At 64.8% G+C, this 49914-nt stretch carries 50 protein-coding genes, 1 tRNA gene and 1 other RNA gene (1 of these 52 running past the window's edge); 48 read left to right on the plus strand and 4 right to left on the minus strand.

Annotation, left to right across the window (positions count from 1 at the left end; translation table 11 throughout):
- The 5 genes from VJ923_RS09350 to VJ923_RS09370 all read left to right on the plus strand — a co-directional run.
- Positions 1–80, plus strand: partial view of a nicotinate phosphoribosyltransferase gene (locus VJ923_RS09350; RefSeq protein ID WP_326440820.1) — the 3' end only. 1375 nt of this gene lie to the left of the window's left edge; the window shows 80 of its 1455 coding nt (coding positions 1376–1455); its start codon lies beyond the left edge, outside the window; the stop codon is at positions 78–80.
- 12 nt (positions 81–92) lie between these two features.
- The gene (locus VJ923_RS09355) at positions 93–1019 is read left to right on the plus strand and encodes a DegV family protein (RefSeq protein ID WP_326440822.1); all 927 of its coding nucleotides are present in this window, start codon (positions 93–95) and stop codon (positions 1017–1019) included.
- The gene (locus VJ923_RS09360; RefSeq protein ID WP_326440824.1) at positions 1020–2039 is read left to right on the plus strand and encodes an NAD(P)-binding domain-containing protein; all 1020 of its coding nucleotides are present in this window, start codon (positions 1020–1022) and stop codon (positions 2037–2039) included.
- A gap of 173 nt (positions 2040–2212) precedes the next feature.
- Positions 2213–3145 (plus strand): radical SAM protein, encoded by a 933-nt coding sequence (locus tag VJ923_RS09365; protein ID WP_326440826.1) that lies wholly within the window; start codon positions 2213–2215, stop codon positions 3143–3145.
- A gap of 127 nt (positions 3146–3272) precedes the next feature.
- A complete protein-coding gene (locus VJ923_RS09370) occupies positions 3273–4175 on the plus strand; it encodes a DegV family protein (protein WP_326440828.1) in 903 nt (300 codons plus the stop codon).
- Between the two features lie 42 nt (positions 4176–4217).
- Here VJ923_RS09370 and VJ923_RS09375 read toward each other — a convergent pair whose 3' ends face one another.
- Both VJ923_RS09375 and VJ923_RS09380 read right to left on the minus strand, forming a co-directional pair.
- Positions 4218–5114, minus strand: coding sequence for a TIGR03915 family putative DNA repair protein (locus tag VJ923_RS09375; protein WP_326440829.1), 897 nt, complete (start codon positions 5112–5114; stop codon positions 4218–4220).
- A 9-nt stretch (positions 5115–5123) separates the two neighbouring features.
- The gene (locus VJ923_RS09380) at positions 5124–6548 is read right to left on the minus strand and encodes a putative DNA modification/repair radical SAM protein (protein ID WP_326440831.1); all 1425 of its coding nucleotides are present in this window, start codon (positions 6546–6548) and stop codon (positions 5124–5126) included.
- Between the two features lie 251 nt (positions 6549–6799).
- Here VJ923_RS09380 and pyrE point away from each other — a divergent pair, with 251 nt between their 5' ends.
- The 21 genes from pyrE to hisF all read left to right on the plus strand — a co-directional run bounded on the left by pyrE (position 6800) and on the right by hisF (position 25365).
- Positions 6800–7483 (plus strand): orotate phosphoribosyltransferase, encoded by a 684-nt coding sequence (gene pyrE, locus VJ923_RS09385; RefSeq protein WP_326440833.1) that lies wholly within the window; start codon positions 6800–6802, stop codon positions 7481–7483.
- Positions 7484–7657: 174 nt separating this feature from the next.
- Positions 7658–7732 (plus strand) — tRNA-Thr (locus tag VJ923_RS09390).
- An 87-nt stretch (positions 7733–7819) separates the two neighbouring features.
- Complete coding sequence (locus tag VJ923_RS09395; protein ID WP_326440834.1) at positions 7820–8116, plus strand: hypothetical protein; 297 nt, start codon at positions 7820–7822, stop codon at positions 8114–8116.
- A 51-nt stretch (positions 8117–8167) separates the two neighbouring features.
- Positions 8168–9289: a M42 family metallopeptidase gene (locus VJ923_RS09400; RefSeq protein WP_326440836.1), complete on the plus strand. Its 1122-nt coding sequence runs from the start codon at positions 8168–8170 to the stop codon at positions 9287–9289.
- Between the two features lie 5 nt (positions 9290–9294).
- Complete coding sequence (smpB, locus tag VJ923_RS09405; RefSeq protein ID WP_326440838.1) at positions 9295–9762, plus strand: SsrA-binding protein SmpB; 468 nt, start codon at positions 9295–9297, stop codon at positions 9760–9762.
- Positions 9763–9888: 126 nt separating this feature from the next.
- Positions 9889–10521, plus strand: a complete 633-nt coding sequence (locus VJ923_RS09410; protein ID WP_326440840.1) for a hypothetical protein — start codon at positions 9889–9891, stop codon at positions 10519–10521.
- A gap of 114 nt (positions 10522–10635) precedes the next feature.
- Positions 10636–11592, plus strand: a complete 957-nt coding sequence (gene bsh, locus VJ923_RS09415) for a choloylglycine hydrolase (protein ID WP_326440842.1) — start codon at positions 10636–10638, stop codon at positions 11590–11592.
- Positions 11593–11799: 207 nt separating this feature from the next.
- Positions 11800–12178: a transfer-messenger RNA gene (gene ssrA, locus VJ923_RS09420) on the plus strand.
- 293 nt (positions 12179–12471) lie between these two features.
- Positions 12472–14145 (plus strand): L,D-transpeptidase family protein, encoded by a 1674-nt coding sequence (locus VJ923_RS09425; protein ID WP_326440844.1) that lies wholly within the window; start codon positions 12472–12474, stop codon positions 14143–14145.
- A gap of 9 nt (positions 14146–14154) precedes the next feature.
- Positions 14155–15030: a glutamate racemase gene (gene murI, locus VJ923_RS09430; RefSeq protein ID WP_326440846.1), complete on the plus strand. Its 876-nt coding sequence runs from the start codon at positions 14155–14157 to the stop codon at positions 15028–15030.
- Positions 15031–15039: 9 nt separating this feature from the next.
- Positions 15040–15651, plus strand: a complete 612-nt coding sequence (gene rdgB / locus VJ923_RS09435) for an RdgB/HAM1 family non-canonical purine NTP pyrophosphatase (RefSeq protein WP_326440848.1) — start codon at positions 15040–15042, stop codon at positions 15649–15651.
- 149 nt (positions 15652–15800) lie between these two features.
- Complete coding sequence (locus tag VJ923_RS09440) at positions 15801–16184, plus strand: MerR family transcriptional regulator (protein WP_326440850.1); 384 nt, start codon at positions 15801–15803, stop codon at positions 16182–16184.
- Between the two features lie 106 nt (positions 16185–16290).
- Entirely contained in the window at positions 16291–17004 is a 714-nt protein-coding gene (gene larB / locus VJ923_RS09445; RefSeq protein WP_326440852.1) for a nickel pincer cofactor biosynthesis protein LarB, read from the plus strand.
- A gap of 49 nt (positions 17005–17053) precedes the next feature.
- Entirely contained in the window at positions 17054–17941 is an 888-nt protein-coding gene (larC, locus tag VJ923_RS09450) for a nickel pincer cofactor biosynthesis protein LarC (RefSeq protein ID WP_326440854.1), read from the plus strand.
- A 227-nt stretch (positions 17942–18168) separates the two neighbouring features.
- Positions 18169–19869, plus strand: coding sequence for an ATP phosphoribosyltransferase (gene hisG / locus VJ923_RS09455; RefSeq protein WP_326440916.1), 1701 nt, complete (start codon positions 18169–18171; stop codon positions 19867–19869).
- 17 nt (positions 19870–19886) lie between these two features.
- Positions 19887–21248 carry a histidinol dehydrogenase gene (gene hisD, locus VJ923_RS09460; protein WP_326440856.1) on the plus strand — a complete coding sequence of 454 codons (1362 nt, stop codon included), beginning with the start codon at positions 19887–19889 and terminating at the stop codon, positions 21246–21248.
- The gene (gene hisC, locus VJ923_RS09465) at positions 21241–22350 is read left to right on the plus strand and encodes a histidinol-phosphate transaminase (protein WP_326440858.1); all 1110 of its coding nucleotides are present in this window, start codon (positions 21241–21243) and stop codon (positions 22348–22350) included. The genes hisD and hisC overlap by 8 nt, the downstream gene beginning before the upstream one ends.
- Positions 22350–22940, plus strand: coding sequence for an imidazoleglycerol-phosphate dehydratase HisB (gene hisB / locus VJ923_RS09470; RefSeq protein ID WP_326440860.1), 591 nt, complete (start codon positions 22350–22352; stop codon positions 22938–22940). Before hisC ends, hisB begins: the two co-directional genes overlap by 1 nt.
- A gap of 8 nt (positions 22941–22948) precedes the next feature.
- The gene (gene hisH, locus VJ923_RS09475) at positions 22949–23650 is read left to right on the plus strand and encodes an imidazole glycerol phosphate synthase subunit HisH (RefSeq protein ID WP_326440862.1); all 702 of its coding nucleotides are present in this window, start codon (positions 22949–22951) and stop codon (positions 23648–23650) included.
- A gap of 2 nt (positions 23651–23652) precedes the next feature.
- On the plus strand, positions 23653–24444 hold the full coding sequence (gene hisA, locus VJ923_RS09480) for a 1-(5-phosphoribosyl)-5-[(5-phosphoribosylamino)methylideneamino]imidazole-4-carboxamide isomerase (RefSeq protein ID WP_326440864.1): 792 nt from the start codon (positions 23653–23655) through the stop codon (positions 24442–24444).
- 156 nt (positions 24445–24600) lie between these two features.
- Positions 24601–25365: an imidazole glycerol phosphate synthase subunit HisF gene (hisF, locus tag VJ923_RS09485; protein WP_326440866.1), complete on the plus strand. Its 765-nt coding sequence runs from the start codon at positions 24601–24603 to the stop codon at positions 25363–25365.
- Positions 25366–25373: 8 nt separating this feature from the next.
- Here hisF and VJ923_RS09490 read toward each other — a convergent pair whose 3' ends face one another.
- Both VJ923_RS09490 and VJ923_RS09495 read right to left on the minus strand, forming a co-directional pair.
- Positions 25374–25655: a helix-turn-helix domain-containing protein gene (locus VJ923_RS09490; protein ID WP_326440868.1), complete on the minus strand. Its 282-nt coding sequence runs from the start codon at positions 25653–25655 to the stop codon at positions 25374–25376.
- A complete protein-coding gene (locus VJ923_RS09495; protein ID WP_326440870.1) occupies positions 25645–25992 on the minus strand; it encodes a type II toxin-antitoxin system RelE/ParE family toxin in 348 nt (115 codons plus the stop codon). Before VJ923_RS09495 ends, VJ923_RS09490 begins: the two co-directional genes overlap by 11 nt.
- 105 nt (positions 25993–26097) lie before the next feature.
- On the opposite strand from VJ923_RS09495, the gene VJ923_RS09500 reads away from it, so the two are divergent.
- The 22 genes from VJ923_RS09500 (at position 26098) to polA (ending at position 49868) form a co-directional block, all read left to right on the plus strand.
- A complete protein-coding gene (locus VJ923_RS09500) occupies positions 26098–26388 on the plus strand; it encodes a helix-turn-helix domain-containing protein (protein WP_326440872.1) in 291 nt (96 codons plus the stop codon).
- Positions 26389–26401: 13 nt separating this feature from the next.
- Positions 26402–26722: a phosphoribosyl-AMP cyclohydrolase gene (gene hisI / locus VJ923_RS09505; RefSeq protein ID WP_326440874.1), complete on the plus strand. Its 321-nt coding sequence runs from the start codon at positions 26402–26404 to the stop codon at positions 26720–26722.
- Positions 26723–27379: 657 nt separating this feature from the next.
- Positions 27380–28066 carry a transaldolase family protein gene (locus VJ923_RS09510; protein WP_326440876.1) on the plus strand — a complete coding sequence of 229 codons (687 nt, stop codon included), beginning with the start codon at positions 27380–27382 and terminating at the stop codon, positions 28064–28066.
- Positions 28063–29985, plus strand: coding sequence for a transcription termination factor Rho (gene rho, locus VJ923_RS09515; protein ID WP_326440878.1), 1923 nt, complete (start codon positions 28063–28065; stop codon positions 29983–29985). The genes VJ923_RS09510 and rho overlap by 4 nt, the downstream gene beginning before the upstream one ends.
- Before the next feature lie 17 nt (positions 29986–30002).
- Positions 30003–31148, plus strand: a complete 1146-nt coding sequence (sppA, locus tag VJ923_RS09520) for a signal peptide peptidase SppA (RefSeq protein ID WP_326440880.1) — start codon at positions 30003–30005, stop codon at positions 31146–31148.
- Complete coding sequence (locus tag VJ923_RS09525; protein ID WP_326440882.1) at positions 31129–33150, plus strand: class I tRNA ligase family protein; 2022 nt, start codon at positions 31129–31131, stop codon at positions 33148–33150. Before sppA ends, VJ923_RS09525 begins: the two co-directional genes overlap by 20 nt.
- 566 nt (positions 33151–33716) lie before the next feature.
- Entirely contained in the window at positions 33717–34865 is a 1149-nt protein-coding gene (locus VJ923_RS09530; protein WP_326440884.1) for a hypothetical protein, read from the plus strand.
- A gap of 554 nt (positions 34866–35419) precedes the next feature.
- Positions 35420–36244 carry a 30S ribosomal protein S2 gene (rpsB, locus tag VJ923_RS09535; RefSeq protein ID WP_326440886.1) on the plus strand — a complete coding sequence of 275 codons (825 nt, stop codon included), beginning with the start codon at positions 35420–35422 and terminating at the stop codon, positions 36242–36244.
- Positions 36245–36285: 41 nt separating this feature from the next.
- A complete protein-coding gene (gene tsf, locus VJ923_RS09540) occupies positions 36286–37146 on the plus strand; it encodes a translation elongation factor Ts (RefSeq protein WP_326440888.1) in 861 nt (286 codons plus the stop codon).
- Between the two features lie 147 nt (positions 37147–37293).
- Complete coding sequence (gene murA, locus VJ923_RS09545) at positions 37294–38574, plus strand: UDP-N-acetylglucosamine 1-carboxyvinyltransferase (protein WP_326440890.1); 1281 nt, start codon at positions 37294–37296, stop codon at positions 38572–38574.
- Positions 38575–38582: 8 nt separating this feature from the next.
- Positions 38583–40103: an LCP family protein gene (locus VJ923_RS09550; RefSeq protein ID WP_326440892.1), complete on the plus strand. Its 1521-nt coding sequence runs from the start codon at positions 38583–38585 to the stop codon at positions 40101–40103.
- A gap of 66 nt (positions 40104–40169) precedes the next feature.
- Positions 40170–40400: a NifU family protein gene (locus VJ923_RS09555; protein ID WP_296012344.1), complete on the plus strand. Its 231-nt coding sequence runs from the start codon at positions 40170–40172 to the stop codon at positions 40398–40400.
- 201 nt (positions 40401–40601) lie between these two features.
- Entirely contained in the window at positions 40602–40892 is a 291-nt protein-coding gene (locus VJ923_RS09560) for a hypothetical protein (RefSeq protein WP_326440894.1), read from the plus strand.
- Positions 40893–40989: 97 nt separating this feature from the next.
- The gene (locus VJ923_RS09565; RefSeq protein ID WP_326440896.1) at positions 40990–41229 is read left to right on the plus strand and encodes a UDP-N-acetylmuramoylalanyl-D-glutamate--2,6-diaminopimelate ligase; all 240 of its coding nucleotides are present in this window, start codon (positions 40990–40992) and stop codon (positions 41227–41229) included.
- Complete coding sequence (gene lgt / locus VJ923_RS09570; RefSeq protein ID WP_326440898.1) at positions 41229–42128, plus strand: prolipoprotein diacylglyceryl transferase; 900 nt, start codon at positions 41229–41231, stop codon at positions 42126–42128. The genes VJ923_RS09565 and lgt overlap by 1 nt, the downstream gene beginning before the upstream one ends.
- Before the next feature lie 127 nt (positions 42129–42255).
- Positions 42256–42648, plus strand: coding sequence for a desulfoferrodoxin family protein (locus tag VJ923_RS09575; RefSeq protein ID WP_326440900.1), 393 nt, complete (start codon positions 42256–42258; stop codon positions 42646–42648).
- A 198-nt stretch (positions 42649–42846) separates the two neighbouring features.
- A complete protein-coding gene (locus tag VJ923_RS09580) occupies positions 42847–43335 on the plus strand; it encodes a type III toxin-antitoxin system ToxN/AbiQ family toxin (protein WP_326440902.1) in 489 nt (162 codons plus the stop codon).
- Positions 43336–43487: 152 nt separating this feature from the next.
- Positions 43488–44066 carry a hypothetical protein gene (locus VJ923_RS09585; protein WP_326440904.1) on the plus strand — a complete coding sequence of 193 codons (579 nt, stop codon included), beginning with the start codon at positions 43488–43490 and terminating at the stop codon, positions 44064–44066.
- 180 nt (positions 44067–44246) lie between these two features.
- Positions 44247–44732, plus strand: a complete 486-nt coding sequence (rpmE, locus tag VJ923_RS09590; protein ID WP_326440906.1) for a 50S ribosomal protein L31 — start codon at positions 44247–44249, stop codon at positions 44730–44732.
- A 212-nt stretch (positions 44733–44944) separates the two neighbouring features.
- Positions 44945–46288, plus strand: a complete 1344-nt coding sequence (gene glnA, locus VJ923_RS09595; protein WP_326440908.1) for a type I glutamate--ammonia ligase — start codon at positions 44945–44947, stop codon at positions 46286–46288.
- Between the two features lies 1 nt (position 46289).
- Positions 46290–46964, plus strand: a complete 675-nt coding sequence (locus VJ923_RS09600) for a winged helix family transcriptional regulator (protein ID WP_326440910.1) — start codon at positions 46290–46292, stop codon at positions 46962–46964.
- A gap of 276 nt (positions 46965–47240) precedes the next feature.
- Positions 47241–49868 carry a DNA polymerase I gene (gene polA, locus VJ923_RS09605; RefSeq protein ID WP_326440912.1) on the plus strand — a complete coding sequence of 876 codons (2628 nt, stop codon included), beginning with the start codon at positions 47241–47243 and terminating at the stop codon, positions 49866–49868.
- Positions 49869–49914: the final 46 nt, after the last annotated feature.

Here is a 49914-nt window from a genome sequence, read left to right on the forward strand (position 1 = left end):
ACACCTATCCTGTTGGACTTGAGCTGGGCCTAAATGAGCGCCGCCGGGCGCTTGTGGCCGAGCTGCGACACATCGTATAGAGAGGACGCTCTATGGCGAACTGCCACTTGATCATTGACTCCTGCTGCGATCTGCCCGCTCACGTGGTCAAGCAGGAAGGGGTCACGCTCATGAGGTTCCCCTACACCTTAGACGGGGGCACCTTCGAAGACGATCTGTTCGAGACCACTTCGGCCGAGGCCTTCTACGGGGCCGTGCGCAAGGGCGCCGAGCCCACGACCGCCCAGGTGTCGCTGCAGACCCTCACGGAGACGTTTACCGCGGCGGCTCAAGAGGGCACGCCGGCGGTGTATCTGGCGTTTTCCAGCGGCCTTTCCGCTTCCTACGACGCTGCCTGCGTCGTGCGCGAGCAGGTGCTCGCCGAGTACCCTGAGTTCGAGCTGCATATCGTGGACACGCACTTGGCCTCGGTGGCCGAGGGCTTGCTCGTCTACGAGGCGCTGGTGCAGCACAAAGGCGGCATGTCCGCCGCCGAGCTGGCCGCCTGGGCCGAGGAGGCGCGCTGCTTCGTGAACGAGGAATTCATGGTGGAGGACCTGGAGGCCCTGCGCCGCGGCGGACGCATCCCGGCGTCGGTGGCCGTGGCCGGCGCCGCCCTGGATGTGAAGCCGCTGCTCGTTATCGCCGAGGACGGCAAGCTCGCCCTCACCGGCGTGGCCCGCGGGCGCAAGAAGGGCATCAAGCAGCTGGCCGAGTTCTACAAGAAGAACGCGGACGCGGCCGGTGCGGCGCATGTGGCCATTGTGGGCCATGCGGACTGTCCCAAGGACGCCGCGCGCTTGAAAGAGGCCCTGGAGAAGGAAGACCCGGGCCTGATGATTCTCACCTGCAGCATTGGTCCGGTCATCGGGTCGCATGTGGGTGCCGGCATGGTGGCCGTGGTGTTCTGGGGCCGCGACAAGCGCGAGAACCTTTCGGTGGCCGACCGTATTGCTCGCAAGGTGAAGGGGGAGAAGTAAATGGCGAACCTGTACGCCTACCGCGGGGCTCCGTCGTTCATCGGCGCGGTGGCTGATCGTCTGGCCGATGCCGGTTTTTCCCGCGTGGAGGACGTGGCCTCGGCGGACATCGTCGTGACGTACTGCACGTCCGGCTCGGCGCTGGAGGATCTGTACTTCGGCGACGGCGGGCTTATCACGAGCGCGGCGCCGGGGGCGGTGCTGGTGGACCTGTCGGCTACCACGCCGAACTTCGCCCGGGAGATCAACGCGGTGGCCACGGTGAACGACCTGGTCATGGTGGAGGCGCCGGCGACGGTGCGCTCGCTGGTGGCCGAGGATGCCTTCGCTCGCGACAACCTTATGGGCCCGGTGGCTACCGAGTCCGAGCTGACCGATGAGGTGCGCCGCCTTCTGGACGCCCTTTTCGGCGAGGTGGTGGAGGTGGGGGCGCCGGGGCGCGCGCAGCTTCTGCGCAACACCCACACGCTGCCCATGGCCGCCGATTTGGTGAGCGCCATCGAGGCCGTGGCCTTGGACGACGCCTCGGCCCGTTCGGTGGGCGCGCTTGATGCCGACCAGATTCCGCTGTTCAGCCCTGTGAGCGCTGACCCGGTGGTGCGCGCGGTGCGTCAGCAGCGCTTCACGGGCGCTTACACCGCCGAGATGCTGCTGTGCGAGCTTTCGGCCGCGCTCATGGCCGCCGACGATGCCGAGGTGATTTTGCCGGGCGTTGAGGCGACCATGCACTTGCTGGAGCTTCTCGTGGTTATCGGCGGGGCCGACATGGCACCGGCGGCGCTTTCCCTCGTGTACCAGGACGAAGCGGCGGGTGCTCGGGCAGGGCTCGACTGGACCCGTGCCGAGCAGGCCTACGGGCACCCGGCCTCGGAGGAGGACGAGGACTGGAGCGCCTACGACGACGAGGACGGCTGCGGCTGCGGCCACAATCATGCCCGCGAGGATCACGACTACGACGACTACGACGACTTCGCCCCCTACAACGACGACTTCGACAACTTCGACTTCCGGAGCAACTAATCGTCATTTTCGTCACAAAAAAGCGGTTTGTTTGCAGTGCAGGGCGGAAAATCGCGGCTGAATCGGCTGATTTGGAGCGAAAATCCCGGTTTTGGCGGCTCGTATCTCGACGCAACTGCTAACAACTCGGCTTTTCGTGCAAATTTGGGCTTGAAAGTGAGAGCGAAGGGAACATGCGGTGCGAATTGTGCCCTCGTGCGTGCGGGGCAGACCGGGCGGCGGGGGAGCGCGGGGTGTGCGGGGCCGATGGGCGGCTTCTGGTGGCCCGGGCGGCGCTGCACTTCTGGGAGGAGCCGCCGATTTCCGGCGAGGGGGGCAGCGGCACCATCTTCTTCTCCGGCTGCCCGGTGCGCTGCGTCTACTGCCAAAACGCCGACATCGCCTTGGGCGAGCACGCTCGCGAGATCACCGTGGAGCGCCTGGCGGCCATTATGGGGGAGCTTGAGGCGACCGGCGCGCTCAACATCAATTGCGTGACGCCCACGCACTACGCGCCGCAGATTCGCGAGGCCGTGACGCTGGCGCGGGCGGCGGGCCTGGCACTTCCCGTGCTGTGGAACACGAGCGGCTACGAAACGGTGCGCTCCGTGCGCGACAACGCGGGCTTCGTCGATGCCTATCTGACCGACTTCAAGTACGCCGATGCCGAGCTGGCCCGGCGCTACTCCCATGCGCCCGACTATCCCGAGGTGGCCCTCGCGGCTCTCGGGGCCATGGTGGAGGCGGCCGGCGCGCCGCGCTACGACGAGCATCGCGGGCAAGAGCGCCTTGTCTCGGGCGTCGTCGTGCGCCATCTCGTGCTGCCCGGTGCGCTGGAAAACTCCAAGGCCGTCGTGCGCCTTCTGCACGAGCGCTTCGGCAACGCCATTCGGCTGTCTCTGATGAACCAGTACACGCCGGTCATTGCGCGCGCTGCCGAGGAGGGCGACCAGCGTGCGGCTCTGACGCTGGCGGCCTGTCCGGAACTGGCCGAAACGGTGCCCGATGCGGAATACGAGCAGCTGCTCGATTACGCCGACGCCTTGGGCGTGGAAGACTACTTCTGGCAGGAGGGCGGGGCCGCCGAGGAGAGCTTCATCCCCGCCTTCGACTTTACGGGCGTGTAAGGCGCGTGGACGGAGCTGGTCTTTTCGGGAGAAGAATCTCTCTGTATAGTGTAGGATAGACCCAGCAACGTACCGCAGCCGTTTGTCGGGCAGCCGGCTTGGGCTTGCGTTTTCGAGAGGAGCCCTTGTGGTCAAAATCGTCACCGATTCGGTCGCCTCCATTCCCGCTGAGGTGGTGCGGGAGCGCGACATCGAGGTGGTCTCGCTGTTTGTGAACCGCGAGGGGCGCGAGTACCGCGAGGCCGACATGGATGTGGAGGCCTTCTACGAGGACATTGCCGACATGATCGACAACCCGCCCACCTCCAGCCAGCCCTCCCAGCATGCGCTGGAGGCCCTTTTCGAACGGGCCGCCGAGGCCAAAGACGAGGTGCTGGGCGTTTTCATGTCGTCGAAGATGTCAGGCACCTTCGAGGGGGCCGTGCGCAGCGCCCGCGTTTGCAAGGAGCGCTTCGAAGAGTTCCGCTGCACGCTCATCGACTCCACGTCGAACTGCGGCGACGAGATGTTCGCCGTGCTGGATGCCGCCGATGCGCGCGACGCGGGATCGGGGCTCGAGGCGTGCGCCCAGGCGGCGGTGGGGGCGGTTGCGTCCTCGCGTTTCATCTTCGCGCCGGAGAGCCTGGCATTTCTGAAGGCGGGCGGTCGCATCGGCGGTGCCTCGGCGCTGCTCGGCGGCCTGCTGCAGATCTCGCCCGTGCTCACCGTGGCGGATTGGGAGACGGCCACGCTTGCCAAGGTGCGCACATGGAAGAAGACCCTGGCGCGCATGGTGGACACGTTCAAGGAAGACGTGGAGGCCTGCGGGCTCAAGCGGGTGGTCGTGCACTACATCGGCTCGGCGGCGCCGGCCGTTGCCTGGGCCCGCGAGGCCATAGAGCCGGTGGTGGGGCACGCGGTGGACGTGCTGCCGGTGAGCCCCGTCATCGGCGTGCACGTGGGGCCGGCCGTGGGGCTGGCCTACGAGTGCGAGCGCCCGGTGCCCGGCAAGTTCACGCAGCCGACAAGCGAGCTGGTGTTCAGCCTGTAGAGGGCGACAGGTCCGCAAGGCACGTCGTCGGGCGCGCCCTGCTCAGCGCCGCGCGAGGGCCTTCGGGTCCTCTTTCATTTCGGTGAGGTTCTTCCAGAAGCGCTTGGGCATGAAGCGGCGGCGCAGCTCGGGGTTCACGCGGGCGTCGATGGAGACGCTGCGGTAGAACGTGCGCCAGGCCTCGGCATAGAGCGCCTCGTCGGCAGTGGTTGAGGGCAGGGCGCGGGCCAGATCGCCCTGGCCCGCCGTGTTCACCAGATACCAATCGCCGCCGTCGTAGACGCCGGCCATCTCGTGCACCTCGTCGTAGATGACAAAGGGCATGTCGGAGAGCCGCTCGACGAAGTGGTCCATGATAAGCGGAATGACGGCGGCCTTGGGGTTGCAGCGGGCGAACCAGAGGTTTGCGCCCTCGCCCCCCAGATGCTCGAAGCGGATGAACTGGCGCATGTGCTCGCACTCCTGGCTGATGGAGCGGGAAATCTGGAAGAGGCGCTCCACGGCCGGATGGGTGATGTCCGAGAAGGCGCGGCCCCGCTGCTTGGGGCAGGGGCCCATGCCGCCGCGACCCTGGCAGTTGGCGCGCTTGCGGCAGTGGTCGCAGTCGCGGCGCTTCTGCTCGTCGATGGCGTAGCGCACGAAGCGGTAGGCCGCCGTGCCCGCGTCGGGCTCGTCGGAGACGGCGGCGCGCTTGAGGGCCAGGACCGCCTGCCAGCCGCAACGGTTCCGCACGCCGCGCAGCACGCGCAGGGCGAAATCCGGATTGGTCTCAATGGTGGCGACGCGCTGGCCGAGCCGGGGCTGCAGGCGCCGGGCGGGTTCGACATCGGTGGGCTCTTCGTGGTTCGCGTAAGAAGAGAAGATGGCTGTGAGCAGGCCTTCCAAGGTGCCATCGTAGGCGTAGGCCACCTCGTCGTAGAGTTCGGGGGAATCGCTCACGATGCGCTCCTACGCGACGGCCTTCGCGGCCGCGAGGGCCGTGCGCTGGGCCGCGAAGGCGACCTCGAGGGCCGCTTGGTTCGCGGCGGAAGCCTCGGGCAGCACCGGCGGTTGCTCGACCGACTCGAAGAGCGTCATCTGGCCCGGGACCGCCTTGGCCGCGCGACGCCCGTGGCGTCCGCCGTCAATGGGGGCCGACAGGCGCGCGTGCAGGGCGTCCCGCGAGAAATCTATCCCCGAGCCGCCCCAGGCGCCGTTCATGGTGATGAAGTAGCGCGCCCGCTTGTAGGCGACGCCGAGCTTTCTCAGCTCCGCCTCGCCGAGCGTGGACTGCCGCCGCGCCCGGCAGATGAGCTTCGCCCCGCGCACGCCGATGCCCGGCACGCGCACGAGAGCTTCCAAGGGCGCGGTGTTCACTTCCACGGGGAAGAAATCCAGGTGATTGAGCGCCCAGTTCGCCTTCGGGTCCAAATCGGGGGCGAGAAAGGGGTTCTCCGCGTCGATGATCTCGCTTACGTTAAAGCCGTAGAAGCGCATGAGCCAGTCGGCTTGGTAGAGCCGGTGCTCGCGGTTGAGCTGCACGGCATCGGTGGAGGGGAGCAGCGGGTTTTTCACCACGGGCAGATAGGCGCTGAAGAACACGCGCTTCAGGTTCACGGTTTGGTACAGCGATGCCGATAGGTTCAGAATCTGGAAATCGCTTTCCGGAGTGGCACCGATGATCATTTGCGTGGACTGGCCGGCCGGGGCGAAGGCGCGGCTTTTGCGCACGGGCAAGGCGCGCGACTGGTACATCGTGAGCCTCTTGCGACGGCTGGCGCGGCTTTCCTTGTCCTCGGCAATGGACTCGTGAATGTGGCGCATGGGCGAGAGAATGGCATGGCGCGACTTGGCCGGTGCCAAAAGTCCGAGGCTTTGCTGGCTGGGCAGCTCGAGGTTCACCGAGAGACGGTCGGACAGACGTCCCAGCGCATCGAGCAGCTCTACCGAGGTGCCCGGAATGGCCTTGGCGTGGATGTAGCCGCGAAAGCCGTACTCTTCGCGCAGGATGCGCAGGGCCTCAACCATAAGCTCGCTCGTGCGATCGGGGGAGCCGACCACGCCGGAGGAGAGGAAAAGCCCCTCGATGCAGTTGCGACGGTAGAACCCGATGGTGAGGTCGGCCAGCTCGCGCGGGGTGAAGGACGCCCGCGTGACGGCATCGTTGCTCTTGCGGTTTACGCAGTAGGCGCAGTCATAGGCGCACACGTTGGTCATGAGCACCTTGAGCAGGGTGATGCAGCGCCCGTCCGGCGTGAACGAATGGCAGCATCCGGCGTTGCTCGTCGCTCCCAGCTGCCCCTTCTTCCCCTCGCGCTGAACGCCCGAGGAGGTGCAGGCGACATCGTACTTCGCCGCATCGGCGAGAATCTCCAGCTTCTCGATGAGGTTCATCGCGCCGCCCCTTCCATCGCTGACTTAAACGGGCACACATGTTCGCCCGAATGAATGTACGCTATGCTACCCGAATGGATGTTCGCGTGTCAAGCAACGCGTCGTTGCGACGCCTCGGTGGCCCGGCCATGGGGGCCCGCGCTCGCGCCCGCGGCTGTTTTCGCCGGCTTTGCGGAAACGGGTGGGGGAATCGGGTATCATGTTCCCCATGGAAAATATGAGGGCGAACCTCATGGGACGAAAGGGCGGCCATGGAGGCTTACAAGCGCGAGTTCATTGAGTTCATGGTGGAAAGCGACGTGCTGAAGTTCGGCGACTTCACGCTGAAGAGCGGGCGCAGGTCGCCGTTCTTCATGAACGCGGGCGCGTACGTGACCGGCGAGCAGCTGCATCGGCTGGGTCTGTACTACGCCCAGGCTATCAACGACAACTTCGGGCTCGATTTCGACGTGGTGTTCGGGCCGGCCTACAAGGGCATCCCGCTGGCGGTGGTCACGGCCATGGCGCTTGAGGAGCTCTATGGCAAAAAGGTGAAGTACTGCTGCAACCGCAAGGAAGTGAAGGACCACGGGGCCGACGCGGGCAACCTGCTGGGTGCCGAGCTGCACGATGGCGATAGGGTCATCATGGTGGAGGACGTGACCACCTCGGGCAAGTCCATCGACGAGACCTACCCCATCCTGAAGGCGGCGGCCGCTGTGGACGTGCGCGGGCTCATCGTGTCGCTCAACCGCATGGAGCGGGGCTTGGGCGGCGTCACCACGGCCCAGAAGGAGATCGAGGCCAAGTACGGCTTCCCGGTGGCCTCCATCGTGTCCATGGCCGAGGTGAAGGAGTGCCTGCTGGGTCACGAGGTGGCCGGGCGCGTGGTCATAGACGACGACATCGCGGCGGCCATCGACGCCTACTATGAGCAGTGGGGCGCCAAGGAGTAGTCCGCCCGTCGCAGAGCCTGCGCCGGTGCGCGCGACCGCCCGCGGACGCAGAAAGCGCCGAATCGCCTTTGGAGATTTCCGAGCCTTTTCCGAATCTCCCGGTTGTCGTACAATAGGCGGATGCGAGGGCTCGCCGCCCGATCGGGCAGCGCGGGCATCTTCGCGAATCACTTTGCCGGTGTGGCTCAACGGTAGAGCAACTGATTTGTAATCAGTGGGTTGCGGGTTCGATTCCTGTCACCGGCTCCATGAACTCTAAAGGCCAGCAGCCTCTGGGCGCTGGCCTTTCTGCTATCATGACTCGGGTACAGACAGAGAAAGGAAGCGCGCACCTCCATGCAGACCTACATCGCCCATTATCAATCGCCCAAAGGATCGCACGACCGCGAGCGCGGCCTGTTCGAGTTTGAAAGCGATGCACGGGCGGGCACTAAGGCCAACGCTCACGACGCGCGGCTGAAGATGCTGGAGCTGTTCGGGGCGAGCGCGGTTTCCTGGACTATCGAGAAGGTGGAGCGCAAGGCGGCGGCTCCGGCGGAGAAGAAGGAGCGGCAGACCGACGGTCAGCTGGCGCTGGATTTCCGTCCGCCCAAGCCGGAGCGCAAGCGCAGGCATTCCAAGGGTTACTGGTAGGCCGGCGCTCGGCACGCCCGGTCGCATCGTTTGTTATAAGGAGCATTCCCTATGAAGAAAAAGCATATGAAGTTCTTGAAGCAGCTGCTCGAGGCGCCCTCTCCGACGGGCTTCGAGGAGCCGGCGGCGGCGCTCGTGCGCGAGCGCGCGGGCGCGGTGGCCGACGAGGTGGCCACCGACACCATGGGCTCGGTGCGGGCGGTGCTCGCCGGCCGCGAGGCGGGCGCCCCCTCGCTCATGCTGGCCGCCCATATGGACGAGATCGGCCTCATGGTCACCTACATCTCCGACGAGGGCTTCCTTTCCGTGGCCTCGCTCGGCGGCGTGGACGCGGCTATTCTGCCTGGCATGCGCGTCGATGTGCACACGAAGGCGGGGGTGCTGCGCGGGGTGGTGGGCCGAAAGCCCATCCACCTCATCGAGCCCGACGAGCGCAAGAACGTCACGCCGCTTTCGGGCCTCGTGATTGATTTGGGGTTGGCGGCCAAGCGGGTGAAGAAGCTTGTGCGGGTGGGCGACCCCATCACCTTCGGCGTCGGCTTCGAGCGTCTCGGCGACGATATGGCCGTCTCCAAGTGCTTCGATGACAAGTGCGGCGTGTGGATTGCCTGCCGCGTGCTGGAAAAGCTCAGCCGTGCGGGGCGGGCTCCGGGCGACTTCGTCGCGGTGGCCACCACCCAGGAGGAGATCGGCACGCGCGGCGCCATGACGAGCGCCCATGCGGTGAACCCCGATGTGGCGCTCGCCTTCGACGTCACCCACGCCACGGACTACCCGGGCATCGACAAGACTAAGTACGGCAAGATTACCTGCGGGGCGGGCCCGGTCATCGCCCGCGGACCGAATATCAACCCCCTCGTCTTCGAGCGCCTCGTGGCCGCGGCCGAATCCGAGAACATCCCGTATCAGCTGGAGGCCGAGCCCTCGGTCACCGGCACCGATGCCCGCGCCATCCAGGTGACGCGCTCGGGCATTCCCACGGGCCTTGTCTCGGTGCCTTTGCGCTACATGCACACGCCCACCGAAGTGGTCTGCCTGCGCGATTTGGACGCCACGGTGCGCCTTATCACCCGCTTCGCCCTGGACCTTTCCGCCGACGCGAGCTTCGTGCCGGGCATGGGGTGCGCGCCCGAGCCGGGAGCCGGCGGCGCGCTCGACTCCGAGGAGGCGTAGGGGCCGTGCCGAAGCGCGAGGAGAGGACCATCGCGAAGAACCGCCGGGCCTTCCACGACTACGAGATTTTGGAGACCTACGAGGCCGGCATTGCGCTCACGGGCACCGAGGTGCGCTCGCTGCGCGAGAACAACTGCCAGCTCACCGATTGCTTCGCTCTCATCCGAGGCGGGGAGGTGTGGCTCAACAACGTGCACATCTCTCCCTATTCCAACGGCAGTATCTTCAATCCCGACCCGGACCGCAAGCGCAAGCTTCTGCTGCATAAGAAGCAGATCCGCTACCTTGATGCGAAGGTGGCCGAGAAGGGCCTGGCCATCGTGCCGTTGAAGATGTATTTCAACGAGGACGGCCGGGTGAAGGTGGAGCTGGCGCTGGCCCGGGGCAAGAAGCTCTACGACAAGCGCGCCTCCATGAAGGAGCGCGACACCAAGCGCGAGATCGACCGCGCGCTGAAGGAGCGCGTCCGCTAGGCGGCGCAGGTTCACGCTCGGTCAACGAAACCGCGCGGGACCGGGCGCGCACCCCAAGTAGTGGCATCATTGTTGCAGCGGGCGCAGCGCCCGCAAAGGTACATGGCGATTGAAGGAGCGACACTCATGGGTCTTGACGAAGAGCTTGAGAGCATGGAAGAGTTCGGCGAGACCGAAGCCGAGCTGATCGACCAGCAGACCGAACTGGAGGATGTGGAAGGCGACGAGGACGCCCTGTTCGATGCGGATGAGGAAGACGCCGCGGAAAGCGATTTGGAGCACGCCTACGACAGCTTCATCACCGACAACGAAACCGACTACGACGGTTGGGACCCCGACGAGGTGGTCGAGGGCATCCAGGCCGAAGAGGATGCCGATATCCTGCACTCCGAGGGCTATCACCTTGAGGAGGTCGATGAGCTGGAGAGCGAAGTCATCGAGATGGAGATTGAGGACGGCGACATCTACGCGATGATCGTGGACGAGGACGACAACGAGATCGGCTTCATCTTGCTGGACGAGGACGGCAACGAGCAGGAGTACTACTACGTCGACGAGGACGACGATGACGGCGGCGTCACCGTCGAGCGCGCCGGGGACGGCAGCGAGTTCGACCTGGGCATCAGCCGCGAGGGCGTGGCCGAGGCCACGGCCAACGTGAACGCCATCTACAAGGACGGCGTCCAGGTGGCCGCCGAGCTGAAGAGCACCTTCGACGAGATTTCCGACTCGCTGAACTTCCTCAAGCGAAAGAAGTAGCCCAGGCGGCGTTTTCCTAACGTGTTGACAACCGAAGCGGCCCCGACGCCCTGTTGCGCCGGGGCCGCTTGTAGTATGGGCCTGTTGTCTGTTCCGCGTTCAAAGGAGACCCTTATGTGCACCGGCGTCCGCTTCACTGATTCGAAGGGCCACATGTTCTTCGGCCGTAACCTCGATTGGATCGAGGACTATGGGCAAAGCATCGTCTTCACGCCGCGGCACGCGAAGATACCGGCGCCGTTTCTCGGCACCATCGAGCCCGCCTACGCCTGCATCGGCACCGCCATCGTGGTGGACGGCATGCCCTGCTACTTCGACGCGGGCAACGAGGCCGGGCTGGCGGTGGCGGGGCTGAACTTCCCCGGCTACGCCAAGTTCGCCGAGCAGCCCGTCAGCGGCCGGGTGAACGTGGCCGCCTTCGAGTTTCCGTTGTACCTGGTTGCAAACTGCTCCACGCTCTCCGAGGTGCGCGCGGCGCTGCAGGACCTCACCGTTGTGGCGAAGGCCCCCGACCCGAAGCTGGGCGTGGCCGACCTCCACTGGCTTGTGGGCGACGCCACGGGCTCCCTTGTCATCGAGTGCCAGGCCGACGGCATGCACGTCTACGACAACGACCTGGACGTGCTCACCAACCAGCCGCCCTTCCCGTGGCACCACGAGAACGTGCGCAACTACATGACGCTCTCGGCGGCCTACCCCGAGCCGGACACGTGGACGCGCGACACTCTTGAGCCCTTCAGCTCCGGAGCGGGCATGGTGGGCTTTCCGGGCGGTTGCGATCCGGCGAGCCGGTTTGTGCGGGCGGCCTACACCAACGCCCATCATCCCGCGGAAGAGGGGGAGAGGGCCAACGTGGCGCGGCTGTTTCGCACGCTGGGCGGCTCGGCCATGCCCAAGGGCGTCGGCAGGCAGGGCGACGGGCGCTTCGAGTACACCCTCTACACCGGCGGTTACTCCGCGGCCACCAAGACCTACTACTTCAACACCTACGAGGAACCCGCCTATCAGCAGGCGAGCCTGAGCGATTTCGACCTTGACGGCACCGAGCTTATCGAGGTGCCGCGAAAGTAGCGACGTTCTGCGCGATTGCGCCGATAGCGGTGCATTTCCGAGGAGTTTTCCTGCTGAGATGCCCTGCCGGGAGCGAGAAATTGCGCAAACCGGGCGATAGCGGTGCAGCGGACGGCGCCGAGGTGCACCGCTATCGCAGTTTTTTGACAATCGGGGAAGAATCGATGGACAGCGCGCCCGTTAGCGTTACAATGGGCGAACCCTTAAGGGGCCGACTGGTTTCGACATGGTAAGTTCGAAACGAGGAGCAGGTCGTGGTCTCCTCGCCACGCTAAACAGGGGTACCGTCAAGTTAATTGGCAAAAACACTTCTAAGACCGGCTACTATATGCCGGCCGCCATGGCTGCCTAACAGCAGTTTTGGTGATCGCCGACCCCGGTGGTTCCCCGAACCGGGCAAGGCGTCATTTGAGGGGAATGCCCCGCGGCACGTAGTCGGTATGGCCGCGGGAAAGATCGAACCGACTAGGAGCGGCCACGTTGGTCTGCGAACCGATCCGCTCCGAATCTTGATCGCTGACTAAGCCTGTAGCGCCTTGTGGACAATTTAGTATGGACCGGAGTTCGATTCTCCGCGGCTCCACCACCTGCTTCAACGGCCGTCCCTCGGGGCGGCCGTTTGCGCGGGCGGCGGGAACTTAAAGCTTACGAAAACGCTCATGTTCTGGGGAAACTTGCTGAAAAAGGCGTAAGTTCTGTGGGAGTGTCGTGGGGAATTGCCCGTAAGCGGGCGCAAACGGCGCACGGTATGGGAAAGTAGCGCCGAAATAGGTATCCGCGGGCATGGGCGGGCCGCATAGCGTATAATTATCGCTTAGCGCGGTCGCGCCACGCCAGAGGCGGACCCAACCCTGTTCAATCGCACCACGGAAGCGCACTATGGCAAAACACAACAAGCCTACCAACGAGAACTCCTCCGCGGGAGCCCAGCCGACCCGCGGTTTCGTCATGCCCGAGGGCCGCTTCGGCTCGCCGAGGCCTACAGGGCCCCAGGCCACCGGGGCCCTGCCCCCGCGTACGGCCCCCAGCTCGCCCCCTGCTTTCCCGGGCACCGCTGCCATGCCCCCGGTGGCCGGGCGCGCTCCCGTTGCGGCTGGCGGCTATGTGCCCACCTACCAGGTGAACCCCGAGCCGCCCAAGAAGCACCGCGGCCTTAAGATCTTCGGCATCGCTGCGGCCTCCATCATCGGTGTTATCGCTTTGATCTACTTTGCGGGCGTCATCGTGTTCTCGGGGCGCTTCTTTCCCCAGTCCACCATCATCGGCATGGACATCTCGGGCAAGACGCCCGAGGAGGTGCACCAGATGCTCGATGGCGTGCTGGGCGACTACACCTTCAAGGTGGAGGGCCACGGCCTGAACCTCACCTTAGACGCCACGGACATGGGCATGGCCCTCGACAGCCAGTCCATCGCCGATGGACTGCTTTCCGAGATGAACCCCTGGGCGTGGCCCTACGAGGTGTTCCAACGCCACGATGACACCGATGACTTGGTGTCTACGCTGGAGAACTCCAAGCTCGCCGACACGCTCACGGCGGCGGTGGAGGAGGCCAATGCGAAGGGCGTGGCCCCCAAGAACGCAACGGTGGCCTTCGACGGCGATGAGGGCGCCTACGTGGTCGTGCCCGAAGAGGAGGGCAACACCCTGCTCGCCGACGTGGTGATCGACGAGGTCACCCGCGGCACGGTGAACTTCGCCCCGAAAGTGACGCTGACCGATGCCGCCCTCGCCAAGCCCACGGTGACCCGCGACGATCCCTCCTTGGCCGACGCCCGCGACGCGGCCAACAAGCTCCTTGGCGGCGCGCTGTCGCTTACCATGGCCGGCACCGAGAAGATGGCCATTACCCCGGCCCAGGTCGCCGAGCACATCACCCTGGGCGACGACCTGGCCGTCTCCTTCGACCCGGAGCCTCTGGTGGCCGCGGTGAAGGAGCAGGTGAACGCCATGGACACCACGGGCGCCACCCGCACCTACACCCGCCCCGACGGCAAGACGGTAACCGTGAAGGGCGGCGACTATGGCTGGATCACCGACAGTCAGGCCACGGCCGACGCGGTGCGCGAGGCCCTGAATACCGGCGCGGGCGGCACGCTCGAGATTATCATGAAGCAAAACGCCGCCCAGGCCCCTGATGAGAACGGGCGCGATTTCGGCACCCGCTACATCGACGTGGACCTCACCGAGCAGCACGCACGCCTCTACGGCGAGGACGGCGCCATCCTGTGGGAGAGCGACATCGTCTCCGGCAAGCCCTCCGACGGCCGCGACACGCCCCAGGGCACCTTCTACATCAAGACCAATGACGGCAAGTCGGTGCTGCGCGGCTACAAGCCCGACGGCTCGAAGGACTACGAGACCGAAGTCGATTTCTGGATGCCCTTCAAGGACAATTCCGTGGGCTTCCACGATGCCGGCTGGCAGCCGAAGTTCGGCGGCGACTGGTACGTCGAGCACGGCAGCCACGGCTGCGTGAACCTGCCGCCGGACAAGGCGAAGGAGCTTCACGAGGTTCTGTCCGTGGGCGATGTCGTCGTCGTTCACGAGTAAGGGAGCGCCGTGGAAGACGAGCTGTTCGACGACCGCCCCATCGGCGTATTCGATTCGGGCTACGGCGGCCTTACGGTGGCCCGCGCCCTGCAAAAGCGCCTGCCCGAGGAATCGATCCTCTACTTCGGCGACTCGGCCCGCTGTCCCTACGGCCCGCGGGACCAGGTCGAGGTGGACCGCTTCGTCCAGCAGATCTGCGCATGGCTTGTCGCTCGCGATGTGAAGATGATCGTCATCGCCTGCAACACCGCCACGGCGGCGGGCCTGGCCCATGCCCAGGCGAGCTTTCCCGTGCCGGTGGTGGGCGTGGTGGAGCCGGGGGCCCGGGCGGCGGCCCATACGACGCGCAACCGGCGCGTGGGCGTCATCGCCACCAAGGGCACGGTGGACTCCAACGCCTACAGCGACGCCATCCGCCACATCGACGCCGGCATCACCGTGTTCTCCACGGCCACGCCGCGCTTCGTGGAAATTGCCGAGATGGGGCTGAAGCTTTCCGACGGCCCCATTGAGGACTACATGGCCGACACCACCAAGGTCTACATCCGCCCCGAGTTCGAGGACATCGCCCGCCAGTACCTGGAGCCGTTGCGCCGCTGCGACATCGACACGCTCGTGCTGGGCTGCACGCACTACCCGCTTTTGAAGGCGCTTATCGGGGGCGTGGTGGGCCGCAAGGTGACGCTGGTGAACTCCGCCGACGAGACGGCCCGCGATGTAGACCATATCCTGAGGCGCAAGCGCGCCTTCGCCCGCACGGGCAATGCGCCCACGCACGCGTTTTTCACCACAGCCGATGATGTGGAAGAGTTTCGCCGCTTCGGCGGCCGGGTGCTCGCCGGTCCCATGGACGTGGTCGAGCACGTGAATCTGCCCGAGTTGTAAGGAGTGTCCATGAAACAGGTGCTTATTGCCACGAACAACGCCCATAAGGTTGACGAGATCCGCACGGCGCTCGACTTCGAAGGCTGGGAGTTCATGACCCTTAAGGAGGCCGGTGTCGTGTCGGACCCGGCCGAGGATGCCGACAGCTTCGAGGGCAATGCCCGTATCAAGGCCCGCGCGGCCCGCGATGCGGCCTGCGCGGTTCTCGGGCATCCGGTGGCCGTGCTCGCCGACGACTCGGGGCTTGCGGTGGATGCCCTGGGCGGGGCGCCCGGTGTGTACTCGTCGCGCTACGCGGGCGAGGACGGCGACGACGCGGCCAACAACGCCAAGCTTCTGGCAGAGCTTTCCGACGTGCCCGCCGCCGAGCGGTCGGCCCGCTTCGTGTGCACCCTCGTGTTCATCGACGAGGACGGGGGCGAGCAGGTGGCCCGCGGCACCGTCGAGGGCGCCATCGGCTTCGAGGAGCGGGGGAGCGAGGGGTTCGGTTACGACCCGCTGTTCCTGCCCGACGAGTTCGCCGGCGAGCGAACTCTGGCCGAGGTTTCCCAAGAGCGCAAGAACGGCATATCGCACCGCGGAAACGCCTTGCGCTTGCTCAAAAAGCAGCTTTCTGAGTAGTCTGGGGACGTTGAAAAGTAGGCTGTGCGCGGGGCTTTTCCGTGTAGGTGGTTTTGAGCTATTGACTTATAGCATACTCCATATGGTCTAATGAGCGCGCAGGCTGCGGTAAGGCAAGGGCTGCGGCTGCGTGTTTCGAAGGGGACAACATGAAGATTGCCGAAGTCAGCAAACGCTACGGTGTTTCCACCGATACGCTGCGCTATTACGAGCGCATCGGTCTGTTGCGTCATGTGCCTCGAAACAAGAGCGGGATTCGCGATTACGACGAGGCGAGCTGCAACGCCGTCGAGTTCGTCAAGTGCATGCGCGATGCCGGCATGTCCATCGAGTCTCTGGTGGAATACATGGAGCTGCTGGAGCAGGGGGACGCGACGGCGTCGGCGCGCAAGGAGCTGCTTCAGCGCCAAAGCGACGACATTCGCGCCCGCATCGCTGATCTTGAGCGGGCTCTCGAGCGCCTCGAATACAAGATTGACCACTACGACGAGATCATGGCCGCCAGCGAGCGCGCCCTGCGCCCGGGAGAGTAGGCGCGCCGGCGTGTGGGTTCCGTGGGCGTTGGCCGCGGTTCTTACCTTAGAGCTAACTTCAACCTTTATCATGGCTTCCTGACGTATCCAGGAAGAAAGGCGCCCCATGGCTTCTCCCGATTGCGCGACCTCGCCGACTACCGAGGGCTTCGCCCGACCCGATTTCGACCGTGCCCGCCGCCAGGGCGCGGGAGAGGTGATCTACGGGGAGGGAAAGACCGCCGAGCAGATCGACGCCATTGCCGCGGCTCTGGTGGAAGGGGGCCAGGCGCGGGTGCTCGCCACGCGGGTGGATGCCGCCAAGGCCGCCGCGGTGGGCGAGCTTTGGACCGAGCGCGGGACCGAGCTCCCGTTTCTCTATCACGAGAGCGCTCGCCTCGCGGTGTTCGGCGACATGCCCGTCCCCGATGGCGATGGCGTGGTGGCCGTGGCCTGCGCGGGCACGAGCGATCTTCCCGTGGCCGAGGAAGCCGCGCTCACGGCCCAGTTTCTCGGCAACGAGGTCCGGTGCTTCTACGATGTGGGCGTGGCCGGCATCCATCGGCTGCTAGACGTGGCCGACGAGCTGCGCGGGGCCCGGGTCGTGGTGGCCGTGGCCGGTATGGAGGGCGCGCTTGCCAGCGTGGTGGGCGGCATGGTGGCCGCACCGGTCATCGCGGTGCCGACCTCGGTGGGCTACGGCGCCTCGTTCGGGGGCGTGACGGCGCTGCTCGCCATGCTCAACTCCTGCGCGAGCGGCGTGTCGGTGGTCAACATCGACAACGGCTTCGGCGCGGCCTTCCAGGCAAGCGCCATCAATCATCTCAACTCCCGGTCTTAGCGCCGGCGGCCCTGGTGGGGCGTGGCGCGAGCATTGTGAAAGGCGCGATATGACGAAGCTTCTCTATCTTGAATGCACCTCCGGTATCAGCGGGGACATGTGCGCGGCGGCCCTCATCGATGCCGGCGCCAGCGAGCAGGCCGTGCGCGAGGCGCTGGACAGTTTGCCCGTGGAGGGCTTTGCGGTGGAGATTTCCCGTGTGGTGAAGTCGGGCTTGGACGTCTGCGACTTCAAGGTGGTGCTGGATGCGGCCCACGAGAACCACGACCACGACATGGCGTACCTGCACGGGCGCGAGCGCGATGGCGGGCACGGGCACGAGCACGAGCATGGGCACGGCCACGACCATGGAAGCGGCCACGAGCACGACCACGGAAGCGGCCACGAGCACGACCACGGAAGCGGCCACGAGCACCACCATCGCGGCCCGGCGCAGATCGCCGAGATCATCGATGGGGCGGCCATGACCGAGGGGGCCCGTGCCATCGCGCACCGCATCTTCGACTATGTGGCCGCGGCCGAAGCCCGTGCTCACGGAGTGCCGCTCGAGCAGGTGCATTTCCACGAGGTGGGCGCTGTGGATTCCATTGCCGACATCGTGGCCATCGCCGTGGCCGCCGACGATTTGTCCTGCGACGGCGTCGTTGTGACCGATTTGCCCTGCGGATGGGGCACCGTGCGCTGCCAGCACGGGCTCATCCCCGTGCCCGCGCCGGCCACGGCCTTCATCGCCGAGGCGGCCGGGCTGCCGCTTGCGCCGGTGGATGTGGAAGGGGAGCTCGTCACGCCCACGGGCGCCGCGGCGGCCGCCGCCCTGCGCACCCGCGACGCGTTGCCCGAGCGCTTCGCCATCAGGGCCATCGGCATGGGCGCCGGCAAGCGCGCCTACGATACGCCGGGTATTCTGCGCGCCATGATCATCGAGCCTCTGGCGTAGCCAACCGTTCGCGAAGTTCCCATTGCTTTAGTACTCTACTGTGATAAAGTGTCGTCATCGACAGAGGGAGCGCCTGACTGAGAAGGGCCTTCGGAAGAGGCCCTGAGGTGGCTGTGAACTCTGTCGATAATTCGCCTTTCGCCGTCTTGGGCCGCCGAGAAGGGGGAAGGCGGGTAACATGACAGTCTCAGTTACCAAAAGCAAGTGAGGAATTCGCGTTGAATGCTGTGACACCATCGGGCTTTCGCGACGTGCTCTCCCAAGAGGCGAGCGTGCGCGAGGCCATCACCCGGGCGGTGGCCGACCTGTTCGCCTCCCGCGGCTACGCGCCCATCGAGACGCCCACCTTGGAGGTGATGGACGTCATGCGCGCCGGCGGCCGCATGCCGGCTTCGCCCTTCAAGTTCTTCGATTCCCATGACGACCTTCTGGCCATGCGCCCGGACGTCACGCTGCAGATCGCGCGCATGTGCGCCACGCGGCTGGCCGCTGATCCCGGCCCCTTGCGCTTCCGCTACACCCAGCGCGTCTTCCGCGAGGCCGAGACCGACAACCAGGTGCAGGCCCGCGAGCTCACCCAGTGCGGCGTGGAGTGCATCGGGGAGGTGGGGCCTGCCGCCGACGCCGAGATCGTCACGCTGTTCGCCGAGGCCCTGCGCCTGGCCGGCGCCACCACTTTCGTGCTGGCCATGGCCACGGTGGGAGTGCTGCGGGCGCTGCTTGAGCGCTCGGGCGCGTCCGAGCCGTGGAAGACGGCGGTGCTGGATGCCTATCACGACTCCGATTTCGTGGCCCTCGACCGCTTGTGCGACGCGGCCGTGGGGCGCCCGGCGGAAGGGGAGGTGGCTGATGCCGGGTCTGCCGCGCCGGCCTATGCCGAGGCCATCCGCCAGCTCGCCCGCATCCGCGGCGGCCAGGAGGCCATCGATGCGGTGCGTGATTTGGTGGCGCCTCTGGGCTGCACGGCCGATTTGGACGATTTCCAGGCCACCTACGATCTGCTCGGCGAGGCCGGGCTGGCCCGGGCCGTGCTCGTGGATTTCTCCGTGGCCAGCTCGTTCAACTACTACACCGGCATTGTCTTCGAGGCCTGCTCGCCCTATCTGGGGGCGCCTTTGGGCTCGGGCGGCCGCTACGACCGCATGATCGGCGCCTACGGGGCCGATCGCCCCGCTGCCGGGTTCGCGTTCTATCTGGAGCAGGCCATGGCCGCCGCTTCCGCCGAGGAAACGGCGCCGGAGGGCCGCCCCTTGCGCATCGCCGTGCCGAAAGGCTCGCTCAACGCCGAGGCCATCGCCTGTTTGGAAGAGGCCGGCCTCGACGTGACGGGGCTCGCCAACCCCGGGCGCTCGCTCGTCATCTCGAACCCCGGCGTCGATTTCATCATCGTGCGACCCTCCGACGCCCCCGTTTTTGTGGCCCTGGGCGCGGCCGATTGCGGCATTTGCGGCAAGGACTCGCTTCTGGAAGTGGGCGCCGATGTGGAGGAGCTGGTCGATTTGCGCTTCGGCGGCTGCCGCTTTGTCGTGGCCGAGTCTGCCGGCACGAGTGCGGCCATCGAGGAGCGCTACCGCCGGCTCGGCAGCATGCGCATCGCCACGAAGTACCCCTCCATCACCCGGGCGCACTTCGCGAAGACGGGCACCCAGGTGGAGATCGTCTACCTGCACGGCAACATCGAGCTCGCGCCCATCACGGGCATGGCCGAGCGCATCGTGGACATCACCGCCACCGGCACCACCCTGCGCGAGAACAACCTGGAGATCGTGGAAGAGGTGCTCGCCTCCACGGCCCGCTTCTTCGCCAACGGCTGCGCGGTGCGCACCGATAGCCGTATCGTGGAGCTGGCCCGCGCCCTCGCCCAGAACGCTCCGAAACATACCTACGCGCCCATCGCCGGCGCTTCCAACCCCGTATCGCAAGCCTAGAGCCAAAGGAGTTTTCCATGACCATGAGAAGGATCGACCTTAAGCCCCTCGAGCCGTTCACGAGCGACTTCATCAATCGCAGCGGGGCCTTCAACCCCGGCGCGCTTACGGCGGCCACCGCCATCATCGAGCAGGTGCGCGCCGAGGGCGATGCGGCCCTGCGCGCGCTCACGGAGAAGTTCGACGGCGTGGTCATCGAGGACTTCCGCGTGGCGCCTGCGGCCCTGGACGCCGCCATGGCCGAGGTCGACCCAAAGACCATCGAGGCCCTCGAGCACGCGGCCGCCCAGATTCGCGACTTCCACGAGCGCCAGAAGCAGCAGAGCTGGTTTTTCGCCCGAGAGGACGGCGCCATCGTGGGCTCGAAGGTCACCCCGCTCGACTCCGTGGGCATCTACGTGCCCGGCGGGCGCGCGCTGTACCCCTCCACGGTGCTCATGAACGCGCTCCCGGCCCAGGTGGCCGGTGTGGAGCGCATCGTCTGCGTCACCCCGCCCACCAAGGACGGCACGCTGGACGCGGCCATCCTCGCGGCCTGCAAGATCGCCGGCGTCACGGAGATTTACACCGTGGGCGGCGCCCAGGCGGTGGCGGCGCTCGCCTACGGCACCGAGACCATCCGCCCCGTGGCCAAGATCACCGGTCCGGGCAACGCCTTTGTGGCCGCGGCGAAAAAGATCGTCTCGGGCGATGTGGGCATCGATATGATCGCCGGCCCCTCCGAGGTCTGCGTTGTGGCCGATGAGACGGCCGATCCGCGCATGGTGGCCATCGACCTTATGGCCCAGGCCGAGCACGACCCGCTGGCCGCCTGCTACCTGGTCGCCTTCTCGGACGCCTATGCCGATGCGGTGGAGGCCGCCATCGACGAGCACATGGCAAAGACCACCCGCGCCGATATCACCCGCGCCTCCTTGGACGACCACGGGCTCATCGTCGTGTGCACCTCCATGGACCAGGCGCTCGAGGCCGTGAACGTCATTGCCCCGGAGCATTTGGAAATGCATGTGGCCAACGCTATGGAGTACCTCGGTGCCATCCGCAACGCCGGCGCCATCTTCTTGGGGGAGTGGACGCCGGAGGCCGTGGGCGATTACGTGGCCGGCCCCAACCACACCCTGCCCACCGGCGGCACGGCCCGCTACGCTTCGCCGCTTTCCGTGGACGACTACGTGAAGAAGTCCTCGGTCATCCAGTACACCCCCGCGGCCCTGAAGCACGACGCGAAGGCCGTGGTGCAGATTGCCACCCACGAGGGCCTGTGGGCCCATGCGCGCTCGGTGGCCCTGCGCCTGAAGGCGCTGCTCGACGCGGAGCAGGCCGGTGTCGCCGGCGCGTCCGCTGCGGGTGTGGAAGACGGCGAGGCGCGCGGTGAATAGGGTTCGCGCCGCCGCGCCCCAGCTGGCGGGGCTTGTTCCCTACGACCCGAAGTACCTGCCGGCCGAGGCGTACCTGTCTGCCAACGAGAACCCTCGCGATGTGGACGCCGAGGTGCGCGCCGTCATCGCCAAGCGCATCGCCGAGGTGCCCTTAAACCGCTATCCCGACCCCCTCGCGAACCGCCTGCGGGACATGATCGCCGAGGCCAACGGGCTCGATCGCGCAAGCGTGCTCGTGGGCAACGGGGGCGATGAGCTCCTGTTCGACCTGGCGCTTGCCTGGGGAGGCCCCGGGCGCAGCTTCTTGAACCTGCCGCCGACGTTTTCGGTGTACGAGGCCAACGCGCGGCTCACCAACACCCGCTGCGTGAACGTGCCGCGCCGCGAGGACTTCTCCATCGACGAGGAGGCGGTGCTCGCGCGCGTGGCCGCCGGCGACATCGACTTCGTCATCGTGACGAGCCCGAACAACCCCACGGGGCTTCGGGCCCCGGTGGCGTTCATCGAGCAGCTGCTCGCCGCCACCGACGCGCTCGTGCTGGTGGACGAGGCCTACTTTGAGTTCTCCCGCGAAACCGTGCGCCCTTTGCTCGAGGCCAACGAGAACCTCGTCATCCTGCGCACGTTTTCCAAGGCCTTTTCCCTGGCCGGGGTGCGCCTCGGCTATATTCTGGCGAACCCGGCGGTCATCGAGGAGTTCTTGAAGGTGCGCCAGCCCTATTCCGTGGACGCGCTGTCCCAGGTGGTGGGCGAGGTGGTCTTCGAGATGCGCGCGCGTTTCGAGCCGGGCATTCGCGAGATCATCGAGGAGCGCGCGCGGGTGGCCGAGGCCCTGCGCACTCTGCCCGGCGTAACTGTGTACCCGTCGGATTCCAACTGGATTCTGCTTTCCCTGGAAGGGGCCGATGAGGCCTGGCAGTATCTCTACGACAAGGGCGTGCTCGTGCGCGACTTCAGCCGCGCTCCCATGCTTGAAGGCTGTCTGCGCGCGACCATCGGCACGCCAGAGCAAAACGACGCCTTCGTGGGAACGCTGCGCGCGTTCATCATCGAGCGCAACGGCATGCGGGCCCAGGCGGCCCGGCTTGAGGAGGGACGATAATGACGAGAGAGGCCACGGTGCTCCGCGAGACGGCGGAGACGAGAATCGAGGTCGCTGTGAACCTCGACGGCACCGGACGGGTTGAGGCTTCTACGGGCATCGGGTTTTTCGACCACATGCTCGCGGCCTTCGGTCGCCACGGACGCTTCGATCTCGCGGTGTCAGTGGAGGGCGACTTGGAAGTGGACGGCCATCACTCGGTGGAAGATACGGGCATTGTCATCGGCCAGGCGCTCGCTCAGGCCTTAGGCGACAAGGCCGGTATCGAGCGCTTCGGCACGGCCTTCGTGCCCATGGACGAGGCGCTCGTCATGGCGGCGCTCGACATCTCCGGCCGCGGCCAGCTCCACTGGGAGGTGGACGTGCCCTTCGGCATGGTGGGGGATTTCGACACCCAGCTCGCCCGCGAGTTCTTCATCGCCCTTGCGACCAATGCCGGCATCACCTTGCATGTGCGCCAGATGGCCGGCGACAACGTGCACCATATCTTCGAGGCCGCCTTCAAGGCCTGCGGCCGCGCCCTGCGCCAGGCGGTGGCCATCGACGCATCTTTGGGCGGCGAGGTGCCTTCCACCAAGGGCACGCTGTAGGAGGCGCCGTGATCGCGATTGTTGACTATCACAAGGGGAACCTGCTCTCGGTGGAGCGGGGCCTTGTCGGCGTGGGGGCCGGGGTCGTCGTGACCGATGAACCCGATGTCATCCGCGCCGCCGATGCTCTCGTGCTGCCCGGCGTGGGAGCCTTTGCCGATGCGGCCGCCTCCATGGCCGAGCTCGGACAGCTAGAGGCCGTTCGCGGGGCCGTGGAGGGGGGAGCACCGTTTCTCGGGATCTGCCTGGGCATGCATCTCATGTTCGCCGCCGGCACCGAGCACGCCACCGATGAGGGGAGTCTGCCTTGCGGCCTCGGCTTCATCGAGGGCGTGGTGGACGCCATGCCGCGCACCGATGAGGCCGGGCGCGCCTACAAGGTGCCCCATGTGGGATGGAATTCCGTGGAGTTCGCCGAGCCGAACCCCCTGTTCGAGGGCATCGCTCCGAGCGAGTTCTTCTACTTCACCCACAGCTACATCGCCCCGCCGAGCGCGGCCACCATTGCCGAGACGGTGCATTCGGTGACGTTTCCCTGCGCTGTGCAAGTGCCGGGCCGTCCGGTATTTGGCGTGCAGTTTCATCCGGAAAAGAGCTCGGAGGCCGGCGCGCGCCTCCTTGCCAACTTCGCAACCATCGCCGCAACATCGCGCAGTGGTGCCGCGTTCGCTGATAAGGTGGCGGAAAGCGCCGCCGCGTCAAAGGAGTAGCCATGTACCTTCTTCCCGCCATCGATATTTTGGACGGTCGCGCCGTGCGCTTGGCCAAGGGCGACTACCGTGCCGTCACGGTGTACAACGAGAATCCGGCCCTGCAGGCCCAGCTGTTCGAGGAGGACGGCGCCGAGTGGCTCCATGTGGTGGACTTGAACGGCGCGAAGTCGGGCAATCCCGATAACGTGGAGGTCATCCGCGAGATTCTCGCCGCCACGAGCCTTAAGGTGGAAGTGGGCGGCGGCGTGCGCAGCTTGGAAGCCGCTGAGCGCCTGCTCGACGCCGGCGCGACTCGCGTCATTTTGGGCACTGCGCTGGTGCGCGATCCCGAGTTCGCCCAGGCGGCCATGGAGAAGTTCGGCCCCGACGCGCTCGTGGCCGGCATCGACGCCAAGGCCGGCGAGGCTGCCGTGGCCGGTTGGACGGAAGGATCCGGCGTCGCCGCCACCGATTTGGCGGCGTCTATGGCAAAGCTCGGCTATGCGCACATCGTCTACACGGACATCGCCCGCGACGGCATGCAGACCGGCGTGGAAAACGACGCCTACGCGAAGATGGCCGCCGCCTTCGGCAACCCCGTCATCGTCTCGGGTGGTATCGCCACGGCCGAGAACATCCTCGCCCTGGCGCCCATCGCCGATGCCGTCGAGGGCGTCATCACCGGCCGCGCCATCTACGAGGGCACCCTAAGCGTTGCCGACGGCGTCGCCGCCTGCAACGGCACCTATCAGGGAAGCGATCACCTCGAGGAAGAAGAGCGCCCCCTCACGATCGAAGATTTGGAATTCTAACAGCTAAGGAAGAGTAGTCGGCGAACCAGCCGGTGTTGTGACCGAGCGAGTTCCGCAGCGAACGAAACAGGACTAAATGTCCTGTTTCGCAGAGCGAGGACTGTCTGAGCGAATCACAATACCGGCTGGTTCGCCGACGGACAGGTTGAAAAGAGCATGCTGACAAAACGAGTAATTCCTTGCCTTGACGTTAAAGACGGCCGCGTCGTAAAAGGCGTGAACTTCGTCGGATTGCGCGACGCCGGCGACCCCATCGAGCTGGCCCGTGCCTACGACGAGCAGAAGGCCGACGAGGTCATCTTCCTCGACATTACCGCCACGAGCGACGAGCGCGCCACCACGGTGGAGCTCGCGAGCCATGCCTCCGCCGAGCTCCATTTGCCCTATTGCGTGGGCGGCGGCTTCCGCAGCGTGGCCGATATCCGCACGATGATCGCGGCGGGCGCCGACAAGGTGTCGGTGAACTCGGCGGCCGTGGCCAATCCTCAGCTCATTACCGATGCTGCCCGAGCCTTTGGCACCCAGGCCATTCTCTGCGCCATCGATGCGAAGTCCGTTCCCGGCAATCCCAACAAGTGGGAGGTCTACGTGGCCGGCGGTCGCAAGAACACGGGCATTGACGCCATCGAGTGGGCCCGCGAAGCGGCTCGCCGCGGAGCGGGGGAGATTCTGCTCACCTCCATGGACCGCGACGGCAGTCGCGACGGCTTCGACTGCCACCTGACGCGCTCTGTGGCCCGGGCGGTAGACATCCCCGTCATTGCCAGCGGAGGCGTGGGCAAGCTCGAGCATTTCGCCGAAGGCATCATCGAGGGCGAGGCCGACGCGGTGCTCGCTGCCAGCGTCTTCCACTTCGGCGAGCTCACCGTGCGCCAAGTAAAAGAATCCATGCGCGCCGCCGGCATCCCCGTCCGCTTGTGAGACGCGAGCTACACAAAGCGTATCTCGAGCTTTTTCCCGAAGCAGTGAGCAAGTTTCTGCAGCGTTGAAATTGTGGGGTTGCCGTTGCCGTTTTCAAGACGACTTATGTTCGACTGCTGCATCCCGCAACGGTCTGCCACTTCTTGCTGGCTGAGACCGCAGCTCCGTCGTCCCTCGACGATAAGCTTCATAATCTCATACTCGGGTTTCGCATCCTCCCAAGCTTGCGCGAAATCGGCATCGTGCTCGCTACGTTTTTCAAGGTAAGCTTGGACATCGTTAACTGCCATAGCGTTCCTCCCAATCTTGTTTGAAAAGGCGAGCTCGTCTGATTTCCCTCGAAGGCGTTTTCTGCGACTTCTTAATGAAGCCGTTTGTGACGATGATGCGTCTGCCCTTAAGGAAAAAGTAGAAAGCCCGCGAGATGTCTGAACCGAGCTTGATTCGAAGTTCGAAGAGACCATCTCCTATGGCTTTGGAGTGAGGTTCTCGCAGCTCGATTCCTTTTTCGGCTAGCAGTGAAAGCTCTTGGAGAGCCTTCACGGCCATTTTTGAGTCAAGCGAATCGAGAAAGCTCTCCATGGGGCAGGATCCGTTTCGCGTTCGGTAGAACTCGATATCAAACATTTCGGCCTCTTTATATCATATATGGTATTGATTCGCAAACTATTGCACTATAATGCAATTAGCAAAAATAGCAAAAGTAGCACGATAGTGCAAGAGGAGCAGGCGATGGCGAAAGAAAACAGCGTTATCGATTGGGAGGCCTACGGAGTGCTGTTGAAGGCGGCGCGGTTGGCCAACGGGTTTACGCGCGGGCAGAAGCTCACCGATGCGGTGGAGGAGGGGACGGGCATGAAAATCTCTGAGCGCACGATATACGCTCTGGAAGATGCCACCCGCGCGCCGTCGGCGGACATCTTCCTCGCGTTGCAGCAGGTCCTGCCCGAGCTGCGCGATCCGGAGTATATGAAGCCCATCTTCAGGAATTCCGGCATCAAGGTGATGCTGGTCAGTTTGTAGGAGGAGAACCCGAATGAACCTTTCCGAGCTGAAGTACAACGGGGCCGGGCTCATCCCGTGCATCGTGCAGGACGCCGAGACCGGCGAGGTGCTCATGATGGCGTGGATGAGCGAGGAATCTATCGCGCTTACCTTAGAGCGTGGCGAAACCGTGTTCTGGTCGCGCAGTCGCCAGGAAATCTGGCATAAGGGTGCCACCAGCGGTAACACCCAGAAGCTGGTGGACCTCCGCTACGACTGCGACGCTGACACCTTGCTCGCCTTGGTGCATCCCGCCGGTCCCGCTTGCCACACAGGCGAGCGCACCTGCTTCTACCGCTCGCTGCGGGGGTAGGAGGTTTCGCGCGGATCTCGCGCCGGGAGGTCCGCGCGTCCTTGGGGCTTCGGCTCCCGGGATTCGCCTTCCCGGGATTCGCTCCCAAGGCCAGCTCCTCCGAAGCACCCGCTCGAGCTGAGAATTGGAAAAGGTGCTTTTCTGGACAAAATCGCATGCTTTTCAAGGGGTGAGGAACGGAAAAGCGCATTTTCCAAATGAAAGTGTCCATTTAAGCACCTATTCCAATTCCGAGGGCTCCGATTAAAAATTGAAGCACAAGATGCGGTGCGCTGAACAGGCGTTTCTTTCGGGATGCAAGGTGGTCTGGCACGCTTGCTCGCATTTGCATTTGGAAAATGTGCTTTTTCGATTTGGGGCAGCCGATCGAGCGCCGTTTGTTGGGCGAATTTGCCGCGGAGATGCCTCGAAAATAAAGGACGAATCCAGTTTGGCGGCAAATCGCATCCAGTCGAGTGCTTTTCTTGTGCACGCAGGGCAGTTGCGTTACTATGATGCCAGTTCTGAATCTCAGGCGCGAACGAGCGCATAATTTCCTTCCCAATGCTCCGTATCTCATCTTCAACGTTCTCACGGCAGGGGCTTCTCGGTGCGCACCGCTCTTGATTTGGACGCCAATCCCTTTAGTTCCCGAAAACCTCAAGAAGGAGGACGAACGTGAAGTTCTTTCTGGACACGGCCGATCTCGCCGAGATCGAGGAGGCTGCCAGCTGGGGCGCCCTGGCCGGCGTGACCACCAACCCGACGCTGTACTCGCGCATCGGCGGCAAGCTGGACGATTTCCATAACCACATCAAGCGTATCTGCGACATCGTCGGCCCCGATTGCCCGGTGTCCGCCGAGTCGGTGGCCATGACCCGCGACGAGATCGTGCGCGACGGCCGCGAGCTGGCCGAGATCGCCCCCAACGTCGTGGTGAAGATCCCCACCATGGTGGAGGGCCTGGCCGCCACGCGCGAGCTGGCCGATGCGGGCATTCCCGTGAACATGACGCTGTGCTTCACGGTACCCCAGGCCATCCTGGCCGCCCGTGCCGGCGCGCGCTACATTTCGCCGTTCGTGGGCCGCTTCGACGACATCTCCGAGGACGGCCTGGCCCAGCTGGAGGACGTGGTGACCGCCATCGGCAACTACGACTTTTCCGCTGACACGGTGAACGGGGAGAAGATCGAGATCATCGCTGCCTCTATCCGCAGCGCCAACCATGTGACCCAGGCGGCCCTCATGGGAGCCGACATCGCCACCGTGCCCTTCGGCATCCTGAAGAAGTGCGTGACCCACCCGCTCACCGACCGCGGCCTGGAGTCGTTCCTTAAGGACTGGGAGAAAGTGCAGAACGCATGAGCGACACCCAAGAAACGGTAACCAAAGACGCGGCCACCCCCGAGGCGGCCCCCGAGAAGCCCAAGCGCGGCCGCCCGCGCAAGAAGGTCGCCGAGGACGCGCCTGCCGAGGCGGCAGAGGCCTCGGCCGAGACCCCGGCCAAGAATACGACCCGCCGCCGCACGGCGGCCAAAGCTGCGGAGGAGGCGCCGGCCGAAGAGGCCCCGAAGCCCCGCCGCGCCCGCGCGCGCAAGAGCGCCGAGACGGCCGAGGCTGCTGCGCCCGAGGGCGGGGCCGCCCCGACGGAGGCGCCGGCCGAAGAGGCCCCCAAGCCCCGCCGCGCCCGCACGCGCAAGGCTGCCGCCGAGGCCGAGCCGCCTGCCGAGGGGCAGCCTGCGGCAGACAAGGCCCCTGAGGCTGACGCCTCCGTCGGGGCCGCTAAGGCTGAGGGCGAGAAGCCCGCGGCCAAGCGCGAGCGCACCACGACCACCGTGGTTCGCCGCCGCGACCGCGAGGAGCGCCGCCAGAACCAGAACCAGAACGGCCAGAACGGTAACCAGAGCCAGGGCAACCAGGGCAAGCAGAACGCCCCGGGCAACAAGAAGAACAAGAAGAACCGCCACGAGAACCGCAATCGCGAGGTGCAGCCTTCGGTGACCAAAGAAGAGCTGGCCGAGCTTAAGGTGGCCGACCTGCGTGCCCGAGCTGCCGAGCTTTCCCTCGATGGCGCGGGCATGAAGAAGGCCGAGCTGGTGGATGCCGTCTACGAGGCCACCTGCAAGGCCGAGGGCTTCACTGAGGTCACCGGCGTGCTCGATGTCATGGGCGACGGCTACGGTTTCTTGCGCACCTCGGGCTACCTGCCCGGCGAGAACGACATTTACGTGGGTCTCGCCACGATTCGCAAGAACGGTCTTCGCAAGGGCGACATGGTCACGGGCACGACCCGTCCGGCCCGCCCCAACGACAAGTTTGCGGCCCTGCAGAAGGTGAGCGCCGTCAATGGCATGCCCCCCGAGGTCATGGCCCTGCGCCCCAAGTTCGCCGACCTCACGCCGGTGTTCCCCGACGAGCGTTTGCTCATGGAGCACGGCAAGAACACCACCACGGCCCGCGTCATCGACCTGACGGCCCCCATCGGCAAGGGTCAGCGCGGCCTTATCGTGTCGCCCCCCAAGGCCGGCAAGACCACGGTGCTCAAGGACATCGCCGCGGCCATCTCGGCCAACAATCCCGATGTGCATCTCATGTACCTGGGCATCGACGAGCGCCCCGAGGAGGCTACCGACATGGAGCGCTCCATTCGCGGCGAGGTGGTCTCCTCCACCTTCGATATGCCCTCCGAGAACCACATCCAGGTGGCCGAGCTCGTCATCGAGCGCGCCAAGCGCCTGGTGGAACAGGGCAAGGACGTCGTTATCCTGCTGGACTCCATCACCCGTCTGGCCCGCGCCTACAACCTGGCCCAACCCGCCAGCGGACGCATCCTGTCCGGCGGCGTGGATTCCACGGCGCTGTACCCGCCCAAGCGCTTCCTCGGCGCCGCCCGCAACATCGAGAACGGCGGCAGCCTCACCATTCTCGCCTCGGCCCTCATCGAGACCGGCTCGAAGATGGACGAGGTGATCTTCGAGGAGTTCAAGGGCACGGGCAACATGGAGCTCAAGCTCGACCGCTACCTGGCCGACCGCCGCATCTTCCCGGCCATCGACCCCATCTCCTCGGGCACGCGCAAAGAGGAGCTGCTCATGGACCCGCAGGAGGCCCCGCTCATCTGGGGCGTGCGCCGCATTCTGGCGAACACGAACTCCACCGAGCGCGCCATGGACATGCTCATCAAGTCGCTTAAGCAGACCAACTCCAACCAGGAGTTCCTGCTGCGCATGGCCAAGAAGATGCAGACCCAGCAGGGCCGCGCGGACGACGGCGTCGAGCTGTAAGAAGGCGGGCTAACGTCATGACCGAACAGAACCAATGGCAAAACGCCGCCTGGGGAAGCGCTCCCCAGTCCGGGGCGCCGCAGCCCCAGCCCGTGCCGCAGAGCGGCCAGCCGCAGCCCCAGCCTCAGGCCCAGCCGCATCCGGCGCAGCCCTATGGCTACGGAGCCGCGCAGCCCCAGCCGGCCTATGCGCCCCAGGCTCAGGCCCAGGGCATCTACGCTGCGCCGGCCCAGCCCCAGAAGCGCCGTGGCTGGATCGTCGGTCTGGCCGCCGTGCTGACGGTGCTCGTGCTCGGCATCGCCACCATCGGCTCGTGCACCTCGGTGTTCACGAGCTCCATGGGGGCCTTCTCCTACGAGTCGCCCTCCTGGACCGAGACCGTCGCCGGCGACACTGTGGGCATCATCAACATCAGCGGAACCATCCAGTACGACGGCACCACCTCAAGCCCCGAGGGCCTTAAAGCCCAGCTTGACGCCGCGGAGCAGAACCCGCATATCAAGGCGGTCGTGCTGCGGGTGAACTCCGGGGGAGGGGTGGCCACGGCCGGCGAGGAGATGAGCGCCTACATCCGCGACTTCTCAAAGCCCGTCGTGGTCTCGAGCGCCTCCATCAACGCGAGCGCCGCCTATATGATCTCGTCCCAGGCCGACTACATCTTCACGGACAAGACCACCTCCATCGGCTCCATCGGCGTCATCATGTCGGTGACCGATTTGTCGGGGCTCTACGAGAAGCTCGGCATTTCCATCGAGAACATCACGTCGGCCGACGCCAAGGACTCCGGCGCCGGCAACCGTCCCCTTACCGAGGAGGAGCGCGCCTGGTACCAAGACCAGGTGGACCAGATCAACGAGGTATTCATTCAGACGGTCTCCGAGGGCCGCGACATGCCCGTCGATGAGGTGCGCGCCTTGGCCACGGGTCTTACCTTCACCGGCATGGATGCCGTGGAAAACGGCCTGGCCGACGAGCTGGGCACGCAAGAGGCGGCCGTGGCGAAGGCCTGCGAGCTGGCGGGCATATCCGATGCGGATACCGTGTATCTGCAGTCGAGCTCAAGCGACCTGTCCCGTCTTCTCGATATCATGGGCACGCAAGATTCGCAAGATCTTTCCGAGGCTTTGAAGGAGTTAGAGAACCGTGTCGGACTTGAAGGATAACACCCGCCCCCAGTGGCCCGCCCGCGCCGTGGTGACGGCCGGCATGCCCTACGGCAACAAGCCCTTGCACTTCGGCCATATCGGCGGTGTGTTCGTGCCCGCCGACGCCTTCGCGCGCTTTCTGCGCGACCGCATCGGCGCCGAGAACGTGCGCTTCGTCTCCGGCACCGACTGCTTCGGCAGCCCCATCAACGAGGGCTACCGCAAGCTCGTAGAGGTCGGCGAGTTTTCGGGCACCATCGCCGACTACGTGCTGGCCAATCACGAGCGCCAGAAGGCCACGCTCGAGGCCTTCCAGGTGAGCCTGGACATCTACGAGGGCAGCGGTATCGGGCATGCGGGCGACGTGCACCAGATGATTACCGACCAGTTCATCGAGCGGCTGCACGAGGCGGGGCACTTGAAGCTGGATTCCACCCTGCAGTTCTACGACGCTGAGGCCGGCACCTTCTTGAACGGTCGCCAGGTGCAGGGGCGCTGCCCCGTGCAGGGCTGCAAGTCCGAGCACGCCTACGCCGACGAGTGCGACCTGGGCCACCAGTACGCGCCGGTGGACCTCATCGCGCCGGTGTCCACGCTCACGGGCACCGCGCCCGAGATGCGCCCGGTGGAGAACTGGTACTTCGATCTGCCCGCCTTCGAGGGCTTCCTGAAGGAGCACGTGCGCGCCCTGGAGGCCGACGACGAGGTGCGCCCCGTGGTCACGAAGGCCATCGCCGAGTTTCTGGCGCCTCCGGTGATCTTCGTGAAGAACGAGCACTTGGAAGAGTACGAGGCCATGGCCCCGAGCCTGCCGCCCCATGAGTTCCGCCCCGCCGAGGGCAACAAGCAGTCCTTCGAGATTCAGTTCGCCACCATCGGCGAGCGCGATGCGGCCCGCGACGCGCTGGCCGCGGCCGGCCTGCGCTTCCGCACCTCGAAGACCCTCGTGCCCTTCCGCATCACGGGCAACATCGAATGGGGCGTGCGCGCACCGGTCTTGGGCGACGTGGAGGGGCTCACCGTGTGGTGCTGGCCCGAGTCGCTGTGGGCGCCCATATCGTTCACCATCACCGTGAACGACGAGCGCGGGCTGCCGCGCACGAGCTGGCGCGACTTCTGGTGCTCCGACGACGCGCGGGTCTACCAGTTCATCGGCCAGGATAACCTGTACTTCTACGGCGTGGCCCAGCCGGCGCTGTGGGAGGCGCTGCGCCCGGGCGGCCTGTTCGCTGAGGGCCCCGACTCCCAGATGCGCCAGACCACGCTCGTGGCGAACCACCACATGCTCTTCGGGAAGAAGAAGGCCTCCTCGTCGGGCTCGGTGAAGCCGCCCACGGGCGAGGAGCTCTTGGAGCACTACACTGCCGAGCAGCTGCGCGCGCACTTTCTGGCCCTGGGCCTCGACCAGAAGTCGGTCGGTTTCTCGCCGAAGCCCTTCGACCCCGACCCGGCCAAGCGCGACGATCCGCGGGTGGCCGACCCGGTGCTCAAGGAGGGCGCGCTGCTCACCAACGTGTTCAATCGCCTGGCGCGCAGCTGCTTCTACGAGGCGGGCAAGAACTTCGATGGCTGCATGCCCCTAGGCCCGGTGACCGAAGAGGTGCGCGAGCGTGCCTATAAGGCGCTGCTCGGCTATGACGAACTCATGCACAAGGTCGAGCTGCATTCGGTGATGTCGCTGTGCGATGAGTTCATCCGCTTCTCGAACAAGTGGTGGGCCGACGGTATCAAGGCCGCCGAGGAGTCGGGGGACGCATCGGCGCGCCGTCAGGTGCTGCTGGATTCTTTCTACCTGCTGCGCGTGGCCACGCTGCTGATGCACCCCATTGTTCCTGCGGGCTGCGAGAAGATTTGCGACTATATGAGCTTCGGCTTCGAGGACTTCTTCAGCTGGAACTACGATTTCGAGTCCAACGAGGAGCTGTGCCCGGCCATCGAGATCGACGCCGGCGCTCATCGCGTCCACGAGCTGCCCCCGCGCTTCGACTTCTTCCGCAAGCACGAGAGCCAGTACAAGTAGGATTCGCGTGCGGTTCGCCCGATTGCCGTGCCGAAGGGCAAATGCCATGGGCGACATCGGCAGTGCGCTTGGAAGTCGGTGCAGCGGGCATCGGCCTGGCTGGAATCGGCCTGGCGGGCATCGGCCTGGCCGTACTTACCTGGGCGCTGCGAGGGTCGATAGAGCAGGAATCGGGAGTCCGTGTTTGACGGGCTCCTTTTTCTTTGGAGTTGGCAAGGCTCGCGATTCGAGGGGCCGCGAAGTGCATCGCTGACGCTCGACTCGCGAAAAAGCACATTTTCCAAATGGTTTTCCTTGTTTGTGCAATATGGCTGAGAATCGATATGGAATAATGCCAGTTCAACGAGGTATGCAGAAAGAGCCATGCGAGCTTCGTGCTCGGAAAATTTGGAAAATGCGATATTTTGGCCGCGCTTATTTGGAAAATGCGCTTTTCTGAAAAGCGAGCGGCGTGAGAGCGTGAAAGCTGGCCAATTTTGCACATTTTCCAAATCTTGACTTTGCTGCAGGGGCTGACCGCAATGGCTGAATAGGGATGGGATTACTTGTCGCGTAAGGAGGGGCAATTGGCTACGATCATCGAGGGGCTGACCGCGGCGCAGTGTTGGACCTGTGGCAGTTTCTACGGGTTGTTCATCGGCGAGACCGTCAGTTTGGATACGGGGGACCGGGTTCCCAAGTTGCGACCGCCGCTGGGAAATCCCGACACCGAAGAGCGCGCGTGGCTGTTGGCAAGCGAGCGACTGGAGATTGTCTACGAGGAGGCGGTCGAATACGCGGAGGCGGCGAGGTGCGATGCGCCCTTCAAGCCGTCGGAGCAGATGGCTGCGAAGGTGCTCGATCAGGGTGCGGGCATGGTGAGCGCGCCGGTGCGCGTGATGGCGCCGGGCCGGGCATCGCGCCGGACGACGTCTACCATGGTGTGCCGCGTGAGTGCTGCTGTCCCGCATCCGGGCTCCTTCATTCGCGGACCCGGCGAGGGGCTGCTTATTGCCAGTCCCGAGATGGCGGTGCTCCAGCTGGCCCTCAAGATGCCGCTGCCCAAGTTGGCGGAGCTGGTTTCCGAGCTCTGCTCCACATACTACTACGGCCTTGTGGAGGCATCTCAGATGAGTCGCGGCGCCGAAGGGCTGCGCGCCGAGGTGGCGCTTCGGGAGCAGGCGCTCAGCAATCGCCCCGTTCCCGTCTCGTGCCTTCGGGCTATGGCGCGGTTTGGGGCGCAGTCTGCCGGCTCCAGAGCCGGTCGCGCCATGGCCCGGGCGGTGCGCTGCGCGGTGGACGGCTCGGCCTCGCCCATGGAAACCGCCCTGGCGCTCATGCTCTCGCTCCCGAAGAGCGTTGGCGGCTACGGGCTGCCCAAGCCGCAGATGAACCGCATAGTGCCGGTGGATGCTGAGGCGGGGCGGGTGCGCGTGGCGGATCTGTTCTGGCCCGAAGCGCAGGTAGCGGTGGAATACGACAGCGACGCCTTCCATGCAAAAGGGGAGAAGCTGCGCCTCGATGCGCTGCGGCGCAACCAGCTGGAATCGTGCTCGGTGACCGTGCTCACGGCGACGGCGCAGCACCTGTCGTCGCTCGCGGCGCTGGACGAGCTGGCCGGCCAAATCGCCCGCGCCCTAGGGCGCAGCTTCCATCGGAATCGCCTCGCAAGCGCGTCCGAGCGGGCTGGCCTGCTCGCGTCCTTGAAGCAGCGCAGCATAGAAGGGCTCCGCTGAGCGGCGTCGATGAGCGGCGTCGATGAGCGGTGTCGATGAGCGGTGTCGATGAGCGGTGCGCAGCGGCAATGAAGCTGAGCCTGTTGAGGAGGATCGTGCCCATGCCCGCGCCGACGACGGTCAAATACCACGGCCGGCGGAACACCACGTTGGTCCGTCGGAACCAGAGGCCCATGGCGAAATACGTGAGCGCGCTGGCGCATACCGGCGTCACCCACGGGGGGAAGACGTGCCCGTCTGCAAGGAGGGACGCGGGAAAGAGCAGGGGACCTTGAAAGGCCATGTCGGCCCATGTCCAGTACAGGGTGATGCCCGCCAAAAGCGGCAAAGGGCGGCAAAGGGGGCGGACCCCTGCCCGGTGGGGTGTTTTCTTTACGCAATCCCTTGCATTAGCGGGGGATTGTGCTATTTTAGACAGGCTGTGTCTGCGAGGGTCGCAGGAACAGCGGCAACTATCACACATGCTCGGGCGACCGGCGCTGCGAGTGGCCACCGGAAAAAGGCTGCAGTAAGCTGGGAAGACCTCGGGCAGAGGACTAACGAATGGAGAGAACATGACGAAAGTCAGCATCACCACGCTGCTCGACGCCGGCGCGCACTTCGGGCATCAGACCCGCCGCTGGAACCCCAAGATGAAACCGTACATCTTCGGCAATCGCGGCGATATCTACATCATCGACCTCAAGCAGACCCTCTACGGTCTTGACGCTGCCTATACCTTCGTGAGCAACCTCACCAAGAAGGGCGGCACCGTTCTGTTCGTGGGCACCAAGAAGCAGGCCCAGGAGGCCGTCTCCGAGGCTGCCAACCGCTGCGGCATGCCCTACGTGAACGCCCGCTGGCTCGGCGGCATGCTCACCAACTTCGCCACCATCCGCACCCGCGTGAAGCGCATGGAGGAGCTGGAGGCCATGGACGCCGACGGCCGCATGGCGCTTCTGCCCAAGAAGGAGCAGATCCTGCTGCACAAGGAGCTGGCGAAGCTGCAGACCAACCTGAACGGCATCCGCAACATGAAGAAGGTGCCCGACGCCATCTTCGTGATTGACACCAACCGCGAGGGCATCGCCATCCATGAGGCCCATCGCCTCGAGATTCCCGTGGTGGGCACGCTGGACACCAACTGCGATCCCGACGACGTAGATTACGGCATCCCGGCCAACGACGACGCCATCCGCTCCGTGCGCCTGCTCGCCGACTTCATCGCCGACGCCGTTATCGCCGGCACCGGCGCTGACGTGACCGCCGCCGAGATGGCCGGCGAGGCCGCTGCCGCCGACGCCGTGGCCGAGGTGGCCACCGAGGCCGCCGAGGACGTGGCCGCCGGCGCCGCGGCCGAGGTTGTCGCCGACGTCGTGGCCGACGCCGTGGCCGAGTAAACCCGAGGTAGTAAGACTCTCATTCCCCAAAGGAGGAATTCATGGCTAACATCACCGCTTCCATGGTGAAGGAGCTCCGCGAGATGACCGGCGCGGGCATGATGGAGTGCAAGAAGGCCCTGGCCGAGGCCGAGGGCGACATGGAGAAAGCCGTCGACGTGCTGCGCACCCGCGGTCTGGCCGCCGTGGCCAAGAAGGCGGGACGCGCCACCAACGAGGGCACCGTCATGGCCATCGTGGACGACGCCTGCACCACCGGCGCCGTGGTCGAGCTGAACTGCGAGACCGACTTCGTGGGCATGAACGAGAAGTTCAAGGCCTATGCCGAGAAGATCGCCCGCGCCGCCCTGGCCTCCAAGGCCGCCGACGTGGACGCTCTGAAGGCCGCTTCCATCGACGGCGAGACCGTCGAGGAGATCGTGACCGACTGCATCCACGTGATGGGCGAGAACTCCCAGCTGGCCCGCGTGGCTGTGGTGGAGGCCCAGGCCGTGTCCGCCTATATCCATGGCGGCGGCAAGATCGGCGTGCTGGTGACCTTCAACGTCGAGGGCATCGACCCGGCCTCCGAGGACTTCCAGAAGTGCGGTCGCGACATCGCCATGCAGGTCGCCGCTCTGAACCCGGTGTCCGCCACCCGCGAGGACGTGCCCGCCGACGTGGCCGCCCACGAGATGGAGATCTACAAGGCCCAGGCCGCCGAGTCCGGCAAGCCGGAGGCCATCCAGGAGAAGATCGCCGAGGGCCGCATGGACAAGTTCTACAAGGAGAACTGCCTCGCCGAGCAGGACTTCGTGAAGAATCCCGACCTCACGGTGTCCCAGTACGCCGACGAGTGCGCCAAGGCCATGGGCGGCACGATCGCCATCACCGGCTTCGTGCGCTTCGCTCTGGGCGAGTAGCCTGCAAGCGAGAACTCGCACCTGTAGTTTTTGCTCCAGAATCGGAAAAAGCCCGCGCGTTGGCGCGGGCTTTTTTCTATAATAAGAGCACTTATGGATTAATGCATGACTTGCGGGCGTCGCGGCGCCCCGGCAAAAGGACTAGAAATGAACCAGGAAGTCATCATCGTGCGGGGGAACCATACCCTCGAAGGCGACGTGCAAATATCCGGCGCCAAGAACTCGGCGCTCAAGCTCATGGCCGCATCCATTCTGGGCCAGGGCGAGACGGTGCTGCACAACGTGCCGCTTATCTCCGACATCGAAATCATGGCCGAGGTGCTCGAGCGCCTCGGTGCCACGGTCAAGCGCGAGGAGCATACCCTGCGCATCGATACGGCCAACGTAAATAGCTGCGAGACGCCCTATGAGCTCGTCTCGAAGATGCGCGCTTCCATCTCCGTGCTCGGCCCCCTCATCGGCCGCTTCGGCGAGGCGCGCGTGGCCATGCCCGGCGGCTGCCAGATCGGCGCTCGTAAAATCGACATGCATCTGGTGGGGCTTGAGGCTTTGGGCGTCCACTTTGATGTGGACCACGGCGTGCTGGAGGCGACAACGCCCCAGGGCATGAAGGGCGCCCACGTTTACTTGGAATTCCCCTCGGTGGGGGCGACGGAGAACATGCTCATGGCCGCGGTGACCGCCGAGGGCCATACGGCCATCGAGAACGCGGCCTGCGAGCCCGAGATCGAGGATTTGGCCAACATGCTCAACGCCATGGGGGCCAAGGTGTCCGGCGCGGGCACCTCGCTCATCGAGATCGAGGGCGTGCCGCTCTCGTCGCTGCACCCTTGCGAGCACACCACGGTGGGCGACCGCATCGAGGCGGGCACGTTCCTCGTCGGCGGCGCGCTGACGGGCGGCCCGCTCACGGTGCGCGGTATCGATCCGGCCTTCTTGCGCATGGCCATCATGAAGCTGCGCGCCATGGGCTGCGAGGTTCAAACCGGTAAGGACTGGATTACCGTGAGCCGCGAGGCGCCGCTGTGCTCGGTGGACATCCAGACCTTGCCCCATCCGGGCTTCCCGACCGACTTGCAGGCCCAGTTCATGCTGCTGGCGGCACTCGCCGACGATGTGTCGGTCATCACGGAGAACGTCTTCGAGAACCGCTTTATGTTCGCTGCCGAGCTCATGCGCATGGGCGCCGATGTGACGCTGGACGACCATCACGCCATCGTGCGCGGCGTGGATCATCTGCAGGGCGCTCCGGTGTCCTCGACCGACCTGCGCGCGGGTGCCGCCCTGGTGCTGGCGGGTATTGTGGCCGACGGCGAGACGAGCGTGCATCATCTGGAGCACATCGATCGCGGCTATGAGGACTATGCGGGCAAGCTCGCCTCTCTCGGCGCCGATATTCGCCGCGTGGCGGCTCCCTCTCCTCGATAGGGGCGCTCATGGCTTTGCACGGTAGAAAGGCCTCTTCGGCCTCGCGGACGCGCCGCGTGACACGGCGCGTGAACGACTCCATGATCGGCTCCCATGTGGAGCGCAGCCCCTCGGGACGCCCCCGCCATGCCGCCTCGGCGGGGGCGGAGCGCGCCTCCCGCGTCGATTTCTCCGACAGCCGGCGCAGCCGTCGGGCCAATCGCGGCATGGTGGAGCAGGTGGACGTTGCCGCCACGAGCGGGGAGAGCGACTCCGATTTTGCCCGCCGCCGCTCGCGCAGGGGGTATGTAGAGGAGATTCAGGCGCGCACCCGCCGCCGCAAGATGGCGTTTCTCGGCGCGGTGGCCGCGCTTGTCGTCGTGGTTGCGGCAGTAGCTGGCACCATGGCGTTTTTCGCGTGGTCCGACTCCCAGCTCTCCTTGGGCGACTCCAACGCCAAGGAGGCCCTCGTGGCCGCCGAGGACGGTGCCGCCTCCTACGCGCTGCTCGTTGCCGACCTGACTACGGGCGCTACCGCTCCCAACGATACCGACAAGGCCTACATGGCCGTGCGCATCGATGCGGCCTCCCGTGTGCTCACGTTCGTGACCATTCCGTCTTCGGTCGCGGTGGAGCTATCCGATGGCGAGCGCCATGCGCTGTCCGATGCGCAGTCCGTTGGGGGAGACGCGGAGCTTCTGCGCGCGGCGGGCGCTTTGCTCGGCATCGAGTTCTCCCACTTCGCCTCCACGAACGCCGAGGGACTCTCCCGGCTGGTCGATATCGTGGGCGGCGTGCCCGTGGAGCTTTCCGAGGAGGTGGACGACCCTCGGGCCGGCACCCGCGTGCTCGCCGCCGGGGCCCAGACCCTCGACGGCGCCCAGGCGCTCACGCTTCTGCGCGCATCCAACTACGCCGAGGCCCTTGAGACCCAGGCGAAGATGCGCGCCTTGTTCACGGTGAACTTGGCCGAGTGCGCCGCTTCGGGCGAGGGCCTCGCCTTCCCGAGCGTGGTGGCCGACGGCTCCGCCTTCGTCTCTACCGATTGGACGAGCGGCCAGATCATCGCCATGGGAGACGCATTCAGTCCGCTGACGGACGCGACGGTGTACGCTGCCGTGGTTCCCGGACGTACGGTGGATGGCGAGGACGGCGCACCGGCGACCTTTGAGGTGGCCGGCGACGAGCTCGCTTCCATGATGGAGGCTGTGAAGTCCGGCCAGTCGCCGCAGGCGGCCGAGGCCGACCTGGCCAACGTGGACCGCAGCCTCGTCACCGTGGAGGTGCGCAATGGCAGCGGCATCCAGGGGGCGGCGGCCCGTTGCGGGGAGCTGCTCACCTCCGACGGCTACGAGGTGGCCTCGGTGGGCAATGTGGACGACGGCGCCGTTTACCCCGAGACCCTCGTTATCTACAAGGATGAGGCCTTCGAAATCGCGGCCAAGGCCATCGTGAGCGATCTGTCCGCGGGCCGGGTGGTGAACGGCGGCGATTTCTACCACTTCGACACCAACGTTTTGGTGATTATCGGCAGCGACTGGATCGGCTAGGGGGCGCGGGTCCGCCCTGTGCTATGATGCCCTCGATACAAGAACCTCTCATGATAGGAGTGACTCATGGTTGAGAAGTCCGATGTGGCGGCCGTGCTGGAGCTGATCCGTCCGAGCCTTCAGGCCGATGGCGGCGACGTGCAGCTGGTGGACGTGTCCGAGGACGGCGTGGTCACCGTGGAGCTGCAGGGCGCCTGCAAGGGCTGCCCCATGTCCCAGATGACGCTCGCCAACGGCGTGGAGCGCATCCTGAAGGAGCGCGTGCCCGGCGTGACCAGCGTGGTGCCGGCTCAGTAATCTGTTCCGTGCGGCCTGACGGCCACACGGACCACTCGACGCTACGAGGCTCTGACGCATTTCATATTCACCCTTGTTTTGCACTCGGCGTTGGCCGAAGCCAACTTGGTGCAAAGGCGGGCGAATCTGAAACGCGTCAGAGCCTCTCGCTGACTTTAACCAACCAAGTATTGTATTAACGAGAGCGAGAGAGGCTGGTGTATGGAAGGCTGTTGGAGCTTTCGCGGATGCGATGACGAGATGCAGGGGCGCTGTCCGCACAACGTGCCGGGAGAGCCCTGTCCGGCGGATTGCCACTATGCTGCGTGCCATCGCCCGACCCATGTGGTGTGCGACGACTTCGACGTGCTGCTGAACCCCAGCCGCGATTACGACGCGGCCGTAAAGCAGGTATGCCGCTTCTGCGAGCACTTCCTCAAGAACGGTCCGGACATCGATCCAAAGACGTGCACCCGCGACAAGTTCAGCGGCCGCAACCGATTCTTGCTGTAAGGAAACGAATGCGCGGGCGCAGCGCCCTTGACGCCGCCTCGCGCACCGGCTCTGCTACAATGTGGAGCAGGACAGTGATGATTCTGAGGCAAAGGCGGTGAGCGCAGTGAAGACGATGGTGACCTGTCCGGCCTGCAGGGCCGACGACGTCGAGCTTGCCTCCTTCGACTCGCTCATGGCCCTGCGAAGCGACATCGCCCTGTACACCCTGACCTGCCCGCACTGCGCCACGCGCATTTCCGCGCTGTTGCCCATCCCGCCCGAGCTGCGGGAGGAAGTCATGTTCGCTGCGATCGAGCTGGGTGCCGGCATGGGCGCCCACGAGGGAACATCCTGATGCTGAACGAAATCTACCAGGGGCTCGACCCCATCGCCTTCTCGCTCGGACCGCTGGTGGTCCGTTGGTACGGCCTGGCCTACGTGGCCGGCTTCGTCTGCGCCGCCGCCATCGTGTATTTCGTGGCTCGGCGCTGGAAGCTCGGCGTGTCCGAAGACAACCTGTTGACGCTCATGGTCTGCGCTATCGTCGGCGTGGTTCTGGGCGCGCGGATCGGCTACGTGCTTTTCTACGGCGACGGCTACTACTTCGCCCATCCGCTTGAGATCCTCGCCTTCAACCAGGGGGGCATGAGCTTCCATGGCGGTATGGTGGGCCTGCTCATCGGCGGTGCCGTGGCGGCGCGCATGACGCGCATCCCGTTTCTCACCCTGGCCGATCTGGGCTCTATCGCCGCGCCCGTGGGGCTGTTCTTCGGCCGCTGCGCCAACTTCGTGAACGGCGAGCTGTGGGGCGCGCCCACCGACGGGCCTCTCGGCGTCGTTTTCGGCGGCGCGGCCGGCATGATGCCGCGGCACCCCAGCCAGCTCTACGAGGCGGTGCTCGAGGGACTGGTCATCTTCTGCGTGCTCTACGCGCTCTCGCGCAGGGTGCCGCCGCGCCCGCAGGGCACCTTCGTCGGCTGGTTCATGGTGCTCTACGGCGTGTTCCGCTTCCTTATCGAGTTCGTCCGCGAGCCCGATGTGCAGCTGGGATACCTTTGGGGCGGCTGGCTCACCATGGGCCAGGTGCTCTCGGCCCCGCTCATCGTGGCCGGGGTGGCGCTGCTCGTCTATGCGGCGAAGACGCGCAAGCCTCAGCAGGGTCCCTTGCTTGCGGGGACGGCGGGCTTCGATGCGCCGTCGGGAGATGCCCCGACAGGTGAGGCGGACGGCGATGCTTCCCATAAGGCGGAGTAGGGTTTTCCTGTAACGACGCGGTGTCACTCGTCAATGCGCGCCGTGCTTGCGGGGTCGTTGCCCTACAATGCGTGAAGCGACTGGGTTCTGCAGCCGCCGTATTTTTTCGATACTGAACGTAAGAGATATGAGGTGCAACATGGATGTGAAGTTCTTCAAGTGCATGCACTGCGGAAACATCGCCGTGAAGGTGTTCGACGCCGGTGTGCCGCTGGTGTGCTGCGGCGAGAAGATGGTGGAGCTTGTGGCTGATTCCCAGGACGCGGCGCTGGAAAAGCACGTGCCTGCCGTCGAGGTTAAGGGCAGCAAGGTCGTCGTGAACGTGGGCTCGGTGGACCATCCCATGACCGAGGAGCACTGGATCCAGTTCATCTGCCTGGTCACCGACAAGGGCTACCAGATCAAGCCGCTGACTCCGGCCGATGCCCCCCACGCCGAGTTCGTCGTCCCCGAGGGCGAGAAGCCGTTGCGCGTGTACGAGCACTGCAACCTCCACGGCCTGTGGGTGACCGAGATCTAACAGGTATTGAAGAGTCGGCAGAAAGCTGCTAGACTGCAAGCAGCGGGTGTATCTCGGCCCTAAGCGAGACAGTTAGCAGAGGGCTTCTCTTGGCCCGAAGCAAGACATTTATAAGCGAGTGTTTCGCAGCTCTGAGTGCGAACGTAACAGCAGGGAGCGGGAAGTCCGCTCCCTGCTTTGTCATTGGGGGAGGGGTCAATGAAATCGATTGCGTTCTTTACCGTAGATGAAGCCTATGTGGACTACCTGCGAACAGTGGAGCCAAGGCTGTTCGGGAACGCTCGTCCGGGGCAAGGGCATTCCCGAAAATACCTAGGAATCATATTCCAGGTTAAGGGGATGAACTATTTTGCCCCGCTCTCTTCTTTCAAGAGCAAGCATCGCAAAATGAAGAACTCCCTTGACTTCATCAAGATTGGTGAATACGCCGTCGTTAACCTCAATTGCATGTTTCCTGCTCCGGATGCTGTGGTCTCTAGAGTTGACTTCTCGCAAGAGAAAGACGGCCGCTATCGATCATTGCTTTTGGCTGAATATCGTATCGTCAAGCGTTCGCAGGAAAAGATACGAAAAAATGCCGAGAACCTATATCGGCACAAGGTTGAGTTCGGAAATTCCACGAAACTCGCTGCTCGCTGCAACGATTTTGTTGCCCTGGAAAAAGCGAGTTCGACATATCTGGCCTAAACAAAAGCATTTTGTGGATAAATCACATTTCGTCGAAATTGAGAAGGTCGGACACGCTGACACGAAAAACCCCAGCTAATGCGAGGAGAGTATGTAGTCGTGGATTCATGGGCGTTCCCAATGCGGACTCGCCTTTTTCGGTGGAGGTGCGCATGGCTGGTTCAGAATTTGAAAATGCAGTGAATACGAAAAGTGCGGACGTCGAGAAAACGATGGTTTCTTCAGAGAATGGTGATAGGACGAGCGATGCCTCTCGATTGGAAAAAGGCGGGAAGCCCAAGGGCAGAATACGTCGACTGTTAGACGTGGCCGTTTCTTTGATGGCAGTTCTGACGCTGGTGTCATTCTGCTCTTCAACATGTGCTGGACCGAAAGACGAGATTGAAGGCAAGTGGATGGGGGTCGGCGTTGCCTCCGATGTTTCTCTTGAGGAAGCACGTGCCGGGGATATTGGTTCAAGTGCAATTCTCCCCATGGACCGTGACGAGGACTACATCAAGTTTGATTCCAGTGGGCACGGAGAAGTGGGAACAGCGGGAGAGTCCGTTAGTTTCTCGTGGGAAACTTCGGAGGAACAGGGCGATGCTCAGAGTCAGTTGTTGACGTATCGGCTGCGTTTTGAAACCGGGAAAACCGCCTACGCGTTTATTGATCTCGAGGATAGCGGGACGCTTGATGTTGTTTTCCCGTCTGACGACGATGCTGTCTCAGTATGGCTTTTCAAACGATGACCGTATGATCTTGCAGTTCCCGCTCGCGGAGGGAAATGAGAAAGACCCGTGTTGCGCGGGTCTTTTTTCTTGCATTCGGAGAAAACGGTGCTAATATAAACAAGCTTGTCTCAAGGCTTGGTCGGAAACCAAGCCCACTTTTGACCCCTTGGTCGGAAACCAAGGAAGATAGGAGAACCCATGAAGCAAGGCATTCATCCGGAGTACATGGACTGCGTCGTGAAGTGCAGCTGCGGCAACACCTTCACCACCCGCTCCACCAAGCCCGAGCTGAAGATCGACATCTGCAACGCCTGCCATCCCTTCTACACCGGCACCCAGAAGCTCATCGACACCGGTGGACGCGTCCAGCGCTTCGCCGACCGCTTCGGCGCCGCCAAGGACGTCGTTGCCGAGCGCGAGGCCGCCAAGAAGGCCGAGCGTGCCGCTCAGATCGCCGAGCGCGAGGCTGCCAAGAAGGCCGAGCGCGAGGCCAAGGCCGCTGCTAAGGCCGAGCGTGCCGCCGCTTACGCCGCCAAGGCTGCCGAGGAGGCTGCCAAGGCCGAGGCTGAGGCCGACGTTCAGGCTATGGACGACGCCGCTGCCGAGGGCGCCGTTGAGGAGGCTGCCGAGGTGGAGCTGACCGACACCGAGGTTGCCGAGGCCGTCGAGGAGGCCACCGAGTAGCCCGTTGCTTCTCATGCTTGCGAAAGACCCGCCCGCGCCCATCGCGCAGCGGGTCTTTTTCTTTTGCAGAGTCCTTATTTTTCGAGCGTAATGAGAATAACCAACTATAATTTCCAAAAAACCAGGGACGAATCAAATGTCAGCGAGGTGCCTGTTGGAACCGCCGCGTCGGCAAGTCCGTTCGTCCCGCTAGGGCGAACGGAGCAGTGAAGATGGTTGCGAATCCCGAGCAGGATTTCGTTTTGAAGACGGTTGAGAGCCGCGACGTGCACTTCGTGCGCTTCTGGTTCACCGACGTGCTGGGCAATATGAAGTCCTTTGCCGTGGTGCCCGATGAGTTGGAGAGTGCCTTTGAGGACGGCATGGGCTTCGATGCGAGCTGCATCGCGGGCTTTTCGGCCGCCAGCGAGTCCGACATGCTGGCACACCCCGACCCCTCCACCTTCCAGGTGCTGCCCTGGCGACCGCAGTCGAACGCGGTGGCGCGCATGATCTGCAGTATTCGCACGCCGGAAGGGGAGCCCTATGTCGGCGACTCGCGCCACGTGCTGGAATCGGTGGTGCGCAGGGCGGCTGAGGCCGGCTACTCGTTCATCGTGGGGCCGGAGCTGGAGTACTTCTACTTCAAAGACGCCGAGGGCACCGAGGTGCTCGACCGCGGCAGCTACTTCGACCTCACCTCGCTCGATTCCGCTTCCGATCTGCGTCGCGACACGGTGCTCACGTTGGAGAAGATGGGCATTCCCGTGGAATACTCCCATCATGAGAAGGGGCCCTCGCAGCACGAGATCGACCTGCGCTACGCCGACGCGCTCTCCATGGCCGATGCGGTGATGACCTATAAGCAGGTCGTGAAGGAAGTAGCCATGAAGCACGGGGTGTACGCCTCGTTCATGCCCAAGCCCATGGCCGATGCGCCCGGCAACGGCATGCACGTGCATCAGAGCCTCATCGACAATTCCGGCAACAACGTCTTCTTCGATGCGAACGACTCGTCGGGCTACAACCTGTCGTCTGTGGCGAAAAGCTACATCGCCGGCCTGCTCAAGTACGCGCCGGAATACACGCTCGTCACGAACCAGTATGTGAACTCCTACAAGCGCCTGCAGCCGGGGGGAGAGGCTCCCACCTGCATCAGCTGGGGCGCCCGCAACCGCTCGACGCTGGTGCGCATCCCGGGCTATCGCCCCAACAGCGAGTCGGCGTGCCGGGTGGAGCTGCGCAGTCCCGATCCGGCGGCGAACCCCTATCTCGCCTTCGCGGTCATGCTGGCGGCGGGCCTGGCGGGCATCGAGGAGGGCTTAGAGCTGATGGACCCGGTTGACGATGCGGCGCCCCTTGGCTGCTCGCGCCACGAGCACCGTGAGCGCGGTATCGAGACGCTGCCGGAATCGCTCGGCGAGGCGGTGGAGCGATTCGCGGCCAGCCGGCTTATGCGCGAGACGCTGGGAGAGCACATCCACGACTACCTCGTGCGCGCCAAGCGCGCGGAGTGGGAGGCCTACCAGGGCATCGTGTCCGACTGGGAGCTCGAGCAGAATTTGGCGGTGTTGTAGCATGCAGCGCAAAACCGTCATCTTCATTGCCGACAGCCTTGATAACGCGCACAAGTTCCAGCAGGTGCTCTCGAAGCTGGATGTGGACGTGGCGGCGGGCTCCTCGACGCAGTTCAAGAAGCTCCTCTCGACGCACCCTGCCCACGACTTGGTGATCTACGAGGCGCGAGGCGAGGCCTTGGGCACGGTGTCCTCCGTGGAGGCGGCCCTGGCCGAAGAAGGGTCGAGCGCCATGCTCCTCATCGTCAACGAAGACCAGCTGGCGCAGTTCCGTCTGCCGGTGTCCTGCAAGGCCGATTTCGTCGTGCACGGCGCCGGGGCGGCCGAGTGCGCCACTCGTATTCGCCAGCTTCTGTGGCCCGGCAACGAGAGCAGCTCGGCCGACTACATCACCGTAGACAACATGACCGTGAACCTGGCTACCTACCAGGTGAAGGTCGGCGGAGAGCCGGTGGACCTCACGTACTTGGAATATGCTCTTTTGGCCTTCCTCGTCACCCATCCCGGCCGCACCTACTCCCGCGATGCGCTGCTGCGGCGCGTGTGGGGCTTCGACTACTACGGCGGCAGCCGCACCGTCGACGTCCACGTCCGCCGCGTGCGCGCCAAACTCGGACCCGAGTTGGCCCAACGCCTCGAAACCGTACGAGGCGTCGGCTATTTATGGAACGCATGAGGTAAGTACGAGGGTATAATCAAGCAAGTAAGAGCTGCAAGGTGGCGGGGAGGGGGCGCCCGCAGACCTCTGCGCGCCCTGTGGTGAACGCCGTTATTTAAGAAATAGCTTCCACTTCAGCAGCAAGTGTTTTGGGATGGTACCGACCAATGTGCGTTCCTCCCGCTATTTCCTTTAACGGCGTTCGCAGCAGGAGCTAGCGTGCAGCGGGCTGCGGGCGCCCCCTCCCCGCCACCTTCCCGAAAACCCTTCAACAAAGACCCCGAAAGGCTCAGAATGTCGAAAAAAATCGCCGTTATCGATGGAAACTCGCTCATGCATCGCGCCTATCACGCGGTGCAGACGCCCATGAACGCCAAGGACGGCACCCCCACCAACGCGGTGTTCGGCTTCCTTACCATGCTCTGCAAGTTCATCGAGATGGCCGACCCCGATGCCGTGGTGTGCGCCTTCGATGCCGGCAAGCCTGTTCACCGCATCGAGGCGCTGGCCCAGTACAAGGCCCAGCGCCCGCCCATGGACGAGGATTTGCGCGTGCAGTTCCCCGTTATCGAGGAGCTGCTCGGCTCCATGGCCATTCCCGTGGTGAAGGTGCCCGGTTGGGAGGGAGACGACATTTTAGGCACCATCGCGGCCCGCGATGAGCAGCTCGGCTACGAGACGCTGCTCGTGACCGGCGACAAGGACGCCTACCAGCTGGCGAGCGAGCTTACGCGCATCGTAACGACGAAGAAGGGCATCACCGATGTGACCATCAACGGCCCGGCCGAGGTGGAGGAGCGCTATGGCGTGACCCCGGCGCAGTTCATCGACTATCTGGGCCTGATGGGCGACAGCTCCGACAACATTCCCGGCGTGCCCGGCATCGGGCCCAAGACGGCCACGAAGCTGCTGCAGACCTACGGCTCTATGGAGGGCATCTACGAGCACGTGGACGAGCTTAAGGGCAAGCAGAAGGAGAACATCGAGAACAACCGCGAGACGGCGTTTCTGTCCCGCGATATCGCGACCATCGTGACCGATTTGGACTTCCCCCTCGATCTGGAGGGGGCGGCGTTTCCCGCCTTCGACGCGGCGGATGTGGAAGAGACCTTCGGCAAGTATCAGCTGGCAAGCCCCCTGGCGCGCGTGCTCGCCATGATCGATGCGGAGCCGCCCTCGCGGGAGGCGAAGCTGGAGGTAGCACCGGCCCTCGGTGGCGCCGAGGGCGCCGCAGAGCTGGCCCGGGCCCTTGAGGCGGGGGAGTGCGTGGGCGTGGCCTTCGTGGACCCGGAGCAGGTGTCGCTGTTCGACGAGGGGGCCACGGCCGCCTTCGCCACCGACAAGGCCACGGTCATTGCCGAGGGAGACGATGCCCTGGCCCTGCTCGCCTCGCTGATAGAGGAGGGCTCCTTCGTCTCTTTGGACGTGAAGGCCGATGTGCGCCGCGTGTATCCGGCCGATACCGCCGAGAAGGCGCTGGTGAGCGACGGGGCGGTGCTCGCCATGGACGGATTCGACCTGTCGGTGGCCGGCTATGTGCTGAACTCGTCGGTATCCGCTTACACCTACGACTCGCTCATGGAGGCGTTCGCGGGCGCTACGCTGCCCGAGGCCGAGGCCGATGCCGACCGCGCCGCCCTGCGCGCCACGGCCGCGCGCCTTTTAAGGGGGCTGCTCGTTGAGGCGCTTAAAAAGGAAGGCAGCTGGGAGGCCTTCGCCGATATCGACCTGCCGCTCGTGGGCGTGCTCGCCTGCATGGAGCGCGTGGGCGCGGCCATCGACGTGCCGCGCCTTGAGAAGCTCGGTGCCGAAGCCCAGGCCGAAGTGGACAAGCTCACGGCCGAGATTTACGAGCTGGCGGGGGAGTCCTTCAACCTGGGCTCTCCGAAGCAGCTGGCCCATATCCTGTTCGAGGTGCTCGAGCTGCCGCCGGTGAAGAAGAACCAGCGCGGGTATTCCACCGACGCCAAGGTGCTCACGGAGCTCTCGGCCATCCATCCGCTGCCCGTGCTCATCTTGCGCTACCGCGAGTTCGCGAAGATCAAGAGCACCTACATTGACGCTCTGCCCCGCATGCGCGCCCAAGACGGCCGCGTGCACACGCAGTTCAACGAGACCGTCACCACCACAGGGCGCCTGTCCTCTTCGGACCCCAATCTGCAGAACATCCCGGTGCGCACGGAGTTCGGCCGCCAGATTCGCAGCTGCTTCGTGCCGCTGCGCGCCGGCGAGCTGTTCCTCTCGGCGGACTACTCCCAGATCGAGCTGCGCCTGCTCGCCCATTTGTCCGGCGACGAGCATCTCGTGGCCGCCTTCAACTCCGGTGCGGACTTCCACGCCTCCACGGCGGCCCGCGTCTTCGGACTGCCAGTAGAGGCCGTGACGCCCGAGATGCGCAGTCGCGCCAAGGCCGTGAACTTCGGCATCGTTTACGGGCAGCAGGCTTTCGGCCTGGCCCAGACCCTCGATATTCCCGTGGCCGAGGCCCGCGAGATGATCGACCGCTACTTCGAGGCCTATCCGGGCGTGCGCACGTATCTGGACGAGACGGTGGCTAAGGCCAAGGAATGCGGCTATGCCGAGACCATGCTCGGGCGCAAGCGCCACATTCCGGAACTGAAGAGCTCCAACGGCCAGCAGCGGGCCTTCGGCGAGCGCACGGCGATGAACCACCCCATGCAGGGCAGCGCCGCCGACATCATCAAGATGGCCATGAACGAGGTGCAGCGCCGTCTTTTGGACGAGGGCTTCGCAGCCCAGCTGATGATCCAGGTGCACGACGAGCTGGACTTCTCGGTCCCTGAGGCCGAGCTCGAGCGCCTGGCCGCTATGGTGAAGGAAGTTATGGAGGGCGTCGTCGACCTGAAAGTGCCCCTCATCGCCGACGTCAGCTGGGGCCCCACCTGGGCCGAAGCCCACTAGAACGTCAACCATGCGTCGGACCGGCGGGAAGGGCGCGCCCTTCCCG

The organism is Adlercreutzia shanghongiae (assembly GCF_035830635.1).
In the GTDB taxonomy this organism is placed as follows: domain Bacteria; phylum Actinomycetota; class Coriobacteriia; order Coriobacteriales; family Eggerthellaceae; genus Adlercreutzia; species Adlercreutzia shanghongiae.

Bases quoted from the DNA above. Each gene is read 5' to 3' on its own strand.
- VJ923_RS09355 (WP_326440822.1), top strand. From the start codon at position 93: ATGGCGAACTGCCACTTGATCATTGACTCCTGCTGCGATCTGCCCGCT.
- VJ923_RS09360 (WP_326440824.1), top strand. From the start codon at position 1,020: ATGGCGAACCTGTACGCCTACCGCGGGGCTCCGTCGTTCATCGGCGCG.
- VJ923_RS09365 (WP_326440826.1), top strand. From the start codon at position 2,213: ATGCGGTGCGAATTGTGCCCTCGTGCGTGCGGGGCAGACCGGGCGGCG.
- VJ923_RS09380 (WP_326440831.1), bottom strand. From the start codon at position 6,548: ATGAACCTCATCGAGAAGCTGGAGATTCTCGCCGATGCGGCGAAGTAC.
- pyrE (WP_326440833.1), top strand. From the start codon at position 6,800: ATGGAGGCTTACAAGCGCGAGTTCATTGAGTTCATGGTGGAAAGCGAC.
- VJ923_RS09395 (WP_326440834.1), top strand. From the start codon at position 7,820: ATGCAGACCTACATCGCCCATTATCAATCGCCCAAAGGATCGCACGAC.
- VJ923_RS09400 (WP_326440836.1), top strand. From the start codon at position 8,168: ATGAAGAAAAAGCATATGAAGTTCTTGAAGCAGCTGCTCGAGGCGCCC.
- VJ923_RS09410 (WP_326440840.1), top strand. From the start codon at position 9,889: ATGGGTCTTGACGAAGAGCTTGAGAGCATGGAAGAGTTCGGCGAGACC.
- bsh (WP_326440842.1), top strand. From the start codon at position 10,636: ATGTGCACCGGCGTCCGCTTCACTGATTCGAAGGGCCACATGTTCTTC.
- VJ923_RS09425 (WP_326440844.1), top strand. From the start codon at position 12,472: ATGGCAAAACACAACAAGCCTACCAACGAGAACTCCTCCGCGGGAGCC.
- rdgB (WP_326440848.1), top strand. From the start codon at position 15,040: ATGAAACAGGTGCTTATTGCCACGAACAACGCCCATAAGGTTGACGAG.
- VJ923_RS09440 (WP_326440850.1), top strand. From the start codon at position 15,801: ATGAAGATTGCCGAAGTCAGCAAACGCTACGGTGTTTCCACCGATACG.
- larB (WP_326440852.1), top strand. From the start codon at position 16,291: ATGGCTTCTCCCGATTGCGCGACCTCGCCGACTACCGAGGGCTTCGCC.
- larC (WP_326440854.1), top strand. From the start codon at position 17,054: ATGACGAAGCTTCTCTATCTTGAATGCACCTCCGGTATCAGCGGGGAC.
- hisD (WP_326440856.1), top strand. From the start codon at position 19,887: ATGACCATGAGAAGGATCGACCTTAAGCCCCTCGAGCCGTTCACGAGC.
- hisB (WP_326440860.1), top strand. From the start codon at position 22,350: ATGACGAGAGAGGCCACGGTGCTCCGCGAGACGGCGGAGACGAGAATC.
- hisA (WP_326440864.1), top strand. From the start codon at position 23,653: ATGTACCTTCTTCCCGCCATCGATATTTTGGACGGTCGCGCCGTGCGC.
- hisF (WP_326440866.1), top strand. From the start codon at position 24,601: ATGCTGACAAAACGAGTAATTCCTTGCCTTGACGTTAAAGACGGCCGC.
- VJ923_RS09490 (WP_326440868.1), bottom strand. From the start codon at position 25,655: ATGGCAGTTAACGATGTCCAAGCTTACCTTGAAAAACGTAGCGAGCAC.
- VJ923_RS09495 (WP_326440870.1), bottom strand. From the start codon at position 25,992: ATGTTTGATATCGAGTTCTACCGAACGCGAAACGGATCCTGCCCCATG.
- VJ923_RS09500 (WP_326440872.1), top strand. From the start codon at position 26,098: ATGGCGAAAGAAAACAGCGTTATCGATTGGGAGGCCTACGGAGTGCTG.
- hisI (WP_326440874.1), top strand. From the start codon at position 26,402: ATGAACCTTTCCGAGCTGAAGTACAACGGGGCCGGGCTCATCCCGTGC.
- rho (WP_326440878.1), top strand. From the start codon at position 28,063: ATGAGCGACACCCAAGAAACGGTAACCAAAGACGCGGCCACCCCCGAG.
- sppA (WP_326440880.1), top strand. From the start codon at position 30,003: ATGACCGAACAGAACCAATGGCAAAACGCCGCCTGGGGAAGCGCTCCC.
- rpsB (WP_326440886.1), top strand. From the start codon at position 35,420: ATGACGAAAGTCAGCATCACCACGCTGCTCGACGCCGGCGCGCACTTC.
- tsf (WP_326440888.1), top strand. From the start codon at position 36,286: ATGGCTAACATCACCGCTTCCATGGTGAAGGAGCTCCGCGAGATGACC.
- murA (WP_326440890.1), top strand. From the start codon at position 37,294: ATGAACCAGGAAGTCATCATCGTGCGGGGGAACCATACCCTCGAAGGC.
- VJ923_RS09550 (WP_326440892.1), top strand. From the start codon at position 38,583: ATGGCTTTGCACGGTAGAAAGGCCTCTTCGGCCTCGCGGACGCGCCGC.
- VJ923_RS09555 (WP_296012344.1), top strand. From the start codon at position 40,170: ATGGTTGAGAAGTCCGATGTGGCGGCCGTGCTGGAGCTGATCCGTCCG.
- VJ923_RS09560 (WP_326440894.1), top strand. From the start codon at position 40,602: ATGGAAGGCTGTTGGAGCTTTCGCGGATGCGATGACGAGATGCAGGGG.
- lgt (WP_326440898.1), top strand. From the start codon at position 41,229: ATGCTGAACGAAATCTACCAGGGGCTCGACCCCATCGCCTTCTCGCTC.
- VJ923_RS09575 (WP_326440900.1), top strand. From the start codon at position 42,256: ATGAGGTGCAACATGGATGTGAAGTTCTTCAAGTGCATGCACTGCGGA.
- VJ923_RS09580 (WP_326440902.1), top strand. From the start codon at position 42,847: ATGAAATCGATTGCGTTCTTTACCGTAGATGAAGCCTATGTGGACTAC.
- VJ923_RS09585 (WP_326440904.1), top strand. From the start codon at position 43,488: ATGGCTGGTTCAGAATTTGAAAATGCAGTGAATACGAAAAGTGCGGAC.
- rpmE (WP_326440906.1), top strand. From the start codon at position 44,247: ATGAAGCAAGGCATTCATCCGGAGTACATGGACTGCGTCGTGAAGTGC.
- glnA (WP_326440908.1), top strand. From the start codon at position 44,945: ATGGTTGCGAATCCCGAGCAGGATTTCGTTTTGAAGACGGTTGAGAGC.
- VJ923_RS09600 (WP_326440910.1), top strand. From the start codon at position 46,290: ATGCAGCGCAAAACCGTCATCTTCATTGCCGACAGCCTTGATAACGCG.
- polA (WP_326440912.1), top strand. From the start codon at position 47,241: ATGTCGAAAAAAATCGCCGTTATCGATGGAAACTCGCTCATGCATCGC.